At 70.2% G+C, this 56,696-nt stretch carries 51 protein-coding genes and 1 other RNA gene (2 of these 52 running past the window's edge); 24 read left to right on the forward strand and 28 right to left on the reverse strand.

Annotation, left to right across the window (positions count from 1 at the left end):
• A protein-coding gene (locus ACIN94_RS22565; RefSeq protein WP_400709049.1) for a hypothetical protein crosses the window boundary here: on the reverse strand, window positions 1–637 show its 5' portion. The gene continues 407 nt to the left of window position 1, outside the view; only the first 637 of its 1,044 coding nucleotides appear in the window; the start codon lies at window positions 635–637; the stop codon falls past the left edge of the window.
• A gap of 98 nt (window positions 638–735) precedes the next feature.
• On the opposite strand from ACIN94_RS22565, the gene prfB reads away from it, so the two are divergent.
• On the forward strand, window positions 736–1,851 hold the full coding sequence (gene prfB / locus ACIN94_RS22570) for a peptide chain release factor 2 (protein WP_400709052.1): 1,116 nt from the start codon (window positions 736–738) through the stop codon (window positions 1,849–1,851).
• A gap of 159 nt (window positions 1,852–2,010) precedes the next feature.
• Here the strand turns inward: prfB and ACIN94_RS22575 are convergent, their stop codons facing one another.
• A complete protein-coding gene (locus tag ACIN94_RS22575; protein ID WP_400709055.1) occupies window positions 2,011–2,202 on the reverse strand; it encodes a hypothetical protein in 192 nt (63 codons plus the stop codon).
• Between the two features lie 235 nt (window positions 2,203–2,437).
• Between ACIN94_RS22575 and ftsE the strand changes: the two genes are divergently transcribed.
• The 9 genes from ftsE to ACIN94_RS22620 all read left to right on the forward strand — a co-directional run bounded on the left by ftsE (window position 2,438) and on the right by ACIN94_RS22620 (window position 13,142).
• A complete protein-coding gene (gene ftsE / locus ACIN94_RS22580; RefSeq protein WP_012888192.1) occupies window positions 2,438–3,127 on the forward strand; it encodes a cell division ATP-binding protein FtsE in 690 nt (229 codons plus the stop codon).
• A gap of 31 nt (window positions 3,128–3,158) precedes the next feature.
• Window positions 3,159–4,064, forward strand: coding sequence for a permease-like cell division protein FtsX (ftsX, locus tag ACIN94_RS22585; RefSeq protein WP_400709059.1), 906 nt, complete (start codon window positions 3,159–3,161; stop codon window positions 4,062–4,064).
• An 86-nt stretch (window positions 4,065–4,150) separates the two neighbouring features.
• On the forward strand, window positions 4,151–4,618 hold the full coding sequence (gene smpB / locus ACIN94_RS22590) for an SsrA-binding protein SmpB (protein ID WP_400709062.1): 468 nt from the start codon (window positions 4,151–4,153) through the stop codon (window positions 4,616–4,618).
• 2 nt (window positions 4,619–4,620) lie between these two features.
• Entirely contained in the window at window positions 4,621–6,507 is a 1,887-nt protein-coding gene (locus tag ACIN94_RS22595; RefSeq protein ID WP_400709065.1) for a penicillin-binding transpeptidase domain-containing protein, read from the forward strand.
• A 344-nt stretch (window positions 6,508–6,851) separates the two neighbouring features.
• Window positions 6,852–7,236: a transfer-messenger RNA gene (ssrA, locus tag ACIN94_RS22600) on the forward strand.
• Between the two features lie 157 nt (window positions 7,237–7,393).
• Window positions 7,394–8,968 carry a serine/threonine-protein kinase gene (locus ACIN94_RS22605; protein ID WP_400709068.1) on the forward strand — a complete coding sequence of 525 codons (1,575 nt, stop codon included), beginning with the start codon at window positions 7,394–7,396 and terminating at the stop codon, window positions 8,966–8,968.
• A gap of 3 nt (window positions 8,969–8,971) precedes the next feature.
• Entirely contained in the window at window positions 8,972–11,839 is a 2,868-nt protein-coding gene (locus ACIN94_RS22610; RefSeq protein WP_400709071.1) for a BTAD domain-containing putative transcriptional regulator, read from the forward strand.
• A 72-nt stretch (window positions 11,840–11,911) separates the two neighbouring features.
• Entirely contained in the window at window positions 11,912–12,577 is a 666-nt protein-coding gene (locus tag ACIN94_RS22615; protein WP_400709074.1) for a hypothetical protein, read from the forward strand.
• The gene (locus ACIN94_RS22620) at window positions 12,561–13,142 is read left to right on the forward strand and encodes an OmpA family protein (protein ID WP_400709077.1); all 582 of its coding nucleotides are present in this window, start codon (window positions 12,561–12,563) and stop codon (window positions 13,140–13,142) included. The genes ACIN94_RS22615 and ACIN94_RS22620 overlap by 17 nt, the downstream gene beginning before the upstream one ends.
• Before the next feature lie 29 nt (window positions 13,143–13,171).
• Here the strand turns inward: ACIN94_RS22620 and ACIN94_RS22625 are convergent, their stop codons facing one another.
• The gene (locus tag ACIN94_RS22625) at window positions 13,172–14,104 is read right to left on the reverse strand and encodes a S1C family serine protease (protein WP_400709080.1); all 933 of its coding nucleotides are present in this window, start codon (window positions 14,102–14,104) and stop codon (window positions 13,172–13,174) included.
• A 585-nt stretch (window positions 14,105–14,689) separates the two neighbouring features.
• On the opposite strand from ACIN94_RS22625, the gene ACIN94_RS22630 reads away from it, so the two are divergent.
• The 3 genes from ACIN94_RS22630 (at window position 14,690) to ACIN94_RS22640 (ending at window position 18,732) form a co-directional block, all read left to right on the forward strand.
• Window positions 14,690–15,622 (forward strand): hypothetical protein, encoded by a 933-nt coding sequence (locus ACIN94_RS22630; protein ID WP_400709083.1) that lies wholly within the window; start codon window positions 14,690–14,692, stop codon window positions 15,620–15,622.
• A gap of 54 nt (window positions 15,623–15,676) precedes the next feature.
• Complete coding sequence (locus ACIN94_RS22635; RefSeq protein ID WP_400709086.1) at window positions 15,677–17,890, forward strand: acyl-CoA dehydrogenase; 2,214 nt, start codon at window positions 15,677–15,679, stop codon at window positions 17,888–17,890.
• 368 nt (window positions 17,891–18,258) lie between these two features.
• A complete protein-coding gene (locus tag ACIN94_RS22640; RefSeq protein ID WP_400709089.1) occupies window positions 18,259–18,732 on the forward strand; it encodes a hypothetical protein in 474 nt (157 codons plus the stop codon).
• Here the strand turns inward: ACIN94_RS22640 and ACIN94_RS22645 are convergent, their stop codons facing one another.
• Window positions 18,733–19,116, reverse strand: a complete 384-nt coding sequence (locus tag ACIN94_RS22645) for a VOC family protein (RefSeq protein ID WP_400709092.1) — start codon at window positions 19,114–19,116, stop codon at window positions 18,733–18,735.
• Window positions 19,117–19,264: 148 nt separating this feature from the next.
• Between ACIN94_RS22645 and ACIN94_RS22650 the strand changes: the two genes are divergently transcribed.
• On the forward strand, window positions 19,265–19,558 hold the full coding sequence (locus ACIN94_RS22650) for a peptide deformylase (RefSeq protein ID WP_400709095.1): 294 nt from the start codon (window positions 19,265–19,267) through the stop codon (window positions 19,556–19,558).
• A 151-nt stretch (window positions 19,559–19,709) separates the two neighbouring features.
• A complete protein-coding gene (locus ACIN94_RS22655) occupies window positions 19,710–21,164 on the forward strand; it encodes an aldehyde dehydrogenase (NADP(+)) (RefSeq protein ID WP_400709098.1) in 1,455 nt (484 codons plus the stop codon).
• 99 nt (window positions 21,165–21,263) lie between these two features.
• On the opposite strand, the gene ACIN94_RS22660 is transcribed toward ACIN94_RS22655, so the two are convergent.
• Window positions 21,264–21,968: a hypothetical protein gene (locus tag ACIN94_RS22660; RefSeq protein ID WP_400709101.1), complete on the reverse strand. Its 705-nt coding sequence runs from the start codon at window positions 21,966–21,968 to the stop codon at window positions 21,264–21,266.
• 183 nt (window positions 21,969–22,151) lie between these two features.
• Entirely contained in the window at window positions 22,152–22,502 is a 351-nt protein-coding gene (locus tag ACIN94_RS22665) for a hypothetical protein (protein ID WP_400709104.1), read from the reverse strand.
• A 146-nt stretch (window positions 22,503–22,648) separates the two neighbouring features.
• Here ACIN94_RS22665 and ACIN94_RS22670 point away from each other — a divergent pair, with 146 nt between their 5' ends.
• Both ACIN94_RS22670 and ACIN94_RS22675 read left to right on the forward strand, forming a co-directional pair.
• Complete coding sequence (locus tag ACIN94_RS22670; RefSeq protein ID WP_400709107.1) at window positions 22,649–24,631, forward strand: histidine kinase; 1,983 nt, start codon at window positions 22,649–22,651, stop codon at window positions 24,629–24,631.
• Window positions 24,619–25,260 (forward strand): response regulator, encoded by a 642-nt coding sequence (locus tag ACIN94_RS22675; protein ID WP_400709110.1) that lies wholly within the window; start codon window positions 24,619–24,621, stop codon window positions 25,258–25,260. The genes ACIN94_RS22670 and ACIN94_RS22675 overlap by 13 nt, the downstream gene beginning before the upstream one ends.
• A 37-nt stretch (window positions 25,261–25,297) precedes the next feature.
• On the opposite strand, the gene ACIN94_RS22680 is transcribed toward ACIN94_RS22675, so the two are convergent.
• On the reverse strand, window positions 25,298–26,563 hold the full coding sequence (locus tag ACIN94_RS22680) for an APC family permease (RefSeq protein WP_400709113.1): 1,266 nt from the start codon (window positions 26,561–26,563) through the stop codon (window positions 25,298–25,300).
• Between the two features lie 281 nt (window positions 26,564–26,844).
• On the opposite strand from ACIN94_RS22680, the gene ACIN94_RS22685 reads away from it, so the two are divergent.
• The gene (locus ACIN94_RS22685; protein WP_400709116.1) at window positions 26,845–27,606 is read left to right on the forward strand and encodes a hemerythrin domain-containing protein; all 762 of its coding nucleotides are present in this window, start codon (window positions 26,845–26,847) and stop codon (window positions 27,604–27,606) included.
• Window positions 27,607–27,715: 109 nt separating this feature from the next.
• Here ACIN94_RS22685 and ACIN94_RS22690 read toward each other — a convergent pair whose 3' ends face one another.
• The 7 genes from ACIN94_RS22690 to ACIN94_RS22720 form a co-directional block, all read right to left on the reverse strand.
• Entirely contained in the window at window positions 27,716–29,020 is a 1,305-nt protein-coding gene (locus tag ACIN94_RS22690; protein WP_400709119.1) for an ABC transporter substrate-binding protein, read from the reverse strand.
• A gap of 177 nt (window positions 29,021–29,197) precedes the next feature.
• A complete protein-coding gene (locus ACIN94_RS22695; protein ID WP_400709122.1) occupies window positions 29,198–31,204 on the reverse strand; it encodes a DUF6807 family protein in 2,007 nt (668 codons plus the stop codon).
• The gene (locus ACIN94_RS22700; protein WP_400709125.1) at window positions 31,204–32,295 is read right to left on the reverse strand and encodes a mandelate racemase/muconate lactonizing enzyme family protein; all 1,092 of its coding nucleotides are present in this window, start codon (window positions 32,293–32,295) and stop codon (window positions 31,204–31,206) included. Before ACIN94_RS22700 ends, ACIN94_RS22695 begins: the two co-directional genes overlap by 1 nt.
• Window positions 32,292–33,167, reverse strand: a complete 876-nt coding sequence (locus ACIN94_RS22705; RefSeq protein WP_400709128.1) for a 5-dehydro-4-deoxyglucarate dehydratase — start codon at window positions 33,165–33,167, stop codon at window positions 32,292–32,294. The genes ACIN94_RS22700 and ACIN94_RS22705 overlap by 4 nt, the downstream gene beginning before the upstream one ends.
• Window positions 33,168–34,052, reverse strand: coding sequence for an NAD-dependent epimerase/dehydratase family protein (locus tag ACIN94_RS22710; protein WP_400709131.1), 885 nt, complete (start codon window positions 34,050–34,052; stop codon window positions 33,168–33,170).
• Window positions 34,053–34,152: 100 nt separating this feature from the next.
• On the reverse strand, window positions 34,153–35,034 hold the full coding sequence (locus ACIN94_RS22715) for a carbohydrate ABC transporter permease (protein ID WP_400709134.1): 882 nt from the start codon (window positions 35,032–35,034) through the stop codon (window positions 34,153–34,155).
• The gene (locus tag ACIN94_RS22720) at window positions 35,031–35,945 is read right to left on the reverse strand and encodes a carbohydrate ABC transporter permease (protein ID WP_400709137.1); all 915 of its coding nucleotides are present in this window, start codon (window positions 35,943–35,945) and stop codon (window positions 35,031–35,033) included. The genes ACIN94_RS22715 and ACIN94_RS22720 overlap by 4 nt, the downstream gene beginning before the upstream one ends.
• Before the next feature lie 260 nt (window positions 35,946–36,205).
• Here ACIN94_RS22720 and ACIN94_RS22725 point away from each other — a divergent pair, with 260 nt between their 5' ends.
• The gene (locus ACIN94_RS22725; RefSeq protein ID WP_400709140.1) at window positions 36,206–37,177 is read left to right on the forward strand and encodes a LacI family DNA-binding transcriptional regulator; all 972 of its coding nucleotides are present in this window, start codon (window positions 36,206–36,208) and stop codon (window positions 37,175–37,177) included.
• Window positions 37,174–38,241, forward strand: coding sequence for an aldose epimerase family protein (locus tag ACIN94_RS22730; RefSeq protein WP_400709143.1), 1,068 nt, complete (start codon window positions 37,174–37,176; stop codon window positions 38,239–38,241). The genes ACIN94_RS22725 and ACIN94_RS22730 overlap by 4 nt, the downstream gene beginning before the upstream one ends.
• Here ACIN94_RS22730 and murQ read toward each other — a convergent pair.
• The 7 genes from murQ to ACIN94_RS22765 form a co-directional block, all read right to left on the reverse strand.
• On the reverse strand, window positions 38,229–39,143 hold the full coding sequence (gene murQ, locus ACIN94_RS22735; protein ID WP_400709146.1) for an N-acetylmuramic acid 6-phosphate etherase: 915 nt from the start codon (window positions 39,141–39,143) through the stop codon (window positions 38,229–38,231). The two genes, ACIN94_RS22730 and murQ, sit on opposite strands and share 13 nt — an antisense overlap.
• Before the next feature lie 43 nt (window positions 39,144–39,186).
• Window positions 39,187–40,185: an ABC transporter ATP-binding protein gene (locus ACIN94_RS22740; protein ID WP_400709149.1), complete on the reverse strand. Its 999-nt coding sequence runs from the start codon at window positions 40,183–40,185 to the stop codon at window positions 39,187–39,189.
• Window positions 40,182–41,195 (reverse strand): ABC transporter ATP-binding protein, encoded by a 1,014-nt coding sequence (locus tag ACIN94_RS22745; RefSeq protein ID WP_400709152.1) that lies wholly within the window; start codon window positions 41,193–41,195, stop codon window positions 40,182–40,184. Before ACIN94_RS22745 ends, ACIN94_RS22740 begins: the two co-directional genes overlap by 4 nt.
• Window positions 41,196–41,199: 4 nt before the next feature.
• A complete protein-coding gene (locus ACIN94_RS22750; protein ID WP_400709155.1) occupies window positions 41,200–42,129 on the reverse strand; it encodes an ABC transporter permease in 930 nt (309 codons plus the stop codon).
• Complete coding sequence (locus tag ACIN94_RS22755) at window positions 42,126–43,160, reverse strand: ABC transporter permease (RefSeq protein ID WP_400709158.1); 1,035 nt, start codon at window positions 43,158–43,160, stop codon at window positions 42,126–42,128. The genes ACIN94_RS22750 and ACIN94_RS22755 overlap by 4 nt, the downstream gene beginning before the upstream one ends.
• Window positions 43,157–44,965 carry an ABC transporter substrate-binding protein gene (locus ACIN94_RS22760; RefSeq protein WP_400709161.1) on the reverse strand — a complete coding sequence of 603 codons (1,809 nt, stop codon included), beginning with the start codon at window positions 44,963–44,965 and terminating at the stop codon, window positions 43,157–43,159. Before ACIN94_RS22760 ends, ACIN94_RS22755 begins: the two co-directional genes overlap by 4 nt.
• A gap of 171 nt (window positions 44,966–45,136) precedes the next feature.
• Window positions 45,137–45,781 (reverse strand): LysE family translocator, encoded by a 645-nt coding sequence (locus ACIN94_RS22765; protein WP_400709164.1) that lies wholly within the window; start codon window positions 45,779–45,781, stop codon window positions 45,137–45,139.
• Window positions 45,782–45,939: 158 nt separating this feature from the next.
• Here ACIN94_RS22765 and ACIN94_RS22770 point away from each other — a divergent pair, with 158 nt between their 5' ends.
• A complete protein-coding gene (locus ACIN94_RS22770) occupies window positions 45,940–46,485 on the forward strand; it encodes an AAA family ATPase (protein ID WP_400709167.1) in 546 nt (181 codons plus the stop codon).
• 159 nt (window positions 46,486–46,644) lie between these two features.
• Here ACIN94_RS22770 and ACIN94_RS22775 read toward each other — a convergent pair whose 3' ends face one another.
• From ACIN94_RS22775 to ACIN94_RS22785, 3 genes are all read right to left on the reverse strand, one after another.
• Window positions 46,645–47,079 carry a type II toxin-antitoxin system VapC family toxin gene (locus tag ACIN94_RS22775; RefSeq protein WP_400709170.1) on the reverse strand — a complete coding sequence of 145 codons (435 nt, stop codon included), beginning with the start codon at window positions 47,077–47,079 and terminating at the stop codon, window positions 46,645–46,647.
• Complete coding sequence (locus ACIN94_RS22780) at window positions 47,076–47,318, reverse strand: ribbon-helix-helix protein, CopG family (protein WP_400709173.1); 243 nt, start codon at window positions 47,316–47,318, stop codon at window positions 47,076–47,078. Before ACIN94_RS22780 ends, ACIN94_RS22775 begins: the two co-directional genes overlap by 4 nt.
• A 266-nt stretch (window positions 47,319–47,584) precedes the next feature.
• A complete protein-coding gene (locus ACIN94_RS22785; protein ID WP_400709176.1) occupies window positions 47,585–48,979 on the reverse strand; it encodes an aspartate aminotransferase family protein in 1,395 nt (464 codons plus the stop codon).
• 279 nt (window positions 48,980–49,258) lie between these two features.
• Between ACIN94_RS22785 and ACIN94_RS22790 the strand changes: the two genes are divergently transcribed.
• Window positions 49,259–50,605, forward strand: a complete 1,347-nt coding sequence (locus tag ACIN94_RS22790) for a M20/M25/M40 family metallo-hydrolase (RefSeq protein WP_400709179.1) — start codon at window positions 49,259–49,261, stop codon at window positions 50,603–50,605.
• Window positions 50,606–50,766: 161 nt separating this feature from the next.
• Window positions 50,767–51,357 (forward strand): TetR/AcrR family transcriptional regulator, encoded by a 591-nt coding sequence (locus ACIN94_RS22795; RefSeq protein ID WP_400709182.1) that lies wholly within the window; start codon window positions 50,767–50,769, stop codon window positions 51,355–51,357.
• Here the strand turns inward: ACIN94_RS22795 and ACIN94_RS22800 are convergent, their stop codons facing one another.
• The 3 genes from ACIN94_RS22800 to ACIN94_RS22810 all read right to left on the reverse strand — a co-directional run bounded on the left by ACIN94_RS22800 (window position 51,358) and on the right by ACIN94_RS22810 (window position 54,614).
• A complete protein-coding gene (locus ACIN94_RS22800) occupies window positions 51,358–52,770 on the reverse strand; it encodes a tetratricopeptide repeat protein (RefSeq protein ID WP_400709185.1) in 1,413 nt (470 codons plus the stop codon).
• Window positions 52,771–52,857: 87 nt separating this feature from the next.
• Window positions 52,858–53,505 (reverse strand): response regulator, encoded by a 648-nt coding sequence (locus tag ACIN94_RS22805; protein ID WP_400709188.1) that lies wholly within the window; start codon window positions 53,503–53,505, stop codon window positions 52,858–52,860.
• The gene (locus tag ACIN94_RS22810; protein ID WP_400709191.1) at window positions 53,502–54,614 is read right to left on the reverse strand and encodes a sensor histidine kinase; all 1,113 of its coding nucleotides are present in this window, start codon (window positions 54,612–54,614) and stop codon (window positions 53,502–53,504) included. The genes ACIN94_RS22805 and ACIN94_RS22810 overlap by 4 nt, the downstream gene beginning before the upstream one ends.
• Before the next feature lie 138 nt (window positions 54,615–54,752).
• On the opposite strand from ACIN94_RS22810, the gene ACIN94_RS22815 reads away from it, so the two are divergent.
• Complete coding sequence (locus ACIN94_RS22815) at window positions 54,753–56,534, forward strand: gamma-glutamyltransferase family protein (RefSeq protein WP_400709194.1); 1,782 nt, start codon at window positions 54,753–54,755, stop codon at window positions 56,532–56,534.
• A gap of 43 nt (window positions 56,535–56,577) precedes the next feature.
• Here ACIN94_RS22815 and ACIN94_RS22820 read toward each other — a convergent pair whose 3' ends face one another.
• A protein-coding gene (locus ACIN94_RS22820) for an anion permease (protein ID WP_400709243.1) crosses the window boundary here: on the reverse strand, window positions 56,578–56,696 show its final stretch. 1,054 nt of this gene lie beyond the right edge of the window; the window shows 119 of its 1,173 coding nt (coding positions 1,055–1,173); the start codon falls outside the window, past its right edge; the stop codon is at window positions 56,578–56,580.

A 56,696-nucleotide genomic window follows, 5' to 3' on the forward strand; every position in this document is an offset into this window, starting at 1 on the left:
CGGTGCCCTCCTCCGCGGAGGTCGCGTGGAGCGGCGCCATGAGCCGCGGGCTGATCGCGATGGTCGTGTCCTCGGAGCCCAGCGCGGTGGCGTAGCCCTGCGGGTCCTTGGCGATCTCCGGGGCCTGTGCCCCCGCCTCCAGCAGCGAGGCGGAGCTGAGGTACCACCTCTCCTCGCCATATTTGATCAAAGTCAGTACGGCGGTGCGCGTGTCACCCTTCCCGTTCCGGCGGTTCACGATCGCGCCGAACCAGAAAGGACTGCTCTGCGTCCGGGGGACCAGCAGCTGCGGCCTGCCCCAGGTGTAGTGGGGGAGCGCGTCCGCCGGGCCGTTCAGGGCGGCCAGCGCGAGGGCCTGCTGCCCGTCGCGGGTCTGCTCCAGGATGTTCCTGACGTCGGCGTCCTGGTGAGGTGCGGCGCGGCTCAGCACCTCCTCCGCGCCCAGGATGCCCGCCAGTGCCTTCCGCGCCTCCGCGAGTGTGACCGGGGGCTCCGACAGGGCGACGGGGGCCGGGGAGGAACCGGTGACCGGAGCGGCCTGTCTCGTCGCGCCGCCGCCGGAGCCCGAGCACGCCGAGGTCATGGTCACCAGAGACAGGACGAGCACGAGCAGACTCCGCCGACCACGTCCCCGCACGCCCGCCTCCTGATGCACTCCCCCCGCGCCCATGCTAGCCATGGGGCGGGTCCGTACCGTACCCAACGGGGTTCGGCGGTCGCGTACCCTTTACAGACGTGGCACTCATCGACCCGGCAGAAGAGATCACCGAGCTTACCGGCACGCTGAACAGTATTCAGGACGTGCTCGACGTCGACGCGATACGCAAGCAGCTCGAAGAGCTCGGTGAGCAGGCCGCCGCGCCTGACCTGTGGAACGACCAGGAGCGGGCCCAGAAGGTCACCAGCAAGCTCTCCTCCCTGCAGGGCGAGATCAACAGGATCGAGTCCCTGGGGCAGCGCCTCGCGGACCTGTCCGTCCTGTACGAGCTCGCCGCCGCCGAGGACGACGAGGACACCCGTGAGGAGGCGGACCGCGAGCTGGAGTCCCTGAAGAGCGACATCGGCGCCCTTGAGGTCCGCACCCTGCTCTCGGGTGAGTACGACGGCCGCGAGGCGGTCGTCACGATCCAGTCCCAGGCCGGTGGCGTGGACGCCGCCGACTGGGCGCAGATGCTCCAGCGGATGTACCTGCGGTGGGCCGAGCGCAAGGGCTATCCGACGGAGGTCTACGAGACCTCCTACGCGGAGGAGGCCGGGATCAAGTCGACGACCTTCACCGTGAAGGCGCCCTACGCCTACGGCACGCTCCGCGGCGAGCACGGCACGCACCGGCTGGTCCGCATCAGCCCGTTCGACAACCAGGGGCGCCGCCAGACATCCTTCGCCGGTGTCGACGTCGTGCCGGTCGTCGAGACGACCGACCACATCGACATCAACGAGGACGATCTGCGGGTCGACGTCTACCGGTCCTCCGGTCCCGGCGGCCAGGGTGTCAACACCACCGACTCCGCGGTCCGCCTGACCCACCTGCCCACCGGCATCGTGGTCTCCTGCCAGAACGAGCGTTCGCAGCTGCAGAACAGGGCGACCGCGATGGCGGTCCTGCAGTCCAAGCTGCTGGAGCGCAAGCGGCAGGAGGAGGCTGCGGCGCTGAACGAGATCCGTGGTGAGGCCACCACCTCATGGGGCACCCAGATCCGCAACTACGTGCTGCACCCCTACCAGATCGTCAAGGATCTGCGGACCGGGACCGAGGCGGGTAACCCGAGTGCGGTGCTCGACGGTGATCTCGACGAGTTCATCGAGTCGGAGATCCGGTGGACCCGCCGTCAGGAGTCGGGCGTCGAGTAGTGACGCGTGGCACCCCGGGGTACGTGAGAGGTGCGTGAGCGTGCCTCGGACGCCCTGGGGCGCTCTCTGAAGAACTTTCAGACGTGGGGCCGTTTCGGGCCGCCGGTGAGGTGCCGCCGGGCGTTTTTCAGACGCCCGTGAGGTGCCATCGGATGGTTTTCAGGCGCCCGCGAGGTGCCTCAGTGCGAGGGTCAGGAAGAAAAGTGCGATCAGCGCCAGAGCGATGAGCGCGGGCGTTATCCCGCCCAGTCCGTGATGGTGCATCCGCTCGCGGTTGGCACGGCACAGAGGGCAGCGGCCCTCTGCGACAGGGTGGGCGCACCCCGCGCAGACGAGGTCTTCACAGCTCATGATGTCCTCCCTCTCCGAGGTCAGAACTACTTTATGCGGTCATTACCAGGCGCCGAATCGTTTTGTTTCCGTTATGGACTTTCCATGCCAGTCTTCCCCCTAGACTGGGCTCCGGCCAACCGGAACGTCGATCGTAAGTAAAGACCGGCGCCCCCCGGCCGGCGAGAGGCGGAAGTGGACCTCTGCCCCTCCCGCGACCGTCCTACCCCCTAGACTGGCATGCCGTGATGCGCCCGTGATCCATTTTGATAATGTCACCAAGGTCTACGCGAACCAGAACCGGCCCGCGTTGGACCACGTCAGCGTCGATGTCGACAAGGGCGAGTTCGTGTTCCTCGTCGGCCCTTCAGGCTCGGGAAAGTCGACCTTTCTCCGTCTGGTCCTGAAGGAGGAGCGCCCCAACTCGGGAGCGATCCACGTGGCCGGCAAGGATCTCGCCCGACTGTCCAATTTCAAGATCCCGCACCTGCGCCGCCGGATCGGCTGCGTCTTCCAGGACTTCCGGCTCCTGCCGAACAAGAACGTGTACGAGAACGTCGCGTTCGCCCTGGAGGTCATCGGCAAGCCCCGCCGGTTCATCCGCAAGGTCGTGCCCGAGGTCGTCGAGCTCGTCGGCCTGGAGGGCAAGGCCCACCGGATGCCCGACGAGCTGTCCGGTGGTGAGCAGCAGCGGGTCGCGATGGCCCGCGCCTTCGTCAACCGGCCTATGATCCTGCTTGCCGACGAGCCGACCGGCAACATCGACCCGGCGACGAGCATCGGCATCATGAAGGTGCTCGACCGGATCAACCGGACCGGCACCACCGTCGTCATGGCCACGCACGACGCGGCCATCGTCGACTCCATGCGCAAGCGCGTAGTGGAACTGGAGGACGGAAAGATCGTCCGAGACCAGTCGCGTGGCGTGTACGGCCAGGCGTACTGAGCCCAGGACCAGAGACAGCGACAGGAAGAGCATGCGGGCAAACTTCATCTTCTCCGAGGTCTGGATTGGCCTCCGCCGTAACCTCACGATGACCGTCGCGGTCATCGTGACCGTGGCCATCGGCATGGCGCTGCTGGGAGTGGGTCTGATGATCAACTCTCAGATCTCCACCATGAAGGACTTCTGGTCGGACAAGGTCGAGGTCTCGGTCTTCCTGTGCAAGAAGAACGACGCCTTCCCGCAGTGCAAGGGCAGCAGCGCCCTCAACGCCGAGAAGCAGGCCGCGCTCAGGGCACAGATCGAGGGCATGCCGCAGGTCCAGGCCGTGGAGTTCGAGAACGCGGCCGAGGCCTACAAGAACTTCCGCGCGCAGAACGCCAGTAACACCGTGATGCTCTCCGCCATCCAGGTGGAGGACATGCCGGAGTCGTTCCGGGTCAAGCTCAAGGAACCCGACACCTACGAGTCGGTGATCCAGGCGCTCAAGGGTGCCCCCGGGGTCTCCAACGTGGTGAACCAGAAGGCGATCCTGGAGAAGTTCTTCGGGCTGCTGGAGAGTCTCCGCTGGGCCGCCCTGGTGGTCGCGATCATCCTGGTCTTCGCCGCCGCACTGCTGATCGGCAACACGGTCCGGCTGTCGGCCTACAACCGCAGGCGTGAGACCGGCATCATGCGGCTGGTCGGGGCCTCCAACCTCTACATCCAGCTCCCGTTCGTGATGGAGGGGGTCATCGCCGGCCTCCTCGGTGGTGTGGTGGCGGCGGTGCTGCTGATCATCAGCAAGGTGTTCCTCTTCGACAAGGTGCAGGCCTACCTGGCCAACAGCCAGCTCACCTGGGAGACCGTGGCCACGGTGATCACCTTCACGATGATCATTGGTGTGGTCATCTGTGTCTTCACCTCGTTCGTCACGCTCCGCCGCTACCTGCGGGTGTGACGCGGCCGTGCTCATGGCTCGCGCGTCCGGGCGCTCTCCGCGCTCGGGCGCGATCCGCCGCTCCGGACCCCGGTAGGCTCAAGGGCATGCCACGTGAGACCGGGCGGAAGGTCATCGCCCAGAACAAGCGTGCCTGGCACGACTACCACATCGAGGACACCTACGAAGCTGGTCTCGTGCTGCAGGGCACCGAGGTCAAGTCGCTGCGTCTTGGCCGCGCCTCCCTCGTCGACGGCTACGCGGTGATCAAGGACGGCGAGGCCTGGCTGATCAACGTCCACATCCCCGAATACACCATGGGGACCTGGACGAACCACGCGGCGCGGCGCACCCGCAAGCTGCTGCTGCACCGTAAGGAGATCGACAAGCTGGTCTCCAAGACCAAGGAGGGCGGCCTCACCCTGGTGCCGCTCGCGATCTACTTCAAGGACGGCAAGGCCAAGATCGAGATTGGCCTCGCGAAGGGCAAGAAGGACTGGGACAAGCGGCAGACGCTGGCCGAGAATCAGGCCAAGCGTGAGATGGCCCGCTCGCTGAGGTACAGGAACAGGTAATTGTGACGGGGAAGGCTCGGCGGACCGTTGCCGCGGTGCTCACGCTGGCGGTGACGGCCCCCATGCTGTCCGCGTGTTTCGAGGAGCCATCGGCCCACGAGGCGGTGCGTGACTTCCTGGTCGGCTGGCAGACGGGCGACTACACCATGGCCGCCCGGCGCACCGACGGGGATCAGAAGGTGGTCCGTCAGGCCCTGGAAGACGCCAAGATCCACCTTGACGCGGCCTCGTTCCGCTTCAGGCTCAAGGGGATCCGGGGCGAGGGGGAACAGACCGAGGCCGATTTCGAGGCCGAGGTCGACCTCGGGGAGAACAACCCCCTCTGGACCTACGCCGGCAAGCTCCCGCTCCGCCTGGTGGGCGGTCAGTGGAAGGTGCACTGGTCGCCCAGTGTGATCCACCCCCAGCTGCACGAGGGTGAGCGGTTCGCCGTGGACGTCAAGCCCTACGGGCGCAGGCCGATTCTCGACCGCACCGGTGACCCGCTCCAGCAGCCGGCCACGCTGTACGTGGCGAACGTCATCCCGTCCATGCTGAAGGACGATGTCGCGGTCTGCCGGCAGCTCTCCAAGATCACCGGATTCCCGCAGGACCGTCTGCTCAGCAAGATCCGCTCGGCGATCCCCAACGCCCAGGTGCCGCTGGTCACCTTCGGCCGCGCCAAGTACGCCCAGCTCCGCGCGCAGCTTGAGGCCATCCCTGGCATCAACGTCTCCCCCGAGCCGCTGCTGATCGATCCCGAGTCGCCCGCCCAGATCGTGGGCTCCGTCACCGCCGTCACCCCGGAGAGCGAGCAGCAGCTCGGCGGCCCGCAGCGGGCCGGAGACACGGTCGGCCGTAGCGGTCTGCAGAAGGCCTACCAGGAATACCTCACGGGCTCGACCGAGACTCGCGTGATCACCCTGGATGTCAAGTCGTCGAAAAAGGTCGCCGAGCTGCGCAGATGGTCCCCCAGCCGCTCCAACTCCGAGGTGCGCACCACCCTCGACCGCGCCATCCAGCAGGCCGCCGACACCGCGTTGCTCGGCGACGGCGTGCCCGCCATGCTGGTGGCGGTCCAGGCCTCGACCGGTGAGGTGCGGGCCATCAGTACCACGAAGGAGTACAACCAGGAGAGGCAGGCGCTCGCCGGGAAGTTCCACGCGGGGAGCATCTTTTCGATCATGTCCGTCGAGGCCCTGCTCAAGGCCAAGGTGAGTTTCAAGCAGAAGCTCGCCTGCCCGGCCGACCGGACCGTCGGCGGTGCCCAGTTCCATCAGACCGTAGTCCCCGCAGGGGGCGCGCTGAGCCTCCAGGGCACCTTCGCGACCGGATGCGTGACCGCGCTGGCCTCGCTGGCCCGCAGGATCGACGGTGCGGAGCTGATGGCCAGCGCCGCCAAGTTCGGCATCGGCGCACCGTGGACCCTGCCGTTGAAGGCATTCAGCGGCAGGGTGAGCCCGCTGAAAAACGACGCCGCCAAGGCCAAGGCCATCGCCGGGCAGAACGTCCTGGTCAGCCCGCTCTCCATGGCTCTGGTCGCCGGGGCGGTCGCCTCGGGGACCTGGCGCCCGCCCGTCCTGGTCACCGAACCGAAGACGTTGGACCCCACGGCCGAGGCCCCGCCGCCGAAGATGCCGGACCCGATCGAGATCGACGAGAAGACGGTCAGCACCCTCAAGAGGCTCATGCGCGCCGGCGTGACCTCGGGCTCGGCACGTTCGGCCGCGGCGGCGGGCGACCCGGTCTACGGCATCACCGCCTCGGCTACACAGGGGCGCAAGTCGATGGCCTGGTTCGTCGGCTGGCAGGAGGACGTGGCGGTGGCGGTGCTGGCGCAGAGTTCCGACTCCACCGCGGGGGCGGCCATCGCCGGACGCTTCTTCAAGGGGTTGCACGCCGGACTGTAGCTCAGTGGAATGTTCTCCTCACTCCGAGCAACCATTGTCTGTCTCGTCTGCGTCTTTCCAGATGACTGAGTTCCGCTCGGGGGTTGCGGGCTCAGTCGCCGCGATGAGATCAGGGCTCTGTCTCGGGGGAGGCCTTGGCCGTCCGGACCGGCTCGACCCTGCCGGTCGGCCCCGGGGGCGTGTGCGACGACGCCGCGCTCCCGGGGCTTCGGCGGCGCCCGCTCCACAGGACCTCCCGCGACCTCCGGAGGCTCGCCGGAGCGGAATTCAGTTGGCGTTACCGGTGTTGTAACAGGTATCTTCGGATAGCTCGGTCCCACGGGACCGGGTTGACAACTCAACAGGGGGGTGACTGGTTTCGACTTTGGCTTTGCAAGTCAGGGGAAGCGGGTCGAGGACTGCGGACATAACCTCGTTAACACTGTGACCGCGACCAACAAGTGCCAATAAGACGCACTCCGAAGTCAGCCAGGGCAACCTGGCACTCGCCGCCTAAGCAGCGAGTGACTTCTGCCGGCCCGGGAGCGCCTCCGGCCCGGATCCGGCATCGCTAGGAGGCTCAACCGATCGACCCGGCCACGGGGAAGATCGGGAAATCAGACAGTGGCTGAGCCCGTCGGCGTCTTGCCTGCGTGATCGCCGGGGCTGAGAAAAGCAGAGCAGGCTGTGCCCGGAGAAGCCCTGTCTTGGAGTCGAAGGACGCGGGTTCGATTCCCGCCACCTCCACCCCCGTTCCGCATCCGAACGTGCGGAACAGATCGTCGAAGGGCGGTCGGTCGGCGAAGTCGCCGATCCGGCCGCCCTTGATCTCTGTCTGGGCGAAAATCCCCTTACCGGGCGGAGCATCGGAAAGTGGACGGAACGCCGAAAAGCTAGGCTAATCCCGATGAATCCTTCGGAACGGGCCGCACCAGGCGATTCGCAGGTGATCGGCGGCTACGCGCTCCGGCGCGTGCTCGGGCGCGGCGGCATGGGCACCGTACATCTCGCCACCACCCCGACCGGCGGCCTGGCCGCGGTGAAGGTGATCAATCCGGAGCTGGCGCGCGATCCGGCCTTCCGGCGGCGTTTCGAGCGTGAGGTCGCCGCCGCCCGGCTGGTGGCCCGGTTCTGTACGGCTCCCGTGCTGGACGCCGGGCTCGACGGAGAGGTGGCCTACCTCGTCACCGAATACGTCAAGGGGCCCGATCTGGCGGGTGCCGTACGGGACCAGGGGCCGATGGCCGGCTCCGACCTGGAGGCACTGGCGGTCGGCATCGCGGTGGCGCTGAACGCGATCCATGGGGCCGGGGTGATCCACCGGGATCTCAAGCCGTCGAACGTGCTGCTCTCCCCGCTGGGCCCGCGCGTGATCGACTTCGGGATCGCGAAGCTGGTCGACGGGGACAGCCTGGCGAGCCAGGCGATTCTGGGAACGCCCGCGTTCATGGCCCCCGAGCAGGTACGTGGAGAGGAACTCACCCCGGCGGCCGACATCTACGCCTGGGGCGGTGTGATCGTGTTCGCGGGGACCGGGCGGTTGCCGTTCGGCGGCGGGGCGCCCGCGGAGGTCCTCTACCGGATCGTCAACGAGGGGCCGCACCTCGACGGGCTGGACGAGCGGATGCGTGGCTTCGTCGAGCGGGCCATGGCCAAGGATCCCGCGGCGCGGCCGAGCGCCCGGGAACTGCTCGGCGAGCTGGTCGGCGGCCGGGACCTGACACCGGCGACGGCCACCCAGGTGGTCGAGCGGACCTGGACCGGCCAGCCTCCGGCCGCCGTCGGACAGACCCGGCCGGCGGTCTCCCCGCCGGTCTCCCCGCTGGTCCGGCGGGTGCCGCTGTTCGCCGGGCTGGCCGCTCTGACGGTGGTGGCCGGGGTGGCGGTGTGGTGGGGGATGGCGAGGCCCGGCGGGGAATGGCCGTTCCACGCCGACTTCGGCGCCGCGGATCACTCCTGGTCGGTGGGGTCCACCGATGCCGGACGTGCGGAGGTCGCCGGCGAGGCCTATCTCCTGACGGTGAGACCGGGCTGGCGGCTGTGGAAGTCGGCTCCCGGGCCGGCCGAGCCCGACGCGGGGGTGGTCATCAGCAGCTCGGCGCGCCTGACCGGGGGCTCGGGAGAGTTCGGCGTCTGGTGCCGGGGTGATTCCGGCAGTGGTGACCGCTACGAGTTCGCGGTCAACGGCTCCGGGACGGTCTCGATCACCAAGCGGCAGGCCGGCCAGAAGGGCACCGTCCTGTACGGACCCACTAAAAACGCAACTATCAAGAAGTCGGCGGACAATCGCGTCGTCGCCGAATGCCGTCCCGACGGGGAGAAACTCGCTCTGCGCATGTGGGTCAACGAGGCCTTCGCCGGTGAGGCCGTCGACGACGGCCCCCATGCTCCCGGACGGACCGGCCTGTACGCGGCACCGGACGGCGACGCCGGGATCCAGGTGAGGTTCGGCTCGTTCGACCTGCGCCCGGCGGGCGGGTAGCCCGTGCGGTTCGGTCTGCTCGGCCCCCTCCAGATCCTTGACGGTGACCGGATCCTGGCACCGCCCGGTCCGGCCAAGCACCGCGCGCTCCTGGCCGCCCTGCTGCTGCGCGCGGGGCACGTCGTGACGCTCGACCGGCTGGTCACCGCGGTGTGGGGCGAGAACCCACCGGCCTCCGCCGAGCAGGTGCTGCGGGTCTATGTGAGCGCACTGCGCCGTCTGGTCGGGGCCGAGACCATCCGCACGGCCCCCGGTGGCTACCTGATCGCCGTCACCCCCGACCAGGTGGATGCGTACCGGTTCGACCGCATGGTGGAGCGGGCACGCCGGGGCCGCGAGGCAGGGAGGGCGGCCGAGGCCGCCGACGAGCTACGTGCCGCCCTGGGACTGTGGCGCGGACCGGCGCTGGCCGACGTCGACTCCGGTGAGCTGAGGCGGACGCATGCCGTACGCCTCGAAGAGCTGCGCCTCGGCGCGACCGAGGAACGTATCGATCTCGACCTCGCACTCGGACGTCACGGCGAGGTCGTCGGCGAGCTCCGTGCCCTCGTGGCCGCCTACCCGCTCAGGGAACGCGCCTGGGGGCAGCTGATCCTCGCGTTGCACCGGGGCGGGAGGCGTTCCGAGGCGCTCACGGCCTACCAGGACGCCCGACGTTTACTGGTGGAGGAGCTGGGGCTGGAGCCGGGTCCCGAGCTGCGGGCGGCCCACGACAGCGTGCTGGCGGGAGAGAGCTGGGGGCCCGGTGCCCGCACACAGGAGGCGCCGCACGAGACGCCGCCTGACATCGCCGACTTCACCGGCCGCACGCAGGTCCTGAGCTGGATCGCCGGCGAGGTGCCCGCCGCCGGTGGTGCGCCGGTGCATCTGGTGCTGCACGGCCCCGCTGGTTCGGGCAAGAGCGCGGTGGCCGTCCACGCGGCCACGCTGCTGGGCGCGGAGTTCCCTGGCGGCCGCCTGTACGCCGCGCTGCGTACGGGTGACCGGCGGGTCGGCGCGGGCGCCGTACTGGAGGACCTGCTGCGCTCGCTTGGCTGTCCCGAAGGTGCCGTTCCCGCCGGTATCGAGGACAGGGTGCGGCTCTACCGCAGCATGGTGGCCACCCGGCGGCTGCTGGTGGTGTTGGACGACGCCGCGGACGAGGCCCAGGTCAGGCCGCTGCTGCCGACGGGGCCGGGGTGCCTGACGCTGGTGACCAGCAGATCCCCGCTGTACGGGCTGGAGGCCTCCCGCGCCTTCGAGCTCGGCGTGCTCGACCCCGCCGAGTCGGTGGAGATGCTGGCCAGGGTGGCGGGGGAACCGCGCGTGCGGGCTGAGCCGCGGGCCGCCCGGCGGATCGCCGAGCTGTGCGGCGGGCTTCCGCTGGCGCTGCGGATCGCGGGGTCCCGGCTGGCCAGGCGGCCGGGCTGGACGCTGGAACACCTGGCCGGGCGGCTGGGTGACGAGCGCGTGCGCCTGGATGAGCTGGCTGCGGGAGACCTGGCGGTGCGGAGCAGTCTCGGTCTCGGCTACCGGGGCCTGGCGGCGGAGGAACAGCGGCTGCTGCGGCGACTGGGGGCACTGTCGGCGCCGGACGTGGCGCCGTGGGCCGCCGCCGCGATGTCCGGCGGCCCGCGGGTGGACCGGATCCTGGAGGAACTGGCAGGGGCCGGCCTGCTCCAGGCGCGAGGGCTGGACGACGCGGGCCAGGAGCGGTACGGCCGGCATGATCTGACCCGGCTCTACGCCGCCGAACGCCTCGCCGAGGAGGAGGGTGCGGCGGCAGGGGTGCTCGCCGTGCTCGCACGTGAGGTCCTGGAGCGGGTCCGGCGGGCCCGTGCCCTGCTGCTGCCCGCCGAGCCGGGCACCGGCCGGACCCTCGCCCGTACGGCGGAGCAGAGCGCGGCCATGGAGATGACGCACCTGCGTGAGTCGGCCCGGTGGCTCGCGGCCGAACGGGGGTTCCTGGTCGCCGCCGTCGCGGACTTCCACCGCGCGGGTCTGGCCGAGGCCGCCTGGCGGCTGGCGTTCTACCTGACGCCGTTCTTCGAACTGCGCGCGCACCACGAGGACTGGCACGCGACGAGCCGGGTCGGGCTGGAGGCGGCGCGGCTGGCGGGTCACCGTCATGGCGAGGCGCTGCTGCTGAGGGCACTGGGAGACCTGTACCGGATCGAGGGACGCCTGGACGACGCCGCGCGGGCGCTCCAGACGGCGCTGTCCCATTTCCGGGATCTCGCAGACAGGGCCGAGGAGGCCCGGGCACGCTACCGGCTCGGTCTGGTCCTCCTCGCCCAGGACCGTCCGGCCGAAGCGGAGCGGTCCCTGGCGGAGTGTCTGGCCGCGTTCGAGTCGGCCGGTGACGTCCGTGGCCGGGCGGACGCGCTGCGCTCACTGGGCTCGGTACGGCGGGCCGAGGATCTGCTGACGGCCGGCCTCGATGCCTACCGGGAGCTGGGCGATCCCCGAGGCCAGGCGGCGGCCCTGCGTGAACTGGCCCTTCTCCACCTGGACCGGCGGCGCCTGCCGGCCGCCCGCGACTGCGCCGAACGCGCCCTCCGCGTCGACCGGCGGCTGGGGGACCGGCTGCCCGAGGCATCGGACCTCGTGCTGCTGGCCCGGGTGGCGCGCGCCGAGGGACTGCCGGTGGCGGCGCGGGCGGGGGCGGCGGAGGCTCTGGCGATCTTCAAGGAGTACGGCGACCGCAGGGGGGCCGCCCACACGCTGCTGGTCATGGCCGGTGCGGATCTCGACATCGATGAGGTCGACGGGGCGTCTGCTGTGATTTCCAGGGCCGCGGAGGCGTTCGATACCCTCGGCGACCGGCACGGTTCGGCCGAGGCGGCGGAACTCGCGCGGGAGGCACGCCGGCGCCGCGGTCTGTGGTCATAGCGGACTATACGGATTCTGAAGGTCGACTCCCTACATTCATGTCCAACCCCCGACAAGCAGAGGTGACAGAGGATGCGAAGGAAGATCGCGCTGGCCGTGGCCGCCCCCGGACTGGTGGTGGCCCTGACGGCGTGCGGCGTGCTCGACGGACGGCAGCTGGGCGACGGCGGTCAGGAACGCCAGTCCCAGCAGGCTTCCGGGACGGGCGCCACCGGCGCGTCGTCGTCCGAGAGCCAGGCCCCGCCCGGGGCGTCCGAGAGCCAGGCCCCGCCCGGGGCGTCGGAGGACCAGACTCCGCCCGGGGCGTCGGCGAGCGCGCCGTCCCAGCAGGGGGAAGTGATCGCCACCCGCGACGTCAAGGCCGGGGGAGCCGAGCTGACCGTGGACATCACGGGTCTCCGGCGGCAGGGGCGGCTGGTCACGCTGAGCTGGACCATCACCAACACCGGTGACACCGACTGGGAGATGAGCAACGACCTGGGGGACACACCCGCCTATCTCGGACTGACGGTGGCCGGGGTGAGTCTCGTCGACCCCGTCAACGCCAAGCGTTACCGGGTTGCCCGTACCGGTGACCGGGCCACGGCCAAGTGCGTGTGCTCGGACTACGACCCCAGGACCAAGCCCGGCGAGGTCCTCCCGCTGTACGCGACGTACGCCGCGCCGCCGCCGGACGTGCGGAAGATCAACGTGGAGTTCCCGGTCCTTGGGATGTTCGCCGATGTTCCGATCTCCTGAGCCCCTATGGCGTTCCCTGGGCGCCGCGGCGCTGGCCATGGGGCTCGTCGCCGGGGCTGCGGCGACGGCGTGGGCGGAGCCGGACCCGCCGGCCGACGTCACCGCGCCGGTACAGGACCTCATCCTGCCGGTCGACGACATCCTGGCCGAGATCGAGTCGCTGGACGGCAGTGAGAGCGAGTCCAAGCAGGGGGAGACGGTCACCCTGGCACTCACCAGCGACGTGCTCTTCGCCCTCGACAGGGCCGCGCTGACGGGCAAGGCGGCGGTACGGCTGGGGGAGGTCGCCGACAAGATCAAGAAAGAGTCGGCCGGAGGCCTGATCAAGATCATGGGGCACACCGACGACCAGGGGGCCGACGCCTACAACGACCGGCTGTCCCTGCGGCGGGCGCAGGCCGTACAGGAAGGGCTGCGGAGGCTGCTGGCCGGGCAGGGCGTGACCTTCCAGGCCACCGGTTTCGGTAAACGGCGGCCGAAGGTGCCCAACATCGTCGACGGTAAGCCGGTCGAGGAGAACCGGGCCAGGAACCGCCGCGTCGAGATCGTCTTCACCGCCAGATGAGCTCGGGCCGGGGATCCACCATGCTCCGGTCAGCCGCCGGGGAGTTCACTCAGGCGCACGGTGACCGTGGAGGTGGAGCCGTTGGGGTGCTGGATCTCGACCTTGGCCTCCGCGCCGGGACTGAGGGGAGCGAGGACCTCCGACAGGGCTTGCGTCATCGGGGTGGGCGTGCCGTTGATCGAAATGATCACGTCGCCCGGCTTGATCCCGGCCTGAGCGGCACCGCTGCCCGGGGACACGCGTGCGACGCCGACGCCCACCGGCTGGCCGTCGCTGTCGACCACCGTCTGCACGGTGACGCCGAGAGCGGCCCGGTGGGTGTTGGTGACCCTGCCGCTCTTGATGATCTGCTGGGCGATGCTGGTGACGATGTTGGACGGGATCGCGAAACCGATGCCCGGGGCCTGCCCCCCGCCGAGTTCGGGGTTGATGGCGGTCAGGGTCGGGATACCGATGACCTCGCCGGAGAGATTGACCAGGGCGCCGCCGCTGTTGCCCGGGTTGATCGCGGCCGAGGTCTGGATGGCGCCGGTGATCGTGGCGCCGGGGGATTCACTGTCGGTGGGCTCGCTGATCGTACGGCCCAGCGCGGAGACGATGCCGTTGGTGACGCTGCCGGACAGTCCCAGCGGGTTGCCCATGGCCAGCACGATCTGACCGACCCGTAGCCGGGTGGAGTTGCCGAACACCGCCGGCTTGAGGTCGGTGGGATCGTCGACCTTGATCACAGCCAGGTCGCCGAGGTTGAAGGACTTCACGAGCCTCGCCGTGCGAGGGGCGCCGCCGCTGGCGAGCGTCACCTGGAAACGCTTGGCCCGGCCGACCACGTGGGCGTTGGTGATGATGTGCCCGGCGCCGTCGTAGATGACGCCCGAACCGAGGCCGTTGCCCGTGGTGATCTGCACGATGGAGGGCAGCACCCTCGCGATGACCTGCTCGTACCGCCCCTCCAGGGCCGCCACGTCGTCCGGGGCCTGCAGTGGGGCCCGAGACGGGGCCCGGGATGGGTGCGACGGAGCCGGCGATGGGGGCTGCGACGGAGCCGGGGCCGAGGCCGGGGGGGAAGCCGAGGCCGGGGCCGAGGCGCTGGGCGCGTCGGTGAAGGCGCCGGACAGCTGTGATCGCGGGGTCTGGCCACAGCCGGCGAGCGCTATGGCAGCGGCGGCGAACAGTGCGATACGTGAAGTTGATCCCCCCATGCAGGGATATCTTCCCAGCTCACAGCGGAAGATACGTCTGCCGGAGACTGCTCCGTCTGAGCTTCCCGGGGGGATGTGCGGCAACCGATCTCGTGGAGGGCCCTCATGGGCGCGGTCGTGCAGAGCGATGTTCTATTTATTGGAGAGGAACGTCGCTACCAGGGAAAATGGCCACCTCATGGCTCAAGTGAAATTGTGACACGGTATATCGATTAGGGCAGGTGACGTAATGTGACGGCTATGGCGGACGTTGGTGGAAACTCCTCCGGGCGTTCTCAGGAGGGATATGTTCCCTCTTACGAGGCGCTCACAGCACCCCTGCCCGCTATCCGCGACGGAGACGGCGCGATGATCGGCACCCGGGTGCCGCGGCGCTTCCCCATCGGGGACGGTGAGGAGACCGTGCTCGTCCCTCGGATCGATCCCGATGGATCGTTCCCTCAGCCGAGCCCGGCTTTCTCACAGGGAGATGCGACCGGTGGCGCAGGCCCGGCCGGTGCGGCCGAGCGGTCCGGCTCGCCCGCGCACCGGGGGAATACCGGGCACCGGGGGAACGCCGCGCACCGGGGGAACACCGGGCTCCGGGCGGCCTACAGCGTCGCAGCCGCCGTCGTCATCGCCGCCGCGGCCGTCCTGACCTTCGTGCTGTTCTCCGGAGACGAGCCCGGTGACTCCGTACGGCTCCCGCAGGCCGACGCGGCCACCGAGTCGATGCCCCCTCGGGCCGTGCCCACGATCACGCTGCCCGGTCTGCCCAGGGTGAGGGCACTGGAGGCGCTGCCCGGCACGCCGAGCCCGGTGCTGGGCGCGGTGACCGATGTCAGGGCCGCGATCACCTACGCCAGGCTGGGCAAGCCGTGGACGTTCGCGGCCATCCCGTCTTTCACCGTCGGCCAGCAGGTGGGAACGGTCCGGCTGCCGCCCACGATGGCCGTCTCCGGTCCGCTGCCCGGGGCGGCGCCCGCCACCGCGCTGGAGACCGGCGCCGACTTCCGCAAGGCGGCGCTGAGCGCGGTCAGGTGGACGGTCCGCAACCACTATCCGGCGGGCAGCAAGGTCGCCTGGACCGCCTCACAGGAGCCGGCCGAGGGCAAGGGCTGGACGTTCGGCTACCAGGTGACCTATCAGGTGAAGGGGGAGCGGCGTACCTCGCAGGCGGCGCTCGCGTTGCTGGACGTGGGCCGTAGCAGGCCCGCCATGCTCTTCGTGACCGTGCCGGACACGCATAAGCAGCTCTGGGCCGATATCGCACCCTTGGTGGCAAGCGTCCGCGCATTGTGATGGAAGTACATTCCAGAATATGGTTCTGTCACTGAACCTTTTCTGGAGGCTTTCATGGCGATCGGGTTGAGCGAGGAACACGAGGCGCTCCGCGAGTCGGTGACCGGCTGGGCGGAGCGGAACATCCCGTCCGAGGTCGTGCGCGTGGCCATCGCGGCCGAGAACGAGGAGCGCCCCGCCTTCTGGTCCGGTCTGGCCGACCAGGGACTCCTCAGCCTTCACCTGCCGGAGGAGCACGGCGGCAGCGGGTACGGCCTGCTGGAGGCCGCCGTCGCCATCGAGGTCCTTGGCGAGCGGGTCGCCCCCGGCCCCTACGTCCCGACCGTGTTCGCCAGTGCGGCGATCATGGCCTCCGACGGCAAGGCACCCGCCGAGCTTCTCCCCGGCCTCGCCGACGGCACGCTGACCGGTGCGGTCGCCCTGACCGGTTCGATCACCGGAAGCCGGGGGGAGGACGGCACGCTGACCATCGGCGGCGTCACCGAGCCGGTCCTGGGCGGTGCGCTCGCCGATGTCCTGGTCCTCCCGGTCCACACCGACAGGGGAGAGGAATGGGTCGCGCTGGACGCCTCGCAGGTCACCGTCACCCCGGTCGGCTCGCTTGACCTCACCCGCGGTGTGGCCAGGGTGGAGCTGGACGCGGTGACCGTACCGGCGGGGCGGGTGCTGGACGGGCTGGAGCGCCCCGGCGTCCTCAACCTCGCCGCGGTCCTGTTCGGTGCCGAGGCCTCGGGCGTCGCGTCGTGGTGCGTGAACGCCGCGGCGGAGTACGCCAAGGTACGCGTGCAGTTCGGCCGCCCGATCGGTCAGTTCCAGGGCGTCAAGCACAAGGCCGCCCGGATGCTCGTCGCGCTGGAGCAGGCCCGCGCCACCGTGTGGGACGCCACCCGTGCCGCGGCCGAGAACGCGGCCGGAGGGGAGGCCGCCTACACCGCCGCGATCGCCGGCGTGGTCGCCCCCGACGCCGCGGTGCAGTGCGCCAAGGACGCCATCCAGATCTTCGGCGGTATCGGCTACACCTACGAGCACGACGCCCACCTCTACTACCGCCGCGCGCTGACCCTGCGCGCGCTGCTCGGCTCCTCCGCCGACTGGGCCGAGTCCGTCGCCTTGCTGGCGCTGGCGGGCGTCAGCAGGGAGATGGAGATCGACCTGCCGGACGACGCCGCCGCGCTGCGTGAGGAGATCCGGGCGGAGATCGCCGAGATCGCCAAGCTGGAGGGCAGGGAGCAGAGACAGGCGCTGGCCAAGGCCGGCTATGTCATGCCGCACCTGCCCAGGCCGTGGGGCCGCGACGCCAGGCCGCTGGAGCAGGTGCTCATCTTCCAGGAGCTCAGAGCCGCCCGGGTCAGGCTGCCCCAGATGATCATCGGTGCCTGGGTGGTCCCGTCGATCGCCGCGTACGGCACACCCGAACAGCAGCAGCGCTTCCTGCCCGTCACGCTGAGCGGCGAGCTGATCTGGTGCCAGCTCTTCTCCGAGCCCGGCGCCGGCTCCGACCTCGCCTCGCTGCAGATGAAGGCCGAGAAGGTCGAGGGCGGCTGGAGGCTCAACGGCCAGAAGATCTGGACCTCGGTGGCCCACGTCGCCGAGTGGGGCATCTGCATCGCCCGCAACTCCTCCGAGGGTTCCAAGCACGACGGCATCACCTACTTCCTGGTCGACATGAAGGTGCCGGGCGTCATGGTCCGGCCGCTGACCGAGATGACCGGCGAGAACCTGTTCAACGAGGTCTTCTTCGACGATGTGTTCGTCCCGGACGAGCAGGTCGTCGGTGAGGTCGGCCAGGGCTGGAAGGTCGCCCGCAACACCCTGTCCAACGAGCGGGTCTCGCTCTCCGCGAGCTCCGGGGGCACCGGCTCGTCGGTCCCCGACCTGGTCGGGCTGGCCGGGCGGCTCGGCCGCGAGCTCACCCCCCTCGAGCGTCAGGGACTGGCCCGCGTGGTCTGCGAGGGCCACTCGATCAACGCCCTCGGCCTGCGGGTGACGCTGAAGCAGCTCACCGGCGCCGAGCCGGGCGCCGACGCCTCGGTCCGCAAGCTGCTGTCCACCTCGCACGCCCAGCACGTCTCGGAGTGCGCGGTGGGGTTGATGGGGGCATCCGCCGTGGTCGCCGCCGACATGAAGCTCGGCGACGCGGGTTACTGGAACCGCGCCGTGCTGGCCACCCGCGCGATGACGATCTACGGCGGCACCACCGAGGTGCAGCTCAACATCATCGGTGAGCGCATGCTCGGGCTGCCCCGCGACCCGGAACCGGGCAGGTAGCCAGCTGAAACGGGGTGACTCCAGATGTATCCGTTTATTTCTGGATTCACCCCTGTGATGCTCTCCATGGATCGGGCGCCCGGGTGATGGTGGTGCGGCCCGGCTTCGTGGTCGGCAGGATGACCGAGGGCATGTCTCCCACCCCTGGCCAGGTCGCCGACGCGGTGATCGCCGGGCTGCGCTCGGACGCCGAGACCGTGTGGGTCCCCGGCAGGCTGCGGGTGTTCTTCGCGGCGACGCGCGTGCTGCCCGCGCGATCTGGCGGCGGATGCCTCGCTGAAACAGGTTCTTGTTGGCGATGTCCACCGAACAAAGGTTCTCTACTAGAACGCGTTTCAGTCAGCCGAGGGCGATCGTACCGTGGGCGCATGCGGACACGCATCTTGTTCCGGGCGCTGGTTCCGCTGGCACGCCCCGGCGGCGGTGTGGCCGTGGTGACCAACGGAACGCCGTTGTGGTTGCAGGACACAGCGTGGTCGCAGGCGCTGCGCGGCTGCCTGGAGCAATGGTTTGGCCAGAAGCCCACCCGCACCTGCGGTACCGATGACCCGAGCCGGCGGCGCTACCGCGACAGTCTGGCCGCCGCGGGGTTCGAGGTGAGCGAAACCAGCGTCGACTACACCGACGAGCTGGACCTCGACCAGATCGTCGGCGGCGTCTATTCGGCACTTCCCGTCGACAAGCTGCCCGCGCCGGATCGACGGCCACTCTTCGCCGAGCAGATCCGTCGCACGTTGGAGCAGCACCAGCCGTTCACCGAACACGTCCGCGTGGCAGTGCTGATCGGCCGGATCGGAGACGGAGCCGGCCGGTCCACGTCTGCCGGACAGCGTAAGCGGTGATCAGCCGCTGCCGTAGGGGCGGGTGAGGATCTCCAGGTTGTGCCTGTCCGGATCCTCGAAGTACAGGCCGCGTCCGCCGTCGCGGTGGTTGATCTGCCCGACCTCCTGGTGGAAGGGGTCGGCGTAGTAGGTGATCCCGGACTGCTGGATCCGGCCGAAGATGGCGTCGAACTCCTCCTCGGAGACCAGGAAGGCGTAGTGCTGCGAGGCGATCCGCTCCTCGTGGCTCTCGGCGAAATCCAGGGTGACGCCGTTGCTGGTCTTGACGGGGATGAAATGCCCAAAAGGCGCCTCAACCTCAAGGCCCAGGATGGTGGCCAGGAATTCGGCGGACGCTCTCTTGTCGCGGGCCGCCACGATGGTGTGGTTCAGCTCAATTGGCATGGTGGGATTCTTTCCCACGGCCTCGGGAAAAGACAGCATCGGCGGCTTCCGCCCGGTGCGTGGCGCTCCTGTCGCCGTTTCCCTCGTCCGAGGAGAGGGGTACTGAGACCTCGTCCTGCCCCCCGACCCGGCCGCCGCGCCGATCGTCTTGCTCAACCCCGTCGTCACCGCCGCCTCCGAACAGGTCGATGAGCAGTACGAAGGCTGCCTGTCCTTCTTCGACGTGCGCGGCATGGTCCCGCGCCCCCTGTGGATCGAGGTGAGCACCACCGATCTCGACGGCGCTTCGGTGACCACCACGTTCGAGCGCGGGCTCGCCCGGCTCGTCGCGCACGAGATCGATCACCTCGACGGGCTGCTCTACCTCGACCGTATGCGCCCAGGCGTTCACCCGATCCCCGTCGAGGAGTACCGTGGCACCGGCTCCACCTGGAGTTACTGATGGCCAGACAGGCCAAACGAGCAACCCCGCGCCTTCTGGGCTTACCAGTGCTGGACCCCGAGAGTGGCCTCTGTACTGGAAAGCGCTTACCGTAGGAAGGTGGCCTCCGCGTCCCCAGCGGGGCCGCCCTCAGGTGACGAAAGGCTTTCCGTTGATCCACTCATATGACCCCCGGACCGGTGAATCCTTCGGCGATCCCCTCGCGCCCACCTCGGACGGGGAGGTCGACGCCGTCGTCCTGGCGGCTCACGCGGCGGGACCGGCCTGGCGCGCCGCCGACAGGGCGCCCGTCCTCGACGCGGTCGCCGCCGCCCTGGAGGCGAACGTCGAGGAGCTCTGGCGCGCCGCCGACGCCGAGACCGCGCTGGGCGAGGTACGGCTGCGCGGCGAGGTCGCGCGGGCCGCCGGGCAGTTCCGGCTCTTCGCCCAGGTGCTGCGGGACGGCGGGCACGTCGAGGCGGTGATCGACCACGCGACGGCCGAGCCGCCGGTCCCCGACCTGCGACGGATGAACCACCCGCTGCCCGGCGTCGTGGGCGTCTTCGCGGCGAGCAACTTCCCGTTCGCCTTCTCGGTCGCGGGCGGCGACACCGCCTCCGCCCTGGCCGCCGGATGCCCGGTGGTGGTCAAGGCCCATGACGGTCATCCGCGCACGTCGGAGCTGTCACAGAAGATCATCCAGGGTGCTCTGCCCGACCCCGCGCTCCTCGGGCTGGTCCGCGGGCTCGACGCGGGCCGCCGGCTGGCCCGGCACCCTGCCGTGGCCGCGGTTGGGTTCACCGGCTCTGTCCCCGGCGGGAAGGCCGTCCAGGCGCTGATCGACGAGCGTCCCGACCCCATCCCGTTCTACGGCGAGCTGGGCAGCGTCAACCCCGTGGTCGTGCTGCCCTCGGCCCGCCGCGACGGCCTCGCCCAGGGGTTCGCCGCCTCGCTGACCCTCGGCGTCGGCCAGTTCTGCACCAACCCCGGGCTGCTGTTCGTGCCCGACGACGTCGAGCTGCTGACCTCCATCGCCGAGGCGGTCGCCACGACCACGGGCGGCTCGATGCTGACCGAGCGGATCCGGGACGGGTTCCTGAACGGGATCACCCGGCTCGGCAAGCTCACCCCGCTGGCCGAGGGGCAGGCAGGGGAGGGCGCGTTCGCGGTGACGCCCCAGGTGTTCACCACCGACCTCGCCACGTTCGCCGCCGGCCTTCCCGGCATCGCGGAGGAGTGCTTCGGCCCGGCCGCGGTGGTGGTGACCTACGGCGACCCGGCGGAGCTGCCCGCCGTACTGGACCGGCTGGAGGGCTCACTCACCGCCACGATCCACGCGACGGACCCCGAGGAGGCGCGGGAGATCGCCGATTCGCTGCTCAGGAAGGCGGGACGGCTGATCTGGAACGGCTGGCCCACCGGGGTCGCCGTCCGCTGGGCGATGCACCACGGAGGCCCCTGGCCCGCCAGTACGGCCGCCGCCCACACCTCGGTCGGCGCCGCCGCGATCTGCCGCTGGCTGGGTCCCACCGCCTACCAGGACTGGCCGGCCGAGCTGCTCCCGCCGGAGCTGCGTGACGACAACCCGCTGGGCATCCCGCGCCGGGTGGACGGCGTCCTGATGTGAGGCGGACCGGTATCGGGGTGGGAGTCCCGGCCTGAGCTGCGACGATGCCGGGGCTGCGGTGGCCGGTGACCGCTTGGGGAGGCGGTCACCGGTCACCGATCACCGGGGCGAGGCCAGGAGGCGCAGGCCGGCGACGGCGAGGCCGACCGCCTGCAGGACCGCACCTGTGACCTCGAACCACTCGCTGCCGGCAATGAGCCCGGTCACATGCAGCACAGGCCACGCGATGACCATGGCGCCGGCCCAGAGCGGGATCGCGTGGCTACGCAGGAGGGCCAGCCCGAGCAGCAGCGTGCCGACCAGGTTGCCGAGCACGAAGAGGAGAAACACCCACAGCACCGACGGGTCGCTCTGGCTGCTGTCGAGGACGGCCGCGTAATCCGCGGTGGGGCCCGCGTGCTCCGCCATGGCGACGGTGATGAATCCGCTGCAGTTGATCCCGAAGTAGCAGATGTATCCAGCGCCGGTGAGCGCCGCGCCGATGGCACCGAGTCTCGGGCTCCGGCCTGCCAGGAGTCGCGTGACGCCGAGGACCGCCGGGACCATGAGCAGGCTCGCCAGCATCGCGGCGACGGTAGCGAAGCGATCCAGGCCGGGGTGGGCCGCCGCCAGGGCGAGCGCCCCCGCACCGGTGCTGTCGTCTCCCCCAGCGCGGGTGGCCCACGCGTAGGCGCCGTTGGCGGCGACGAACCCCCATGGTGCGGTGAACAGCGCCAGGGCGAGTGGGACGCTGCGCCGCACCGGCGGGTCCGCCGGTGCCGGTGAGCCGGTGGACGGCGCGGAAGGGGGAAGTGACGTTTCCATGGTTCTCCTTGGGGTGAGTCCAGCGTTCGGTGGATCTGTGGTGGGTTCAGGTGCCTGCCCAGGCGAAAGCGGTCCGGGCTTGGACGGCCTCGGCGTCGCCACAGCGTGGAGTCGCTGATGCGACCTGGGCGGCCTCGTCGTCCACAAGGCACGCGGTGAGCGGCGCCGGCGAGAACAAGAGGTTCAGTCGTGGGACCGCAGCGCGGGCGTGACCAGTGCGATGCAGCCGAGGGTGAGCACGATGCCGACCGCGGCCGCGCCCATCGCCTCGCCGGGGACCCCGTCGGCGAAGAACGCGGGCACGGCGCTGAGCCCCGACAGCAGCCTGGTGACGATCACAGTCACCGCGCCGGCGCGGCTGCCACGCCAGGCGAGCACGACGCCGCCCAGGGTCATCAGCCCGAGTACGGCGCCCGCGACGGCGACCACGAACGGGGGGTGCTCGCCGTCGCCGAAGGGCAGCGTGACGACGTCGATGAGGCCGAGCAGGCCGGCGAGGATCAGTCCGATGACGAGAACGCGGGAGCGCTCCATGTGGTTCTCCTGTGAGATCGGATGGGGAAAGTGCCGATGTCCGCAGTCTCGGCGTGCGGTCCGCTCCGCGGATCGGGGCTGCCTCGGATCCGTTCTCCGTACTGGCACGTATTCATCTCCGGCCGCCCGGGGCCTACCGTGAAGGCGTGGCAACTCCCCGTCTGCTCGCGTCCGCCGCCGCGGTCCTGGCGTGCCTGCTGGCGGGTGCCGGAGCGTTGCTGGCCGTGCTCGCCGACGACGGGGGCGCCATGATGCTCTTCGCGTCCGGAGCGGCGTTCGGGCTTCCCTCCGTCGGGCTCGGCATGGTGGTCGCCGCCCGGCGGCCGGGCAGTGTGGTCGGCCTGCTGCTCGTGCTGGTCGGTATGACGGCGGTGTGGCTCGCGGTCAGCGATCTGTACCCGCCGGCCTTCACACGGCGGCCCGACCTACCGTTCTCCGAGCTGTACGTCCTGCTGTCGCGGGGCGGCTGGATGTTCCTGTACGTACCGGCCGCGCTGCTCATGATCGTCTTTCCCGACGGGCGACTGCCGGGCCGGCGCTGGCGCTGGGTGACCGCCGGGTTGTTCATCGTTCCGGCGGTGTTCATGCTGATCGCGGAGTTCGACCCCAGCCGCTACGCGCCGCCGTTCGAGGACATGCCGCACCTTCTGCGGCTCCCCGAGCCCTATGTGTCGGTGCTGCAGGTGGGCGGACTCTCCCTGTTGCCGGTCTTCCTCGGACTGCTGATCGCGTCCGCGGCGGCGGTGGTGGTCCGCTATCGCCGGGCGACCGACGAGGTCAGGCGGGCGCAGCTCAAGTGGTTCGCGCTCGGTGCCGCCTTCCTGCCGCTGACGCTGCTGCTGTGCTGGGCCAGCTACCTGTTCCTCGACGGGCCGGACCTGGTGGTCGTCGGTCTGGCGGGGATGGCCCTGGCGATTCCGGTGGCGACCGCGATCGCCGTGCTGCGGCACGACCTCTACGACATCGACCGGGCGATCAGCACCGCTGTCACGTACGGCCTGGTGACCACGGTCCTGCTGGCCTTCTACACGGTCGCCTCGTTCCTGGTCGGCCTCGGCGCGGGCCGGACCTCACCGGCCGCGGCCGCCGCGGCCACCGCGGTCTGCGCCGCCGCGCTGTCCCCGCTCCGTACCCGGCTTCAGCGATGGGTTGACCGGCGGTTCTACCCCGCACGACAGGCCGTGCTGATCGCGGTCGAGGAACTGCGTAGCCGTACGCACACCGGTCAGGCTCGGCCGGAGCAGTTGGAGGCGACGCTGCGCGCCGCGCTGCGCGACCCGATGCTCCGCGTCGGCTATCGGCTACCCGGCACATCCGCGCTGGTCGACGCGGTAGGCGATCCGATCGACCCGGGCGAGGCGCACGTGGCGCCGGTACGGCTCGGAGGTCACGACATCGGCGCGATCGTGCGCGGCACCAGCGGCAGCAGGGAGTTGCTGCGCGAGCTGGCCTCGGTCAGCGCGCTGCTCGTCGAGGTGGTCCGGCTGCGGATCGAGGTCAATCGGGCGCTCGACGAGGCCGAGGCCAGCCGCGCCCGGCTCCTGCACGCCGGATACGAGGAGCGGCGCCGCCTCGAACGCGACCTGCACGACGGAGCACAGCAGCGTCTGGTCTCCCTGGGCATGGCGATCCGGCTGGCGCAACGCCATCTCGCCGACGGCACTGTCGACGTCGACGACCTGCTGGACCAGTCGGTGGCCGAGCTGGCCGCGGCCGTCATCGAGCTGCGGCAGATCGCGCACGGCCTGCGGCCGAGCAGCCTCGACGACGGGCTCGGCAACGCGCTGGCCATGCTGGCCGGCAAGGTGCCGGTGCCGGTGACGCTGGACGTGGCCGCCGACGACCTGCCCGACGACGTGGCGATGACCGCCTACTACGTGGCGAGCGAGGCGATGACCAACGCGGTCAAGCACGCGGGCCTGGCCGCGATCGGCGTCCGCGTCAGCCGGATTCACGATCGGGTCACCGTACAGATCAGCGATGACGGGCCGGGCGGGGCCACGATCCGCCCTGGCAACGGGCTGGCCGGACTGGCCGATCGGGTCAATGCGGCCGGAGGTGCGCTGCGGCTGTCCAGCCCGGCGGGAGGCGGCACTCTGGTGGAGGCGGTACTGCCATGCGCGTCGTGATCGGCGAGGACTCTGCTCTGTTCCGGGAGGGGCTGGCCCGTCTGCTCGCCGACGCGGGACACGACGTGGTGGCCAAGGCACCGGACGCCCCGGGCCTGATCGCCGCCGTCTCGGCCGCTGACCCCGATCTGGCGATCATCGATATCCGGATGCCACCTGATCTCACCGACGACGGCGCCCGGGCGGCCCGCAAGATCCGCGACACCCACCCGCGACTCGGGATCGTCCTGCTCTCCCAGCACGTCGAGACCCGGCACTCCGTCGATCTCGTGTCCCAGGGGAGGTTCGGTTACCTGCTCAAGGACCGGGTCTTCGACGTGGACGACTTCCTCGACGCGCTGTGCCGGGTGGCGGCCGGCGGTTCCGCCCTCGATCCCGAGGTCGTCTCCCGACTGATCGGCGGACACCGGGCAGCCGATCCCCTGGCGGCGTTGACCGTAAGGGAGCGTGAAGTGCTGGCGCTGATGGCGGAGGGCCGCACCAACGTCGGCATCGCCCGGCGGCTGTGGCTCACCGACCGCACGGTGGAGACGCACGTCAGCTCCATCCTGGCCAAACTCGACCTGGCCAACTCCACGGAAGACCACCGCCGGGTGCTGGCCGTCCTCCTCTACCTCAACCGATCCTGAGCCGGTCACGGCCGGGTGACCGAGCATCAGGACGAGGTCATCGGCGGCGCGGTACGCGGCGTGTTCCGTAGAGGACGGCGCCGGCCGCCAGAACCGCGCTGCCGGAGAGCACCGAGACCGGCGGGAGGCTGAAGGCGAGGGCGACGCAGCCGGCCAGTCCGAGGACGGGGACGGCCAGGGGCGGGCGGCCCTCGCCGGGAGACAGGGTCCATGCGGAGGCGTTGGCGATGGCGTAGTAGACCAGCACGCCGAAGGAGGAGAATCCGATCGCGCCGCGCAGGTCGGTGGTCAGCACGAGCGCGGAGACGACGACGCCGACGGCGACCTCGGCCCGGTGCGGCACCGTGAAGCGCGGGTGTACGGCGGCCAGGGCGGGTGGCAGGTATCGGTCTCTGGCCATGGCGAGTGTGGTGCGGGAGACGCCGAGGATCAGCGCGAGCAGTGATCCGAGGGCGGCGATCGCGGCACCGGCGCGGACCACGGGGGCCAGGGCCGGCATGCCTGCGGCACCGACCGCCTCGGCCAGCGGGGCGGCCGAGGCGGCCAGTCGCTGGGGGCCGAGAACGGCCAGGGCGGTGGCGGCCACAGCCGCGTAGACGACCAGGGTGACGCCGAGGGCGATGGGGATCGCGCGGGGGATGGTCCGGGCAGGGTCCCGTACCTCCTCGCCCAGGGTGGCGATGCGGGCATAGCCGGCGAAGGCGAAGAACAGCAGGCCCGCTGCCTGCAGCACGCCGGACACGCCCGCATCGGGGGTGATGGCGAGCCGGGCCGCCTGCGCCTGCCCGCTCGTCAGGCCGGCCATCACCACGGCGATCAGTACGAGGAGCACCACCGCGACGATCGCGCGGGTCAGCCATGCGGCCTTCCGCACCCCGGTGTAGTTCAACGCGGTCAGAGCCACCACGGCGGCCACGGCCACCTCCCGCTGGTGCCCGGGCCACACGTAGGTGCCCACGGTCAGGGCCATCGCCGCGCAGGAGGCGGTCTTGCCGACCACGAAGCTCCAGCCGGCCAGGTAACCCCAGAAGGGACCCAGGCGTTCGCGGCCGTAGACGTAGGTGCCGCCGGAGGCGGGATAGCGCGCAGCCAGCCGGGCCGAGGAGGTGGCGTTGCAGTAGGCCACCACCGCCGCAAGCCCCAGGCCCAGGAGCAGGCCGGAGCCGGCTGCCACCGCGGCCGGGGTCAGCGCGGAGAAGACCCCGGCTCCGATCATCGAGCCCAGGCCGATCACCACCGCGTCCGTCAGGCCCAGGCGGCGCTCCAGCCGCGGCTGCCCGGCTCCGGCCGGTGTTTCGGCCATGGCCTTCCTTCCAGGCGGAACGGGACTCGATATCGGGTCACGATACCGGGGCGTGGTGTGCGGGGGTCACCCCAGACCCCGCACGGGCCGACGGAGCCGTGGTCGCGATGTGCGCGCAGCTTGCGGGAGCATTACCCGGGCGGTCGCGTGAGATCGTGACGCGAGGGAATGACCCCGGCTGTGTGCGCCCCGCGAGGGGGCGGGGCCGTCCAGGCGGAGATGGGGCTCCACCGCCTGACCGTGCGCCGCCGAGGATGGTGTACAGCCAGACGGGGGATGTCATGGGGGGTCGGGAAGCGACGGCGATGCGCCGGCGCGAGATGCTTGGGCTGTCCGGTGCTGCCCTGGCGGGGAGTTTGACCCTCACCGCATGCGGTGGTTCGGCGGACGGGGCCAGGGCCGGGGCGTTCTCGCCCGCGGAGTCGTCACCCGCGGAGTCGTCACCCGCGCAGGCGGAGGTGCCGGTCACACCGCCGGAGGACCTCATGCGCGAGCACGGAGTTCTCAAGCGCGTCCTGCTGATCTACCGGGAGGGGATCCGGCGGATCGGCAACGGCGAGCAGGTCCCGGCCCAGGCGCTGAACGCCGGGGCACGCATCATCCGCAGCTTCATTGAGGACTACCACGAGCATCTGGAGGAGAAGTACGTGTTCCCTCCGCTGAAAAAGGCCGGCAAGCTCACCGACACCGTCCCCGTCCTGGAGCTTCAGCACCAGCGAGGACGCGTGCTGACCGGCCGCATCCTGGATATGACCGGCGCGTCCAAGACTCCCGGCACGGGGGACCGCCGCGATGTGGTCGCCGCCATGGCCGCGTTCATCAGGATGTACGAGCCACACGAGGCGCGAGAGGACACCGTCGTCTTCCCCGCCTTCCGGGACGTCGTCCCGCCCAGGAGGTTCCTCGAACTGGGCGAGATCTTCGAGGACGAAGAGCACCGCCGCTTCGGCTCAAGCGGCTTCACCGGCGTCGTCGGCCAGGTCGCCGACATCGAGAAGACCCTCGGGATCTACGACCTGGCCCGGTTCACCCCGAAGGTGTGAGGCTCCACCCCTCCGGGAGGCTCCGTACGGCCCTCGAGAGCCTTCCGGGTGTGAGGGACGGGCGCTCTCGTGGTCAGGGAACGGGAGCGCCCGCGTCAGGGGGTGCGGCTCAGCCGTTGCGCTCCTTGTAGGAGGCCTGGGCGGCGGTCAGCTTGGCCGCGAACGTGTCCAGGAAGTCCTTGGCGGGCAGCGTGCCCTGCAGGACCTTCTGGAACTCCGGCTCCATGTCGGTCTTGGTGATCGCGTTGAACTCCGGCAGGTAGTACGGCATCTGCACGACCTTGGCCTCTGGGTCGTTGAGCACCTTGACCGCCTCGGCGATGTGCTGCAGCTCCTGGATCCAGGGCTCCCCGTTGACGTCGGTGTTGGCCGGGAGCACGCCGGTCTGCTCCGCCCAGTAGCTGTTCATCGCCTTGGAGGCGGCGAACTCGGCGAACTTGTAGGCGGCGTCCTTCTTCTCGCCGGTCGCGAACAGACCGATCCCGGCGATCGGGTTGGACAGGACCGTCTGCACGCCCGTGTCGGACTTCGGCACGGCCATGGCCGCGACGTTGTCCTTGCCGAGCGTCTTGACGTGGTCGTTGAACGACCCCAGGTTGTGCTGCATGATCGCGACGGTGCCGCCGTCGAACTGGGCGACCATCTTCACGTAGTCGTTGCTGATGTCCGCCTCGGGGGTGACCTTCTTGTACAGCCCGGCCAGTCTCGTAAGTGCCGCCACGTTCTTCGGGTCGTTGACCGTCGCCTTGCCCGAGGCGTCGAAGATCTCGGTGATGCCGGACTGGCCGTACATCACCTCCATCATCTGCGCGATCGAGCCCGCACCGCCGCGGATGGTGAAGCCGTAACGGTTCTTGGCGGTGTTGGTCAGCTTCTCGGTCGCGGCGAAGAAATCGTCCCAGCTCTTGGGGGCTTCGAGCCCGGCCTCCTTGAACCAGTCCGTCCGGTACCAGAACACGCCCATGTTGGTGGAGAGCGGCACCATGTAGGTCTTGCCGTCGGGCACGGTCGCCTTGACGGTCATGGCGACCTGTTCGTTCAGCTTGCCGTTCAGCGCGCCACCGGAGATCCGGTCGTCCACCGGATCCAGCGCCTTCTGGGCCACCAGGCTGGACAGCATCGCGGTGGTGACGCCGCCCACGTCGGGCAGGCCGCCGCCGGCGATGGCCGTGTCGTACTTCTGCTGCACCTGGGCAATCGGGATACCGACGTAATTAACGGTGATCGTCGGATTCTCCTTCTGGAACTCGGCGATGATGTGCTGCCACACCGGGGTGCGGGCGGGACCGCCGTTGTCGTCCCAGAAAGTGATCGCGGTCTTGCCATCGGCGGAATCCGACCCGCACGCGGCCAGTCCGGTGCCGAGCATGAGCGCCGTGGCCAGGATCGCCAGGCGCCTAGAGCGTGCTGCCATTACTACTCCTACCTCTCTCTGTCATGTCCCCCGACATCGCTGTAACCGTGAAACCTTCGAATCCCGGATGGCCCGACCCGTCGTCGGACCGGCCGGCGTCCGACACCCCGTCGCGGTAGGGACCGTCTCCGCCGCCGTCGGTCCGCCCGCCGCGCGTCACTGCGAGGCCTCCGCGCTTCACCGCGAGACCTCCGTGGCGAGCGCCGCGGCGGCGCCGCGGCTCAGCGGGCCGTCCGCGACGACGGTGATGATCCTCCGGGCGAGAGTATGATCGATGATCAGTGGTGTCTCCCAGGCGAGTGCCGGGCCCACACCGGGGTAGTCCACGACCCGGACGAACCAGGGGTCCGCCCGCTGGACGAAGACCAGGGTCCAGTCGGCCGAAGACATGGCGAGCCAGGGAGCCGTGGAGCCGTGGACGGCGTCCTCGCCCTCGGCGTCCTGGGTGAAGACCCGCCGCTCCCGGGCCGTCCCCGGTGCCCGCCAGAAGAACCCGCCGTATCCGGCCCCGGCGCGTCCCTTGGTGGCCGAACTCCGTACCGGCAGCGGAGCACCGGTGAGGTTCGTCAGCGAGAAGGAGAAGTCGAGCGCCCAGCACCCGTCGAGCTCCACCGCCCGGACGCTCCGTGCCTCGCGGGCGATCTCGGTCCCGTCCGGCCCCGCCCAGGTCAGTGACTCGCCGAAACCGGAGGAGTCCCGCCAGGAGAAACCGAGGTGCCGCTGCGTCCCGTGGTCTCCCAGCCAGGCCGGTCCACGGTCCCGGACGTAGGTGCGTCCACCCCAGAAGTTGGCTCCCCCCACGTCGGAGACCGCCACGCTCACCCCCAGATGGTGCACGTGGTCCGCGGGGGCGACCTCGGTCACGACCGTCCCGCCCAGCGTCCGCACCGGATGCAGGTACGGCCGGGGCGACGACGTCGGCGGCACCTGCGCCCGCACGACGTACTCGGCCACCCGCACCCCTGACACGTCGAGCCCCACCGGCCCGGCCGCGGAGGTGCCGGGAGCCCACGGCAGTCCCAGCTCCGAGTAGAGCGCCAGGCGCTCCGCGCTCGCCGCCGTGGTCTGGGCGATCCCGGGCAGGACCCGTCGCTCCTCGCCGACCTCCTGGAACTCCTCGGCGATCGGCAGCGGGTCGGGCGCCAGCCGTACGGCCTCCAGGACCCGCATGAACCCGGCGGTCCGCTCCAGCGGGACCAGCAGCTCGGCCCCGCCCCGGATGTGCGCGACCAGGTTCTCCAGCAGGTCGGTCCGGGGATACGTCACGGAGCTCCCGCCGATCTCGACCCGGTCCTCGGTGTAGGTCAGCCGGATCTGCCCGGTCTCGCCGTGGACGATCAGGTACGGCTCGTGCCGCCGGTCCGCGCACAGGGAGACCGCCACCGTCACCGTGGTCCCGTCGTCCATGCGCAGCCGCACGCACGAGGTGTCGTCCGCCTCGATCGCGTTGGCGCGGTAGAGCTCGACCTCCGCCGTGTCGATCCCGGCACCGGAGAGGGCGAGCGCGGTCGCCGTCGCGTGCGCCAGCGGGTTGGTGAGCGCGCCGTCCACCACGTCCACGCCGTCCAGCCGGCGTCTGCCGGCCCACGGCACCCGCGAGAAGTAGGAGTAGGGGCGCTCCCAGGCGCCCGCCGCGCCGATCCCGACGATCCGTCCGATCACCCCGTCGGCCATCATCTTCCGGACCGCGGGGACCGCCTCCGAGCCGAGGCTCTGGAACCCCACCTGGCAGGCCAGCCCGGTCTCCGCGACGGCTGCGGCGATCCGCTCGTACTCCGCGAACGTGGCGGCGGGCGGTTTCTCCAGCAGCAGGTGCGACCCGGCGCGCAGCGCCTTGACCGCCAGGTCGGCGTGGGTCTGGATCGGCGTGCAGAGGATCGTCACCTCGGCGCCGGTCCGCCCGATCAGCTCCACCAGGTCGGCGGAGAACTCCACTCCGTCCGGGAGCCCTTCCGCCGGCCGCACGTCGCACACTCCGACGAGCTCGACCATCCCGGCCGAGTGGAGCCGCCGCAGGTTCTCCAGGTGCCACCAGCCGTGCCCGTGCGCCCCGCCCAGCACCACCCGGACCGGCGCCGCGCGGTCCTCGTCCCCGGGCCGTGCGGAGGCCGGTTCCGTCTCGCCGTCCTCGCTCACGACACCGGGCCGCGTCGAGGCGTTCCTCTCCGCCGAAACCGGTCCCATCACGTCGCCTTCCAGCGCAGTCCCAGGCCGCGGTGGTCTCCGACCCGCAGCTCGCCCTTGCCGATCGAGACAGGGTACGGCTCCGCGAGCAGGCCCAGGGCGGCGAAGGAGGCGTCCTCGACCTCCTCGGCCATGCACGGCAGGGGCAGCGACAGTGCGAGCTGGCCGGAGATCTCCGGGAGGAGATGCGGGTAGACCGGCACGTCGAACGTCCTGGCCAGCTCGGCGATCCTGAGCAGCGGGGTGATCCCGCCGACCCGCACCACGTTCGGCTGAAGGATGTCGCAGGCCCCGGCGGTCAGCAGGTCCCGGAACTCGTAGATCGAATAGGCGCTCTCTCCGACGGCGATCGGAACGTTCACCGCGGAGCGCAGCCGGGCATACCCGGTCACGTCGTCGGCGGGCAGCGGCTCCTCCACCCAGTGCAGGCCGTACCTCGCCAGGGCGGAGATCGCCCGCCGCGCCCTGGGCAGGTCCCAGCGCTGGTTGGCGTCGACCATGAGCAACGTGTGCGGCCCGATCACCTCGCGGACCGCGGCGACCCGGGCCTCGTCCTCCCGCAGCGAGTCGCGGCCCACCTTGACCTTCACCGCCGGATAACCCGCGCTGCGCCACCGTCCGGCCTGCGCGACCAGCTCCTCTGCCGAGTAGTGCAGGTTCACGCCGCTGCCGTACACCGGCACGCTGTCGCGTCGCCGCCCGAGCGTCTCGACCAGACCGGCCTCGCCGCAGCGCAGGTCCCACAGTGCCAGGTCCACCCCGGCCAGTGCGATCGTGGTCAGTCCGCCGCCGCCCGCCTCCCTGAGGTGCCGCCAGAGCCGGTCCCAGACCACCTCCGGGTGCGGTTCGAGGCCGATGACGGCCTCGCGGATGTCGTTGTCCAGCAGCGCCCGCACGGCGTGGGCGCCGATCTGCGGGGTCCACGAGAACCCGGTCCCGACGCGTCCGTCCGACAGCGTCAGCTCGACGGTGATCACGTGGTTGGCGGGCACGTCCGCTCCCCACGGGCGGGGCAGCGCCACGGTCCGCAGTGTCGTCGACAGCGCGGTGATCGTCGCTCGTTCACCGCCCCGGGGGCGCTCCGTGGTCATTGGCCGTTCACCAGGGCGAGGCCCGACTTGATCAGCTGGACGAACTCGTCGAGATGCTCGGCGGAGGGCTCGACCAGCGGCGGACGGACCCCGCCCACGTCCAGCCCGCGATGCCGGACTCCGGCCTTGACCAGGGACACCGCGTAGCCGGGCACCTTGTTGCGCAGCCGTACCAGCGGGGCGTAGAACTCCTTGATCAGCCGCTCGTCGCCGTTCAGGTAGGCGGTGGCGATCTCCGGGGCGAAGCAGAACGCCGCGCTGGAGTACAGATCAACACCGATGCCGCGGTAGGCGGGCATGGTCAGCTCGGCCGTCGGCAGGCCGTTGAAGAACAGGAAATCCGGACGCTCCTCCCGTACGGCCAGCACGATCCGCTGCATCCGGTCGATGTCGCCGACGCCGTCCTTGATCCCCACCACGCCGGGGATGCGGGCCAGCTCGACGGCCTGCTCGGGCTCCAGCACGACCGAGCCGCGCTGGTAGATGATCGTCGGCAGCACCTCGGCGACCGCCGCGACGTAGGCCGCGAAGCCCTCGCGCGGGCCGTTCACCAGGTAGGGCGGCATGAGCAGCAGGCCGTCGGCCCCGGCGTCCCTGGCCGCGCGGGCCTGGGCGAGCGCGGCGCCGATCGGGCCGCCGGCCCCCGCCAGCACCGGCACCTGGCCGTTCACGGTCTCGACCGCGATCCGCACCGCCTCGGCGTGCTCGGCCTCCGACAGCGCGGAGAACTCGCCGGTCCCGCAGGCCACGAAGACACCGCCCGGCCGGTACTCAAGGCTGCGTCGCAGGTGCTCCGCCAGCACGTCCCCGGCCAGTGCGCCGTCCGCGTCGAAGGGGGTGACCGGGAAGAACAGCACTCCGCTGAGGTTCATTTACAGTGCTCCAATCTCTGTGCGCCAGCTCCGCCTGGCCTGCCAGCCGAGCAGCCGCCCGGCCTTGGCGGAGGAGAAGGCGGGGGCCGAGCCGGTCAGGCCGGCGGCGAGTCCTGCGGTGACGGGGTTGATCCGGGGGAGGAGCTCGGCCAGGGGCTCACGGGCCAGCGCGTCGGCCGCGCTCGCGAAGAACACCTCGCCGTTGGGCAGCTCGGGCAGCCTGTCCAGCAGGGTCAGCACCAGCTCGGAGGCGTCCCGGGCGTCGACATAGTTGAACAGCGACACCCCGGCGATCTCCGGCCGGTCCAGCCGCTCGGCGATCGTGTGCCCGGACTGGGTGGGCGCGCCCGCCCACTCCTCGGGGGCGACGACGAAGCACGGCCGCACCGCCGCGAGCATCGCCTTCGAGCTGCGCGCGAACGTGGCCATCACCTGCTCGGCGACCAGCTTCGACAGGCTGTAGGCGTTCCACGGGGCGACCGGGTGGTCCTCGTCGATCGGCAGGTAGGAGGGGGTCCAGCCCGCGGTGCCGTACCCGATGACCGTGGGGCTGCTGGCGATCACGATCCGTTCGACGCCGACTCCGACGGCCGCCTCGCACACGTTGAACGCGAGCTGGGTGTTGACCTTGAAGGTGAAGGAGTCGGTCCGGCTGAACGGGGTGGCGATCGCGGCCAGGTGCACCACCGCATCGGGGCGGAAGCGCGACATCACGCCGAAGGCCTCGCCCAGGTCGGTCAGGTCGGCGGGAAGCACGGCGGCGGCCTCGGCGGGGGTGCCCGGCGCGGTGTCCACGCCGATCACCTCGTGCCCGGCCGCGGCCAGCGCGGTGACCACGCTGCGGCCGAACCGTCCCGCGCTACCGGTGACGAGAGTCCGTGTCATCTGTTGCCGTCCTTCATCGGTCGCTCACCGCTCCCCGTCCGTTCCGCGGCCGGGCCCGTTCCTCGTCCTGCCACTCCGCTCACCGCTCCTCGTCCGCCGCTCATCCCTTCACCGCTCCGGCCGACATGCCCTGCACCAGGTAGCGCTGGATGACGGCGAAGACCAGCACGACCGGCACGGCGGCGACGACGCCGCCCGCGGCCAGCGCGCCGAAGTCCACGCTGAACTCGCCCAGGGTGTAGGCGAGGCCGACGGGCACCGTGAACTTCTCCTGCTCGTTGACGAACATCAGCGCGAACAGGAAGTTGTTCCAGCTGTGGATGAAGGCGAACGATCCGACCGCGACCAGCGCCGGGCGCAGCAGCGGCAGCACCACGGCGAAGAAGGCGCGCATCCGGCCGCAGCCGTCCACCCAGGCGGCCTGCTCCAGCTCCACCGGGACGTTCCTGATGAAGCCGCTGATCAGGATGAGGGAGAGCGGAAGCTGGAAGACCGTCTCGGCGATCACCAGGCTCCACAGCGAGTTGACCAGGCCGAGGGTCCGGAAGATCTCGAACAGCGGGATCAGCATCATCGCGCCGGGGATGAACTGCGTGCAGAGCATCCCGAGCATGAACAGCTTCCTGCCGCGGAACTCGTAGCGGGCCAGGGCGTAGCCGCCGGCCAGTGCGATCACGGTGGTCATGACCAGCGAGGCGACGCCGACCATCAGGCTGTTCCGGAAGAACACCGCGAAGCCGAGCTCGTCCCAGACGGTCGTGAAGTTGTCGAACGTGATCGGCCAGGGCAGCAGCGAGGTCGAGCCCCTCGGCCGGAACGCGAACACCAGCATCCAGTAGAAGGGGACCAGCGTGAACAGCAGGTAGAGGCCGAGCGGAACCCAGATCTGCCAGCGGCTGACCCTGTCCCTCTCCCGACGCTGCGGCCCCGGCGCGGGTGAGGACGCGGCCAGGCGCGGCCGTCGGACCGTCTGGACTGTCATGACTTCGCTCCGAACTTGCTCAGCCGCAGGTAGGCGATCGAGAAGAAGGTCAGGATCAGGAAGGCGGCGGTCGTCAGCGCCGAGCCGTACCCGAAGTCGTGGGACTGTACGGCCTTGCCCGCCACGTACAGCGGCAGCGTGGTCGTCGCGTGCGCCGGACCTCCGCCGGTCAGCGTGTAGAGCAGGTCGACGTTGTTGAACTCCCACACGCAGCGCAGCAGCGTGGACAGGACGATCGCGTCCTTGAGATGGGGGAGCGTGATGTGGAAGAACCGCCGCCGGCGCGAGGCGCCGTCCACCGAGGCCGCCTCGTACAGATCCCCGGGGATGCTCTGCAGGTCGGCCAGGAGCAGGATGGCGAAGAACGGCACCCCGCGCCAGAGCTCGGCGAGCACGGCGGCCCAGAAGACGGTGCCGGAGTTGGCCAGCGGGGCGGCGCCGTACTGCATGATCCCCAGGTCGGCGAGGTAGCGCGAGACGCCGGTCGTCGGGTTGTAGAGCAGCACCCAGATGCCGGTGGTCAGCACCCCGGACACCGCCCAGGGGGAGAACACCAGCGCCCGCGACAGCCCCCGGCCGATGAAGCTCTCGTTCACGATCAGAGCCAGGGCCAGGCCGAACAGCAGCTGCAGGGACACCTCGACACCGACCCATTTGACGCTGAAGCCGAGGCTCTGCCAGAACAGCGGGTCCTCGAACAGCAGTCTGCGGAAGTTGTCGAGCCCGGCGAAGCCGTTGTCCCAGGGCTTGGTGACGTTGTAGTGCTGCAGGCTGTAGTAGACGACGCTGGCCATCGGGTAGACGAGGAAGCCGAGCATCGCGACCACCGCAGGGGCGATCAGCAGGTACGGCGTCCGGGCCGCGCGGCCCGGACGGCGGCGTATCCGGGGATTCGCCGTGGTGATTGTCATGGCCGGCAACTCCTTCCGAGTGAGCGTGGTGACTTTCGGCGTCAGGGCCTGCAACCGGTTGCATGAAACAATGGGGACAACTCCCCGAAACGTCAAGGGTTCAATTTGGTAAACCCTCGTCTATCGGCGGATACATCGGTATCTACAGTCATCAGGGCTCCGCAACCGGTCCTATGGCGGTCCGGTGGCTGGATCGGGGGGCGTTGACAGGTGTGCAACCGTTTGCATTAATCTGCAGCAGAGCGCGACGGAGGAGCAGAGTGGCAGCGACGATCAGAGACGTGGCGCGGGCATCGGGGGTCCACGTCTCCACCGTGTCCCGCACCTTCTCGGCACCCCACCTGGTGAACGCCGAAACACGCACCCGGGTCCTCGCCGTGGCCGAGGACCTCGGTTACCGGCCCAACCGCGCCGCCCGCGCGCTCACCACCGGCCGGACCCACAACCTCGGCCTGATCGTGGCCGACATCTCCAACCCGTTCTTCCCACCGCTGATCAAGGCGGCCCAGGCACACGCCAGGACGCGTGACTACCACGTGTTCGTGGCCGACACCGACGAGGATCCGCAGGTGGAGGAGGAGCTGATCCAGACCCTCACCAAGCAGGTCGACGGCGTGCTGCTCTGTAGCCCGCGCCTGTCCAACCGGGCCATCGAGCGGCTCCACGCCGACGTGCCGTTCGTCGTGGTGAACCGGCGGGTGAAGGGCATGCCGACCATACTGATGGACGTCGGCCAGGGCGCCCGCCTCGCGATCGAGCACCTGGCCCTGCTGGGTCACCGCAGGATCGCCCTGGTCTCCGGGCCGACCGGTTCGTGGACCAGCGGGGAGATGCGGGAGGCCGCCACCGCGATGGGCGACATCGACCTGGTGATCCTCGGTCCCAACGCGCCCACCGAGCAGGGCGGCCTCGCCGTCGCCGCCGACGTGGTCGCCTCCGGGGCGACCGGCGTGCTCGCCTACAACGACCTGGTCGCGATCGGGCTCATCGAGGGGCTCTACGAGCACGGCGTGCGGGTCCCCGCCGACATCAGCGTGGTCGGCGTCGACGACATCGTGTCCGGACGGCTGAACCGGCCGAAGCTGACCACCATCGCCATGCCCACGGCCGCCGCCGGCCGGATGGCCGTCGACCTGCTGCTGCAGTCCGTCAACGACGGCACCACCCCCACCCTGACCACCCTGGAGACCAGCCTGGTCGTCAGAGAATCCACCGCAGAGGTACGGGCATGAACTTCGGGACCACCCCGTCGGGGGAGAAGGTCGAGCGGCACGTGCTGGCCGCCGGGCGGATGCGCGCCTCGGTGCTCGGCTACGGAGCGGTCCTGCAGTCCCTGGAGGTCTCCGGGGTCAACGTGGTGCTCGGCTGCGACACCCTGGAGAACTACCTGACGCGCAGCCGCTACTTCGGCGCGGTCGTCGGGCGGTACGGCAACCGCATCGCGGGCGGGCGGTTCACCCTCGACGGTGTCACCTACCGGTTGCCGGTGAACAACGGGCCCAACAGCCTGCACGGGGGGCCGGGCGGGTTCGCCGGCCGGGTGTGGCAGGTGACCGAGGTCTCCGATTCAGCGGTGACGCTGGAGTACGTCAGCGCCGACGGGGAGCAGGGCTATCCCGGCACGCTGACCGTCTCGCTCACCTACACGCTGAGCGAGGACGCGCTCCGGCTGGACTACCGGGCGAGCACCGACGCGCCGACCGTGCTCAACCTGACGAACCACTCCTACTTCAACCTCGCCGGGGGCGGCGACGTCCTCGGGCATGTGGTCCGCATCGACGCCGACCACTACCTGCCGGTGGACTCCTCGCAGATCCCGACCGGGGAACTCGCCCCGGTCGCCGGCACCCCGTTCGACTTCACCACCCCGCACGAGATCGGCGCCCGCATCGCCGACCCCCGGCTGGGCGGCGGCTACGACCACTGCTACGTGCTGCGCGGCGACGCCGAGCGCGGTCCCCACAGTGCCGAGCGCGGTCCGTTTCCGCGCGGCGCCGAGCACGGTCCGCGCGGCGGCATCGAGGTCGTCGAACCGGTCAGCGGCCGCGTCATGCGGGTCACCACCACCGAGCCGGGCGTGCAGTTCTACACGGGCAACCTCCTGGACGGCGTCGCCACCGCCTACGGCAGGCACGCCGGCCTCTGCCTGGAGACCCAGCACTTCCCCGACTCACCCAACCGGGAGCATTTCCCGTCCACGGTCCTGCGCCCCGGCGAGGAGTTCACCTCCACCACCGTCTACCGCTTCCCAGACACGGCGGCGACCACGGCCGGTTTCCCGCCTCAGGCGTCCTGACCTTCGCGCCGCAGGGCGGAACCCAGCCGGTTGCCGTGCGCCGCGAGCAACGACCGCGCGTCGTCCGCGCCGAGACCCCGTTCGATCATCACGACGGCGGTCTTCACGTCGTTCCCCGCCTCCCGCAGGACCCCGCCGGCGACGAGGGCATCGGAGCCCGTGATCTCGGCGACCATGCGGGCCGCCCGGTCGACGAGCTTCGAGTTGCTCGTCGACACCTCGATCATGCGGTTCCCGTACGTCCGCCCGCACCTGATCATCGTGATCGTGGAGATCATGTTGAGTACCAGTTTCTGGGCCGTGCCGGCCTTGAGACGCGTCGATCCGGTGACCACCTCGGGCCCGACGACGACCTCGATCGCGTGCTCGGCCTCGGCCGCGAGGGGCGTGCCGGTGTTGCACGCCAGCCCCACGGTCAGCGCCCCGCGGCGGCGGGCCTCCGCCACCGCGGCGACGACGTACGGCGCCTGCCCGCTCGCGGAGATCCCCACCACGGAGTCCAGGGGGCCGACGTCCCTGCCGCGGATCTCGGCGGCACCCGCCTCCGCGTCGTCCTCCGCCCCCTCGACCGACCTGACGAGCGCGGTCTCGCCGCCCGCGATGATGCCCTGCACCAGCTCGGGGGCGGTGCCGAAGGTCGGCGGGCACTCCGAGGCGTCGAGTACCGCGAGCCGTCCCGAGGTGCCGGCACCCACGTAGAGCAGCCGGCCACCGGCGGCCACCCGCCCGGCGATGCCGTCGATCGCGGTGGAGATCGCCGGGCCGGCCGTGGCCACCGCCGCCGGCACGGCGGTGTCGGCCGTGTTCATCAGCCGCACGATCTCCTCCGTCGGGAGCGTGTCGATCTCGCTGTAGCGGGGATCGCTCTTCTCCGTGGCCAGGGCGGCAAGTGACTGCGTCATGTTTCCTCGGTTCCGTGTGGTGGAGGGGCGTCCGGTCACGCGCTCACCCCAGGGGGATCACGCTGCGTCGCCGGGGGTGGAAGCACGCGTGACGCTGCACGGTGTCTCCGTCGTCGCTCAGGACGGGAGTCTCGCTCTCGCAGCGCGCGGTGCTGAACGGGCATCTCCGCGTGAACAGGCAGCCCGCGTCGGGCTGTCCCGCGTCGGGGGCCTCGAGAGGTACGACACGCTCGGCTCCCGGCTGTTCCAGCCCGTGCAGGACGGGGATCGCCGACAGCAGCGACTGGGTGTACGGATGCACCGGGTCAGCGATGATCGTCTCTGTCGGCCCCCGCTCGACGACCTGGCCCCGGTAGAGCACGTAGACCTCGCCCCCGTCCCCGATGTACCGGGCGGTGGCGATGTCGTGGGTGATGAATAGCACGCTCACGCCCAGCCGCTCGCGCAGGTCCTTGAGCAGGGCGAGGATGCCGAGGCGCATCGACACGTCGATCATCGAGACGGCCTCGTCGGCGACGAGCATCTCGGGGTCCACCGTGAGCGCGCGGGCGATCACCACGCGCTGGCGCATGCCCCCGGAGAGCTGGTGAGGGTAGCGAGGCAGCACGTACCCCGGGTCGAGGCCCACCAGGGCGAGGAGTTCCTCCGCCCGCCCGTCGACCCACGACCCCGGGCGGCCGGTCTGCCTGGCCCGCAGGGTCAGGGGCGCCATCAGCGTCTGGTGGATCGTGCGGGTGGGGTTGAGCGCCGAGTACGGGTCCTGATGGATGAGCTGGATCGCCCGGAAGTGCGGCTGCCGCCGCCGGTGGCTCAGCCTGGACATCGACGTGCCGTTGATGACGAGTTCGCCGGAGTCGTAGGTCTCCAGCCCGGCGAGGATCCGGCCGAGCGTGCTCTTGCCGCAGCCGGACTCGCCGATGAACGACACGGCGCCGCCCTTGTCGATGGCGAAGTCCACGCCCCGGAGGGCCGGCACGTCACGCCCGCCGAGGACGCTCCCGCGCTGTTTGAACGTCCTGGTGATTCCGGTTCCCGTGATCACGCGTACTCCTTCCGTTTCACCGGCGCGGGTGAGTGCTCCAGCGCGTGGCAGGCGACGGTCCTTCCACCGTGGACGACCGAGGCGGGCTCGGCCGTCTCGCAGATCTCCGTGCGCAGGTCGCAGCGCTCGCGGAACACGCACCCGGCGAGCGGGAGGGTTCCGAGTGTGGGGGGTCGTCCCGGCAGCGCCCGGGCCAGCGAGATGTCCCCCGACAGGCGGGGGATCGCCCGGATGAGGCCCCGGGTGTAGGGATGGGAGGGCGCGCCGATCACCTCGTTGATCGGGCCGTGCTCGACCACCCGCCCGCCGTACATCACGGCGAGGTCGTCGGCGACCTCGGCGACCGCGCCGACGTCGTGGGTGATGACGAGGGTGGTGAGCGCCCGCTCCTCGTGGATCTCCCGGATGATCCGCAGGATCGTCGCCTGCGTGATCATGTCGAGGGCCGTGGTCGGCTCGTCGAGAACGACCACCTTGGCGTTGAGGACCAGCGCGAGCATGATGCCGACCCGCTGGCGCATGCCCCCCGACAGCTCGTGCTGGTGGGAGTCGAGCACGCGGGCGCCGTCCATGCCCATCCGGGCCAGCAGGTCCTTCGCGTCGCGGACGAGTTCCCGCAGGTCGGTCACGTCGTGCGAGCGGCCGAGGTCGAGGAGCTGCTTGCCGATGGTCTTGAGCGGGTTGAGCGAGTTCTGCGCGGCCTGGAAGACGTATCCGACCTGGCGTCCGCGGGCCTGCCGGAGATCCTCGCCCCCGAGCGTCAGGACGTCCCCCAGGCCGTCGATCTCGACGCTGCCCCTGGCGATCCTGCCCGGCGGCTGGACGGCGTTGAGCAGGGAGAGCGCCAGCGTGGACTTGCCGGAGCCGGACTCGCCGACGATGCCGGTGATCGTCCCGGGCGTGAGGGTCAGGTCGACGCCGGAGACGGCGGGCAGCTCACCCATCGGGGTCTTGTAGACGACGGTGAGGTCGCGGATGCGCACGCCGGGCGCCGTGGAGTTGGCGGTCATCTGGTTATTCCTCCCGGAGCCGGGGATTGAAGATCTCATCCATCGCGTCGATGAGGAGCACGATGCCCAGCGTCAGCAGCAGGATCGCGAGCAGCGGGGCCAGCAGGTACGGCAGCGCGGCCGGGGTCGTGAGCGCCCCGCCGTTGAAGACCGCGAAGTTCAGCATCACGCCCCAGTTGTTGGCCTCGAACGGCAGGACGCCCAGGAAGAACAGGCCCACCTGCGCGTAGACGGCTCCGGTCACCGCGATGAGCATGTTCATCGCGATGTAGGGCGCCATACCGGGCAGCAGCTCACGCCCGATGATGTGGGTCGTCGGCAGGCCCAGCCCCTTGGCGGCCTCGATGAATCCCCGCTCGCGCAGGGAGAGCGTCTGGGACCGTACGGCGCGGGCCACGCCGCCCCAGCCGAGGAGTCCGAGCACGAGGCCCATCTCCAGGGGGCTGGTGAACTTCCACACGGTGGACAGCACGAGCAGCAGCGGCAGGCCCGGGATGGCCAGGTTCATGTCGGTGATCCGCATGAGCAGCGTGTCCCACCGGCCGCGCCGGAACCCGGCGAACAGCCCGATGGCGGTGCCCAGGGCCACCGTGATGACCGCGGTGGCGAGGCCGGTGAGCAGCACGTACCGCGCGCCGGTGATGACGAGCGCGAGCACGTCGGTGCCCTCGAAATCCGTGCCGAAGGGGTGCGCCCAGCTCGGTGGCGCGTAGAGCAGGTTGCTGTCCCGGGGCAGGTGCTCGGGGTAGAGAAGCGGCCCGACGGCTCCCATGAGGGCGAACACGGCGATGATGACGACGCCGGCCATCCGGCTCGGCTTGCGGCGCATCACCCGCCACACGCCGCGCCAGAAGTTGCGCCGCAGCGTCGCGCGCGTGGTTCCGGCGGCGGTCGGAGGGAGAGCGGCCTCCCCGGGGTTGGTGATCACGGTCATGCCGAGCCTCCACTTCTGACCCGCGGGTCGATCGCCGTGTAGAGCAGGTCGGCGGCGATGTTGGCCACGACGATGCCCACTGTGATCACCAGGAACGTGCCGCCCATCAGCGAGTAGTCGCGGGTGCTGATGCTGTTGACGAGCAGCAGCCCGAGCCCCGGGTAGTTGAAGATCTGCTCGATGAAGATCGACCCGCCGAAGAGCATGCCGATCGACAGGGCGAGGACCGTGAACAGCGGGAGGATCGCGTTGCGGGCCAGGTAGCGGAAGATGATGCCGCGCCTGAGCCCGCGGAGCTCGGCCGCGAGGATGAAGTCGTCACCGAGTACGGCGACCACGTTCGACTTCATCGCCAGGATCCACCCGCCGTAGCTCGCCAGCGTGTACGTCATGACCGGCAGCACGGCGTGGTGCAGCAGCGAGCCGAGGTATCCCGGGTTGAGGCCGGGGATGGCCTCGATCTCCACCGGACCGCCGGACGGCATGACCGGCCACAGTGTCGCGAAGATCGCCGTGAGCAGGAGCCCGATGACGTAGACCGGGACGCCGTGGAGCAGCGAACCGGACAGGGCGAGCGCGTCGCCCAGCTTCCCCGACCGCTTGATCGCCGCGTAGACGCCCATGATGACGCCGAGCAGGAAGCTCAGCAGGGTGCCCGCCAGGACGGGGAGCACGGTCCACCGGGCCGCCGCGCCGATCAGCGCCGTCACCGGGACACCCGGCGTGCTGAGCGACTGCCCGAGGTCGAGGTGGAGCAGCGAGCCCATGTATCCGACGTACTGCTCCCACAGGCTGCCGGTCGGGAGGAAGCCGTACAGCACGGCCGCGGCCCGCTCGGCCTGCTCGGGCGACATGCCCTTCTGGATCAGGCTCTCGTACTGGCCGGCGACGGGGTCGCCGGGGATCTCCCGGATGATGATGAAGCTGATCGTGGCGACGACCCAGATCATGGCCAGGCCGCGGGCCAGGTGGCCCGCCACCCGCCGGACGATCGCGCCTCCCCGGGGACGGCCCCGGACTGCTTGAGTCATGGCTGCCTCTTCTTGATCATTCCGAGCTGCATCCACACACCTGACGACAGCCGCAGCGCCTCACTGTCGTCGGGGGGGAAGGCCGTGTACCGGGAGGTGTTCACGAACTGGGCGTTGACGTAGTCCCAGAGCTGGATGACCGGGAGCTGCTCGTTCGCCACCCTGGCGAGGGTGTCGACGATCCGTTTCTGCTCGTCCGGGGAGGCGAAGTTGAGCTTGGCGGTCAGCTCGCCGGGGTTGACCGCGCCCACACCGGGGACCTCGACGGTCTCGGGGCCGCCCATCCAGTTGCCCTCGGTGCCCGGCGCCACGTGCTTCAGCCGGCCGCCGAACATCTGCCAGCCGTTCGCCTGCCCGAACAGGCGCTGGTAGATGTTGTACGGTGCCGGCCCGAGGCCCATCAGCCAGAACCCGATGCCGTACTTGCCGGCCGCCAGGTCACTCAGGTAGAGGGTGTAGTCGGCCGCGGTGATCACCTTCGCGTCGATCCCGTGGTCTCTGAGCTGGCTGCTGATCGACTGGGCCGCCGAGACCCAGTCGGAGAACGACGCGGGCACGTGGATCTCGACCTTCCACGGCGTCCCGTCCGGCATGGCCCACATGCCGCCCCGCCGCGTCATGCCCGCGGCTTTCAGCTCCGCCGCGGCCTTCGCCGGGTCGAATCCGTAGGTGGTGAGGCTGTCGAATCCCTTGCCCAGCCAGGTCTTGGCCGCCTTGGCGTGAATGCCCGACGTGGTCGCCGCCGGGGTGCCGCCCTCCGGCGAAGCGATCTTCGTGACCTGGTTCCGGTCGATCAGGTAGGCCAGCGCCCGCCGCACGTGCACGTTGTCGTACGGCTTGACCGACTGGTTGAACGCCAGCGACGTGACCACGGGTGAGTAGCCCTTGACGATCTCGCTGCCACCGGCCTGCCGGATCCGGTCCATGACGGCGGTGGGCACCGAGGTAAACGGCGCGTTGTCGAGCTTGCCGGCGATCAGGTAGTTCCAGATCTGCTCGTTGCTGGTGTAGTTGAGGATCTTGACCTTGTCCGGGGTGATGGCGGCGTTGTCGTAGAAGTAGGGGTTCCTCTTCAGGAGCGCCGCGCCCGGGTTCACCCGCTCCAGCACGAACGGTCCCGCGGAGACGTCGTTCGGCGGCCGGAAGGCGATGACCTTGTCGGCCATCCCGGTGATCACGGCCTTCGCGCGCTCCGAGGCGGGACTCTCCGGCCCTTGGGCGATCTTGAGTGTCTTCCAGAAGCCGGTGGGCAGCAGTGAGCCGAAGACGTGGGCGGGCACGATCACGGTGGACAGCAGGTTGCTGAGGAACATCTGGCTCCGGTTCGCACCCTGCGTGATTCTGATGGTCTTGGCGTCGATCACCTGGATCTTGGCCGCCGCGCCCGCTGCCTTCGGGTCGAGCGCGTACGCCGTACCTCCCTGGCTGTAGGCGAGACCGATCGACACCCGGACGTCCTCGCTGGTCACCGGCTTGCCGTCCGACCACCTGGCGTTTGGCTGCAGGTGGATGACGACCGCCGACCCGTCAGGGGCGACCGTCCAGGTCTTGGCGATCGCCGGATAGAACTGGTTGGGGTCGGTTGGATCGTTCTTTGGCCAGGCCAGTGTCATCCCGTTGTAGCCGTTGAAAACCGTTCCCACAGGGTTGAACGGGTTGGTCGGCGCGCTGGCGTTGATCTGCTTGCTGCCGTCGATCGTGGTGTAGACGCCGCCCGACTGGGCGGTCTCCGTCTTACCGGTGGTGCCGCACGATGTGGCGGCCACGATTGACGCCATAGCCACGATCGCCGTGAGCCGCTTCATAAGCTTCTCCTGGTTCCCGATTGCCTGGACGATACGTGCGACTTCGTGGCGTAGTCAATTTTTTTCACGTAAAGAGTCAATTGTGGAGTTATTTTTTACCTAGGCCGCCTACCTGCGGAAACGTAAAAACGGGCGCCCATGGGGGCGCCCGTTCAGGTGAGTGAGAAGCGGTTATGCCTTGGCTGCGGCGCTCTCGCCGGTGAACGCGGCGACGGCGCCCAGGCCGAGGTAGACCATGCCGCTGGTGACGTCGAGGCGGCGGCGGGCGCGGGCCGAGCGGCGCAGGCGGCCCGCCATGGCCGAGGAGAGCAGGGCGAAGGCGCCGTCACTGGTCATGCCGAGAACGGTCCAGATCAGGCCGAGGAGCACGATCTGCGGGGCGATCGGGCCGGCGGCCGGGTCGACGAACTGGGGGAGAAAGGCAAGGAAGAAGATCGCGGTCTTCGGGTTGAGCACGTTGACGACGAAGCCCTCCCAGAAGATCCTGGTCCCCGTCGCGGTCAGCGGCTCGGCGGCCTCGTCTCCGTCCGGGCGGGCCATCAGCTTGCGGATGCCCAGCCAGACCAGGTAGGCCGCGCCCAGATACCTGACCATCGCGAAGGCGGTCGCCGAGGCGGCCAGCAGGGCGCTGACACCCAGGGCGGCGGCGGCCACATGGACCAGGGAGCCGAGATGGATGCCCAGCACCGACACCAGCCCGGCGCTCCGGCCTTGGGCGACGCTGCGGGTCACGATGTAGAGCACCGCGGGCCCCGGCACGAGCAGCAGGGCGAGAGTCGCCGCCGCAAAGAGGGCAAGTGTTGTCAGATCCGGCATGTCGGGATCGTAGGCTCATCCGGTCTCTGCCCGCTCTGGGTTTTCCGCGGCGGGCATCTTGCTGAGCGTTTCGAAATGAGGGCGGTGTGACAGCCACCTGGCCCAGGTGAACCTCGCGGCGCAGGCTGACGACCATCGAGAGATCTTCTCGGCACCGGATGGCGGTGCATCCGTATGGCAGTGTTCTGGCCATGTTGATCGTGATGAGCGGCCTGCCTGGCGCGGGTAAGAGTTCCGTGGCCCGGGAACTTGGCCGTCTGCTTCCGGCGCCGGTGCTGTCGGTCGACCCGGTGGAGGCCGCAATGTGGAGAGCAGGGGTCGATCGCCGCCAACCGACCGGACTGGCGGCCTATGTCGTGGTGGAGGCGCTCGCCTCCGACGTTCTCGCATCAGGACAGACGGTCATCGTCGATGCGGTGAACGACGCGAGGGCGGCACGAGAGCAGTGGCGCGGCCTTGCCCTCCGCCGGAACGTGGTGCTGCACTACATCGAAGTGACCTGTTCCGATCGGACCTTGCACCGGCGACGGCTTGAAGGCCGGCAGCGCGACATCGACGGTTTCGTCGAACCGACTTGGGCGTCGGTGGAGGCGCGCCGCACGAACTTCGATGCCTGGGATGAGGACCGGCTCGTGCTCGACTCTGCCGCTCCACTGACCGGCAACATACGGATCGCTCTGGCCCACCTCCGCGATGCTCGCTGAGATCCTCTACTGAACACGTCGGAATGACGGACTCCAACTCTGGCCCGGGTCCGTAGCCGACGCACAGCAGGTCACCTCCGGGTCGCGCGCCGCCGGGGCCGTGGCGGTCGTTGTGGCGGGTCATGCCTGCGGATGTGGTGCGGCACGGGTGCTGTCGCGTCAGCGGTCGGCGGGCAGGATGCGAAATGCGGTGAGTCCGTGCGTCAGAGGTTCGATGGCCCGGAAGTCGCGCTGGTCAAGAGTGAAGATGCGGTCGGTCTTGTACCGGTCTGCAAGAACTACGCCCACCGCGTCCGCCAGGTCCAGTCGCAGCCCTTCGTACTTCGTGCGGACCGCGTGGGCCGCGACGAGGTCGGAGGGCTTCAATTCGGCCAGCCGGTATTGGCCATCTCCCATGCGGGCGTTCAACGCCTCCATGACCTGCATCGCGGCCGGGAATCCGAGATCTCGATGGATGAGGTGATCCAACTCCGTGATCACCAGGGGGGAGATGGCAAGGACCTCGTGCTCGACGATCTCGGCGGCTTTACGGTGCTCGGGCTGTGCTCTGTCGAACGCGGCATATAGGGCGGAGGTGTCGGCGACGATGATCAACGGCGCGCTGCCCGTTCTTTGATGTGCTCGTAGAGGCTGTCGTCCATGGCCTCGGCGGTCAGAGGACGCCCACTGTCGAAGACGGGCAGTGCTCGGGCCTTCTTGGGGCGGGCTGAAGCGTCGAGCAGCATCGCGATGCCCTGCCGGATGAGCTCAGCCTTGCTGATGCCTGTGGCTGCGGCCTCAGCATCCAACCGCACCTCAAGCTCCTCGGGGAGATAGACGGTTGTCTTCAACATGTCTCATATGGTACCACCTGCCATATAGGGCATGCTGGTGATTGGTGTAGCCACCAGCTTTGGTCCGCTCTGCTCGGCACCCAATCGAGGCCCCCCCCTGTTCCGGCGTGGACCTCGACTGCCGGGGGCCGGGATGCCGTCCGCCGCCGGACTCGCCGGAAGGGCCGCGGGCCTGAACAGCCGTACGGCCCGCGCCCCACGCGGCAGGAGCGGGGGCACGGGCCGTACGAGATCAGGCGCCGATGGCCGGGGAGGCTACGGCGGGCTCAGAGCTTGGTCCACGCCTCCGTCAGCACGGAGCGGAGGATCGACTCGATCTCGTCGAACTCCTTGGGACCGCAGATGAGCGGCGGGGCGAGCTGGATCACGGGGTCGCCGCGGTCGTCGGCACGGCAGTACAGGCCCGCGTCGTAGAGGGCCTTGGACAGGAAGCCGCGGAGCAGACGCTCGGACTCGTCCGCATTGAAGGTCTCCTTGGTCTCCTTGTCCTTGACGAGCTCGATGCCCCAGAAGAAACCGGAGCCGCGCACGTCGCCGACGATCGGCAGGTCACGGAGACGCTCAAGGGTGGAGCGGAAGACCGGCTCGTTACGGGTCACGTGCCCGAGCAGGTCCTCGCGCTCGAACAGGTCGAGGTTGGCCAGGGCGACCGCGGCGGAGACGGGGTGGCCGCCGAAGGTGTAGCCGTGGGCGAACATCTCGGTGCCGTTGCTGAACGGCTCGAACAGGCGGTCCGAGGCGATCATGGCGCCGATCGGCGAGTAACCGCTGGTCAGGCCCTTGGCGCAGGTGATGATGTCGGGGACGTAGTCGAACTTCTGCCCGCCGAACATGGTGCCGAGGCGGCCGAAGGCGCAGATGACCTCGTCGGAGACGAGCAGGACGTCGTACTCGTCGCAGATCTCACGCAGACGCTGGAAGTATCCGGGCGGCGGCGGGAAGCAGCCACCGGCGTTCTGTACCGGCTCGACGAAGACGGCGGCCACGGTGTCCGGGCCCTCCATCTCGATGGCGCGGGCGACGCGCTCGGCGGCCCAGTAGCCGTACTGCTCCGGGGTCATGCCGGGGACGCCGGTGATCTCGTCGGCACGGTAGTGGTTGGTGTTCGGCACGCGGACCGAACCGGGGACCAGCGGCTCGAACATCTGCTTGAACGCCGGGATGCCGGTGATCGACAGGGCGCCCTGAGGGGTGCCGTGGTAGGCGATCTGGCGGCTGATGACCTTGTGCTTGAGCGGCTTGCCGGTCAGCTTGAAGTACTGCTTGGCGAGCTTCCAGGCGCTCTCGACGGCCTCGCCTCCACCGGTGGTGAAGAAGACGCGGTTGAGGTCCCCGGGGGTCTCGGCGGCCAGCCGCTGAGCCAGCTCGATGGCCTTGGGGTGCGCGTAGGACCAGAGCGGGAAGAACGCCAGCTCCTGGGCCTGCTTGGCGGCGGCCTCGGCCAGCTCGCTGCGGCCGTGGCCCGCCTGCACCACGAAGAGGCCGGCGAGACCGTCAAGGTAGCGCTTACCGTGCATGTCATAGATGTACGCGCCCTCGCCCCGCACGATCGTCGGGACCTCGGCGCCCCTGTCAGAGCTGTGCCGGCTGAAATGCATCCACAGGTGGTCCTGCGCGGCCTGCATGAGCGAGGCCACGCCGGTGTTTTCAGGGTAGGTCATTGCTATCGTCCCTTGCTGGTCTGAGCTCTTCACAGTGTGCACGTCAGGAGAACGTCTTGCCAAGTGAAAACGTGGCAATAGAGTTCAGTGACCCCGGAATCCGCAAAACCATAGTGCAGAAACAACGAAATCCGCGCGCAGGGGTCGGGAGCGTCCGGACTCCGTCCCGTCTCGACTCCGTCCGGCGGAACCGCGATGTGCTGCAATCAAGGAGAAACACGGCCGCCAGCCGGCTGTGATCGAATAGAACGACCTGAAATTGAGATGCGAGGAAACGTCGTGACTCCTGACGAGATCGAGGGTGCCGTCACCGCGGGCCTGCCCCAGGCGGTCGAAGACCTCAAGCGGCTCGTCGCCATCCCCTCCGTGGCCTTCCCCGGCCACCCCGAGGAGCCGGTGCGCGCGGCAGCCGCGGCGACCGAGGAACTGCTGCGCAGCGCAGGGCTGCCGCATGTCCGGCAGATCCCGGTGGAGGGAAGCTTCCCCGCCGTCTACGCCGAGGCCCCGGCCCCGCCCGGCGCGCCGACCGTGCTGCTCTACGCGCACTATGACGTGCAGCCCGCGGGTGACCCCGCCCTGTGGCGCACCCCGGCGTTCGAGCCGACGGAGATCGACGGCGCCATCTACGGCCGTGGCGCGGCCGACGACAAGTCCGGCGTCATCTCCCACGTCGCCGCGCTCCGCGCCTTCGGCGGAGACTTCCCCGTAGGCATCAAGGTGATCATCGAAGGTCAGGAGGAGTACGCCGGGGAGCGTCTCGAGGCCTTCGTCGAGCAGAACCCCGAACTGCTCCGCGCTGACGCGATCATCGTCGCCGACTCCGGCAACCCCAGCGTGGGCGATCCGGCGGTGACCACCTCGCTGCGCGGCATGGGCGCCTTCACCGTCGAGGTGCGCACCCTGAAGGAGTCGCTGCACAGCGGCTCGTTCGGCGGCGCCGCCCCAGACGCCCTCGCGGCGCTGATCCGCATGCTGGCCGCCCTGCACGACGACCACGGCGACATCCGCGTGCCCGGCCTGCCGCGCGGCGCCTTCCTCGGCTCCGGCCCCTCCGAGGAGGAGTTCCGGGCGACCGCGGGCGTGCTCGACGGCGTCTCGCTGGTCGGCTCCGGCACGCTGGCCGACCGGCTGTGGGCCTCCTACTCCATCACGGTCACCGGCCTGGACGTGCCGACCGTCTCCGGCGCCATCAACGCGGTCCAGCCGGTCGCGCGCGCCCGGGTGACCGTGCGCGTGCCTCCGGCGGGCGACCCGAAGACGACCGTGGACGCCGTGGTCGACTTCCTGCGGCAGGTCGCCCCCTGGGGTGTCGAGGTGGACGTCACCGACACCGTGCTCGGCTCCGGCTACCTGGCCGACTCCGGCGGCGCCGCCCGTACCGCCCTGAACCGGGCGATGGAGCGCGCCTTCGGCCGCCCGCCGCGCGACGTCGGCGCCGGCGGTTCGATCCCGCTGGTCTCCACGCTCGTCAGGCAGTTCCCCGCCGCGTCGATCCTGCTCTTCGGCGCCGAGGACGACGGTGCCTCGATTCACGCCCCCAACGAGCGGGTCAACATCGAGGAACTCCGCCGCACGGTCCTCGCGGAGGCGCTCTTCCTGCAGGAGTACGGCTCCGCGACGGTGTAGGCCGGAAGTGCGGCCCCGCCTCTCCGGACGGTCAGGCGGGGCCGCGACGGCCTGATGTCCGTGCAGGAGTCGCTCGCGCTCTGACTACGGTTGTTCCCATGGCGGAACAGCGGACCGGGTCCGTGGACACGGAGCGAGACCGGCGGGGGTCCGGGACGGGCGTGACGACGACGAAGAGGGAAGGGCGCCGCGCCGAGACGAGACTCAGGCTCTTCGCGGCGGCGGTGGAGGTGATCGCGGAGCAGGGATACACCGCCGCCACGGTGGACGCGATCGCCGAGCGGGCCGGGGTGGCCAAAGGCACCGTGTTCTACAACTTCGGCAGCAAGGAAGCGCTCTTCACCGCACTGCTCGAACACGGGATACAGCGGCTGACCGGCGCGCTGCGCGAGGCGGACACCGGGCAGGCCGCGCTGGACGCCCTCGACTCGGTGGTCCTGGCGCAGCTCCGGTTCTTCGAGACGCACGACGCGTTCGCCCGGGTGCTGCTCGCCGAGATGTGGCGTACGGCCTGGCAGGACGCGGTGGCCAGGCTGCGCGAGCAGGCGCTGGGCGTCTACGCCGACGTGCTGCGGCGGGCTGTGACCGAGGGCGCGATCCAGGATGATCTGGACGTGGAGACGGCGGCGACCGCCGTGTTCGGCATGGTGCTGACCGTCTCGATCGAACGCCGGGCGCTGCGTCCGGACCGCCCGATCGAGCAGCTCCACGCCACCCTCGTCGACCTTCTCCACCGACGAGTGTCGGCCTGACTACGGCGACCAGTCCGCGCGCAGGGCGCGGGCGATGGCCAGGACGTGCTCGACCTCGGCGGAGGTCGGCCATGGTGCGCCGCAGGGCCGTAACAGGGCGGCCCGGACCGAGGCCAGCTGCTCGACCGTGTCAGGGCGCAGGCCACTCTGCCCGGCCAGCCAGGCTGTGACCTCGGTGTGGTCACGCAGCGGCCGGGTGACCAGATCCCAGGTCGCGAGAATCTCGGTCAGGTCACCGACCTTCAGGGGGATGCCGCCCCGGCGGGACGCGGCGGCGACGGTCAGCTCCGCACGGGCGACCAGCTCGGGTTCGGCGGTCCGGTCCCAGACCGGAGCCGGCGGGTCCGCCGGCCTCCGTCCGGCCTCCCGGGGGAGACCGGCCGGGGACGACAGCGAGGCCAGCTCGGCCGCCGCCCGGCGGTGCCCGGCCCGCGCCGCCCGGCGGAACCAGTGCCGGCCACCCCGCAGATCGTCATGCTCGGCGATGAGCAACAGCCCGTAGTTGAAGGCGGCCTCCGGATCGCCCGCAGCCGCGGCCCTGCCGAACCAGTGGCCGGCCGCCCGGGGATCGCCCAGCTCCACGCAGACGAACCCGGCCGTCCGCTGATCGTCGACGTTCCCGAGGTGGGCGGCCCGCTCGAACCAGGCACGGGCGGTGCGCAGATCCCCCCGGGACAGCGCGATCCCGCCGAGCCGGGACGCGGCCCCGGGATGCTCGTTCGCGGCGGCCAGCCGGTAGAACGCCTCGGCGCCCTCGGGATCCTGGTTGGCCCGCAGGAACAGGCCCAGATGGTAGCCCGCGTCGGCGTGGCCGCCCCGGGCGGCACGTTCCCACCAGCGCAGCGTCTCGTCGTCCTGCCCGGAGGCGTAGGCCAGGAACCCCAGGTCGTGGGCAGAGGCCAGGTCGCCGTCCAGCGCCGCTCGCCGGTACCACTCCCCGGCTGTCTCCGTCTCGCCGCCGCCCTCGCAGATCAGCGCGAGCCGCCGGGCGGCGAGTCGCGAACCGGCCCGGGCCGCCGTCTCGAACCAGCGCCGGGCGGTGGCCACGTCCCCGCGCTGCTCCAGCAGGAGCGTCGCCATGTTCACCGCGGCCTCGACGTCCCCGGTGCCCGCGGCCAGGTCGTACCAGAGCAGCGACTCCTCCAGGCTGCCGTGCTTCTCATGCCAGACACCGAGGTTGTAGGCGCTGTCCATGTTGCCCCCGGCCGCCGCCCGCTCCCACCAGTGCCGGGCCGCCGAACGGTCACCCCGCTGCGCGAAATGACGGCCGAGCAGGTGCGCGGCCTGCACGTCGCCGCCGTGCGCGGCCAGCAGCAGATCGGTCTCCCCGTCCGCGCCGGTCTCGTGCTCCGTGCTCCGGGAGGCGCGAGCCGGGAAGCCCGTCGTCTCCAGGTCATCCGGCCACCACCCCATGTCACCCTCCTCACCGACAACGCACAGGGTGACATGTAATCATGCGGATGCGGAGAGTAGTCTTGGACTTGCATTTCCGGACGGGGGTCAGGCCCAGCCGGGGCGGACGAGGCCGGACTCGTAGGCGATGACGACGAGCTGGGCGCGGTCGCGGGCGTGCAGTTTCATCATGGCGCGGCTGACGTGGGTCTTGGCGGTGGCCGGGCTCATGAAGAGTGTCCGGGCGATCTCGTCGTTGGTCATGCCGGTGCCGACCAGTGACAGGACCTCGCGCTCGCGGTCGGTGAGCAGGCCGAGGTCCCAGGAGGACCGGGGCGGCTTGGCACGGCTGGCGTACTCGGCGATCAGGCGGCGCGTCACCCCCGGGGAGAGCAGGGCGTCGCCGTCGGCGACGACGCGGACGGCCTGGATCAGTTCGGCCGGTTCGGTGTCCTTGACCAGGAAGCCGCTGGCGCCGTTGCGGAGGGCCTCGAAGACGTACTCGTCGAGTTCGAAGGTCGTCAGGATGATGATCTTCGGTCCCGGGGGCATCTCCCGGGTAGCGGTCAGGCCGTCCATGCCCGGCATCCGGATGTCCATCAGGACCACGTCGGGCTCGTGCTCGGTGGCCAGCCGTACGGCCTGGGCCCCGTCGGCGGCCTCGGCCACCACGCTCATCCCCGGCTGGGCGTCGAGCAGGGCCCGGAATCCCGCCCTGACCAGAGCCTGGTCGTCGGCGAGGACAATCTTGATCATTCGGTCTCCTCCGGGATCGGCAGCCGCGCCTGAACGCGGAACCCCTGTCCATGATGCTCGGCGGTCAGTGAGCCGCCGAGCGCGGTCGCCCGCTCCCGCATGCCGGGGACGCCGTTCCCGCTGCCCAGGCTCTCTCCGGGGGTTCCGCCGCCGGAGTCGGTGACCTGGATGAGTAGCTCGTGGGTCCCGTACTCCAGCAGGAGCGCGACGGTCGCGCCCGGCGCGTGCCGGGTGACGTTGGTCAGCGCCTCCTGGACGATGCGGTAACCGGCCCGGTCCACTCCCGGCGGCAGCGCCCTGACCTCGCCGCCGATCTGGCTGGTGACCGGCAGCCCGCTGCGCTCGATGAGCTCCTCCAGGCGTCCGAGCCCGGCGGTGGGGGAGCGGGGCGCGCCGTCGCGGAGCACGTTGAGCACCGAGCGCATCTCGGTCAGCACGTCCTTGGAGGCCTGTTTGATCGTGGTGAGCGCGGTGCGGGCCTGCTCGGGGTGGTCGTCGATCAGGTGCAGCGCGGTGGAGGCCTGGACGTGGATGAGGGAGATGTTGTGCGCGAGCACGTCGTGCAGCTCCTGGGCCATGGTCAGCCGCTCCTCGCTGGCCTGCCGCCGGGCCTCCTCCCGCTCCACCCGCCCGTGCTCGGCCAGGCGCTCTCTCCTGGCCCGGACGAACTCGCCCAGCGCCAGGATGACCCCCATGACCGCGGCTATCGCGACCGTGTGCCACAGGCCGGGGCTGGGGACCGGGGCCAGCCAGGTCGTGTAGACGACGAAGAACACGTAGGCCACAGCCGAGGCCGTCCACGCCGCGCGCCGGTGGCCGAGGACGACGGAGCTGTAGAGCGCGATGACCGGGCTGAAGAAGATCGGGCCGTAGGCGTGGCCCCGGACGATGAAGGCGAAGGTCACGGCCAGGGTGACGGTCAGCGTGAGCACCGGGTGGCGGCGCCGTACGGCCAGGGTGAGCGGCCCGGCCACCAGCAGCGCGTTGCCGAGCAGGTCCACCGGGACACGGTCGGCCTGGTTCCACTGCGCCCACTGGGTCATCATGACCTGGAGGATCGCCACGGACAGCGGGAGCAGCGGGTCGATCCAGCGGGGTTTGGCGCGCACGTCAGCACCCTATGTCCACCCCGCTGACCTGCGCGTCCTCCCGACGGAGCAGCGACTCCTACGCCACCAGGGGTATCAGGGGCTGACAAGGCAGACGAGCTACGACAAGCTGGGACAAGTTGCCTGTGGGAGGATCTCGTGATCACTCGTCGCTTAGCCGTAACCGTCGCCGGCATCCTGGCCGGCAGTTCTGTGCTTTTCGTGCAACCCGCGGTGGCGTCACCGCCGGTGGAGAAGAAGCCGGCGGAGAAGAAGCCGGTGGAGAAGAGACCCGTCGCCGAGGGGTACGGCGGGGCGGTCGCAACGGTCGACCTGGACGCGAGCGAGGCCGCGCTGGGGATCCTGCGCAAGGGCGGCAACGCGATGGACGCGGCGGTCGCGGCGGCGGCCACGCTGGGCGTGACCGAGCCCTACTCGGCCGGGTTGGCCGGGGGCGGGTTCATCGTCTACTACGACGCCCGGCAGAAGAAGGTCCACACGATCGACGGCCGGGAGACGGCGCCGCGGGCGATGACCGCGACCTCCCTGGAGGGCATCCCGTTCGACGACGCGGTCACCAGCGGGCTGTCGGCCGGTGTGCCGGGCAGTGTGGCGCAGTGGGAACTGGCCCTGCGCCGGTTCGGCACGATCTCGCTCAAAGAGGCGCTCAAGCCCGCGATCAAGATCGCCTCCAAGGGATTCACCGTCGACCAGACCTTCTACGACCAGACCGCCGCCAACGCCGACCGGTTCAAGGACTTCACCTCCACCGCCAAGCTCTACCTCCCGGGCGGCGCCCCGCCGCCGGTCGGCTCCACCTTCCGCAACCCCGAGCTTGCCGAGACCTACCGCACGCTCGGCAAGGAGGGCGGCGGCTGGCTGTACGGCGGACGGCTCGGCTCGGAGGTCGTCGCCACGGTGAAGAAGCCGCCGGTCACGCCCGGCTCCACCCGTAACGTGCGGCCCGGCCTGATGGAACTGTCCGACCTGAAGGCCTACCGGGCGATCGAGCGGCCGCCCACGAAGATCACCTACAAGGGCATGGACGTGTACGGCATGGCCCCGCCGTCCTCGGGCGGCTCGACGGTCGGTGAGGCGCTCAAAATCCTGGAGGTCCTTCCCAAGGTCGGCATGCACGAGTACCTGGAGGCGTCCCGGCTCTCGTTCGCCGACCGGGGCAAGTACGTCGGCGACATCCCGGGCGTGCCGCTGCAGGAGCTGCTGTCCGACGGGTTCGCCAAGGAGCGGGCCTGTCTGATCGGCGAGCGGGCGATGCCCCACCCGGCTCCGGCCGGAGACCCCGACGGCGCCTATGGCCCGTGCCCGGCAGCGTCCCCGGTGCAGGAGACGCAGGCACCCGTCCCCGCCGAGGGGCCGGAGACCACCCACATGGTCGTGACGGACAGCTGGGGCAACGTGGTCGCCTACAACATCACCATCGAGTCCACCGGTGGCAACGGCATCGTCGTCCCTGGCCGGGGCTTCCTGCTCAACAACGAGCTGACCGACTTCACCTTCGGCCCCGCCCCCGGTGACCCCAACCTGCCCGCGCCCGGCAAGCGTCCCCGCTCCTCGATGGCCCCGACGATCGTCCTGGACGGTGGCAGGCCGCTGCTCGCCCTGGGCTCGCCGGGCGGCTCCACGATCATCACCACCGTGCTGCAGATCCTGGTCAACCGCTGGGACCTCGGCATGTCGCTGCCCGACGCGCTGGCCGCTCCCCGGGCCACCCAGCGGAACACCGCCCAGACCCAGGCCGAGCAGGGCTTCATCGACCGCTACGGCCCCGAGCTCACGTCCAGGGGGCACAGCCTGGTGCTGAACCCCGAGATCGGCGCGGCCACCGCCGTCGAGTTCCTCCCCCAAGGGAGGCTCCAGGCCGTCGCCGAGCCCACCAGGAGGGGCGGCGGGAGCGCCCTGGTGATGAGCGAGCGCCGGTAGAGCCGGCTGCGGCGGGCGTCACCCGCCGCAGCCGGATCCCTCACTATGCCTGTTTCTCGTCCAGCTCGGGTGCCGTGAGGTGGCGCGGGAGCGGTGCCCCGCGGTCCGCCCACCTCAGGTTGACGTTGGAGGCGTTGACCGGCCGGCGATCCGCGGCCACGT

This window comes from Streptosporangium sp. NPDC087985 (assembly GCF_044741965.1).
In the GTDB taxonomy this organism is placed as follows: Bacteria; Actinomycetota; Actinomycetes; order Streptosporangiales; family Streptosporangiaceae; genus Streptosporangium.

Bases quoted from the DNA above. Each gene is read 5' to 3' on its own strand.
- ACIN94_RS22635 (WP_400709086.1), top strand. From the start codon at position 15,677: ATGGCGATCGGGTTGAGCGAGGAACACGAGGCGCTCCGCGAGTCGGTG.
- ACIN94_RS22785 (WP_400709176.1), bottom strand. From the start codon at position 48,979: ATGACCTACCCTGAAAACACCGGCGTGGCCTCGCTCATGCAGGCCGCG.
- ACIN94_RS22685 (WP_400709116.1), top strand. From the start codon at position 26,845: ATGGGGGGTCGGGAAGCGACGGCGATGCGCCGGCGCGAGATGCTTGGG.
- smpB (WP_400709062.1), top strand. From the start codon at position 4,151: ATGCCACGTGAGACCGGGCGGAAGGTCATCGCCCAGAACAAGCGTGCC.
- ACIN94_RS22780 (WP_400709173.1), bottom strand. From the start codon at position 47,318: ATGTTGAAGACAACCGTCTATCTCCCCGAGGAGCTTGAGGTGCGGTTG.
- ACIN94_RS22765 (WP_400709164.1), bottom strand. From the start codon at position 45,781: ATGCCGGATCTGACAACACTTGCCCTCTTTGCGGCGGCGACTCTCGCC.
- ACIN94_RS22750 (WP_400709155.1), bottom strand. From the start codon at position 42,129: ATGACCGTGATCACCAACCCCGGGGAGGCCGCTCTCCCTCCGACCGCC.
- ACIN94_RS22770 (WP_400709167.1), top strand. From the start codon at position 45,940: ATGGCGGTGCATCCGTATGGCAGTGTTCTGGCCATGTTGATCGTGATG.
- ACIN94_RS22800 (WP_400709185.1), bottom strand. From the start codon at position 52,770: ATGGGGTGGTGGCCGGATGACCTGGAGACGACGGGCTTCCCGGCTCGC.
- ACIN94_RS22615 (WP_400709074.1), top strand. From the start codon at position 11,912: ATGCGAAGGAAGATCGCGCTGGCCGTGGCCGCCCCCGGACTGGTGGTG.
- ACIN94_RS22695 (WP_400709122.1), bottom strand. From the start codon at position 31,204: ATGGGACCGGTTTCGGCGGAGAGGAACGCCTCGACGCGGCCCGGTGTC.
- ACIN94_RS22805 (WP_400709188.1), bottom strand. From the start codon at position 53,505: ATGATCAAGATTGTCCTCGCCGACGACCAGGCTCTGGTCAGGGCGGGA.
- ACIN94_RS22760 (WP_400709161.1), bottom strand. From the start codon at position 44,965: ATGAAGCGGCTCACGGCGATCGTGGCTATGGCGTCAATCGTGGCCGCC.
- ACIN94_RS22645 (WP_400709092.1), bottom strand. From the start codon at position 19,116: ATGCCAATTGAGCTGAACCACACCATCGTGGCGGCCCGCGACAAGAGA.
- ACIN94_RS22675 (WP_400709110.1), top strand. From the start codon at position 24,619: ATGCGCGTCGTGATCGGCGAGGACTCTGCTCTGTTCCGGGAGGGGCTG.
- ftsX (WP_400709059.1), top strand. From the start codon at position 3,159: ATGCGGGCAAACTTCATCTTCTCCGAGGTCTGGATTGGCCTCCGCCGT.
- ACIN94_RS22690 (WP_400709119.1), bottom strand. From the start codon at position 29,020: ATGGCAGCACGCTCTAGGCGCCTGGCGATCCTGGCCACGGCGCTCATG.
- ACIN94_RS22710 (WP_400709131.1), bottom strand. From the start codon at position 34,052: ATGACACGGACTCTCGTCACCGGTAGCGCGGGACGGTTCGGCCGCAGC.
- ACIN94_RS22730 (WP_400709143.1), top strand. From the start codon at position 37,174: ATGAACTTCGGGACCACCCCGTCGGGGGAGAAGGTCGAGCGGCACGTG.
- ACIN94_RS22715 (WP_400709134.1), bottom strand. From the start codon at position 35,034: ATGACAGTCCAGACGGTCCGACGGCCGCGCCTGGCCGCGTCCTCACCC.
- ACIN94_RS22700 (WP_400709125.1), bottom strand. From the start codon at position 32,295: ATGACCACGGAGCGCCCCCGGGGCGGTGAACGAGCGACGATCACCGCG.
- ACIN94_RS22575 (WP_400709055.1), bottom strand. From the start codon at position 2,202: ATGAGCTGTGAAGACCTCGTCTGCGCGGGGTGCGCCCACCCTGTCGCA.
- ACIN94_RS22620 (WP_400709077.1), top strand. From the start codon at position 12,561: ATGTTCCGATCTCCTGAGCCCCTATGGCGTTCCCTGGGCGCCGCGGCG.
- ACIN94_RS22665 (WP_400709104.1), bottom strand. From the start codon at position 22,502: ATGGAGCGCTCCCGCGTTCTCGTCATCGGACTGATCCTCGCCGGCCTG.
- murQ (WP_400709146.1), bottom strand. From the start codon at position 39,143: ATGACGCAGTCACTTGCCGCCCTGGCCACGGAGAAGAGCGATCCCCGC.
- ACIN94_RS22660 (WP_400709101.1), bottom strand. From the start codon at position 21,968: ATGGAAACGTCACTTCCCCCTTCCGCGCCGTCCACCGGCTCACCGGCA.
- ACIN94_RS22720 (WP_400709137.1), bottom strand. From the start codon at position 35,945: ATGACAATCACCACGGCGAATCCCCGGATACGCCGCCGTCCGGGCCGC.
- ACIN94_RS22630 (WP_400709083.1), top strand. From the start codon at position 14,690: ATGATCGGCACCCGGGTGCCGCGGCGCTTCCCCATCGGGGACGGTGAG.
- ACIN94_RS22680 (WP_400709113.1), bottom strand. From the start codon at position 26,563: ATGGCCGAAACACCGGCCGGAGCCGGGCAGCCGCGGCTGGAGCGCCGC.
- ACIN94_RS22755 (WP_400709158.1), bottom strand. From the start codon at position 43,160: ATGACTCAAGCAGTCCGGGGCCGTCCCCGGGGAGGCGCGATCGTCCGG.
- ACIN94_RS22745 (WP_400709152.1), bottom strand. From the start codon at position 41,195: ATGACCGCCAACTCCACGGCGCCCGGCGTGCGCATCCGCGACCTCACC.
- ACIN94_RS22605 (WP_400709068.1), top strand. From the start codon at position 7,394: ATGAATCCTTCGGAACGGGCCGCACCAGGCGATTCGCAGGTGATCGGC.
- ACIN94_RS22705 (WP_400709128.1), bottom strand. From the start codon at position 33,167: ATGAACCTCAGCGGAGTGCTGTTCTTCCCGGTCACCCCCTTCGACGCG.
- ACIN94_RS22640 (WP_400709089.1), top strand. From the start codon at position 18,259: ATGCGGACACGCATCTTGTTCCGGGCGCTGGTTCCGCTGGCACGCCCC.